Here is a 53,087-nt window from a genome sequence, read left to right as displayed (position 1 = left end):
GCCGGTCTCCCGACTCCGGATGGAGATTGAAATCCATCCTGCGCGCGGGCAGAGCGATGAATTGGAAGTCCCCATCTTCGGCAGAAGGATCGACGATGACCATGCCGTGAAGACCGAAATCACCGGCAACGAATGTAAATCCTGATGCGCCGGTCATGCGGCGGATCATGCGTCCAGGCGGTAGCGAAGCTGGATAGGGGAGTTGGCGACTGACGACGCCGTTGCGTGCCATCTCGAGGATCGCAACGCCATCCGCACATCCGAAAACGACGAAGCGGCTGGTCACCGCTTCGCCGTGCAAGCTTGGGCATTCAATCCGGTGCGGCTTTGGCGTGTCCTCGCTGCGGAGCTCGATCGCATCCGGAAGGCCTTCGCCTGCGGGTGGAACGGTGACGGCCAAACGCCTTGCAACCGGAACGGCCACGCCGTGATGCTTGACGCCCGTTTGGATGCGCTGAATGCGTTCCATGCGGCTCGCGACAAAGTCTTGCTCGTTGAAAATCTGGGCTGTTCCGTCGCCATCGAAGAACACGGCAACGCGGACGTTATCGTGCGTGAGATGCGAAGGGCGCACGCCGCGAAGCCGGGAAGACAGAAGCGCTGGAGCGGAAATCTTGATGTCGGCATGATCGCCGTGGCTCCCCAGTTCAATGCCGGTGTCGATGACAGCGACTTCATCCGCTTCGGGCTGCACAGCATACACATAGCGGCCAGAGGCTCCCGCGTGGAGCCGCGCCGGACTGGCCAAGGGCAGTGCGGCAAGCAATTGGCCGTTTTCGAGATCAAAGATCTTGAGCGCCGCGGCCTTGGCATCGGCAACCACGAGCCGAAAAGCCTGCGCGGTGCCCGCAGCGTGGGTGCGATGTTCGGCGGCAGGGCCGTGCGCATCGCTGGTTGCGCCGGACATTCCGCTAAAAACCATCGCGATAGCAAGAAGTCGGCGCATCGCTGTCCTGTAAGATGGAAAAATGGAATGTTATAACGTAACATCTGGGTGCGACAAGATCTCACCGCGAGCCTGACGGTACGGCGAGGCTACCGGTTGGCGTATGGCGTGCTGGCGACCCGCGTCAAAGCCGGCGTTGCGGCCATCTTGACCAGCACCTCCTTCACCGGATGCTCGGTCCAGGCCTGCGTCACGTAATCGCGATGGGTGACGCCGTCGGGCGTCTGCACGAACACGACGCTGCCGGGCCTCAACGGCCCGTCCATGCTCTCGGTGACGGTGATGCCCCTGTCGCGGAGCATCTGCATCAGCTCCAGATCGTGCCGCTTGGTGTAGCGGGTATACGAAGAGACGAAGAAGCCGGTCCGGTTTTTCTCGATCCACGACGCGAACTTGTCGAGCTCGCCATAGACGGCGTCGAGCAGGAATACACCGCGGACGCGGTTGGAAAGGCCCCCGACCTCGAGGCTCCACGCCGTCGGCAGGAAGCCGCCGCTATAGCCGACGATCACAATCGGCATGTTGGCGAACGCCTGCGCCGATTTCGGATCGCCGTGAAGGCGGGCGAGGTGGCTTGCTGACTCCTCGATGAAGCGCTTGAAGCCGCCCGACTGCCAGAACTTGCCGGCCGAGGAGTCGGCGGCGTTGACAGCCATTTGCGGGGCGAGCAGCACGGCGTTGACGCCCGAATCCGAGATTTGCTGCGGCACTAACTGGCGGTCGCGGACGTCGCGCTCCAGCGTCGCGCCGTTGCCGTGGAAGAACACCACGATCACGCCCGGCTTCCTGACATCGAATGTCTCGGGGACATGTACCAGCACGCGGCTGTCGTTGTAGGTCTCGTCCTGCCAATAGACCTTGCCGCTGTAGCTGCGATGGCCCTTGCGGTCGCCTTTGACGATGTTGAGGAACGGTTCTTCCGAGCGCGGATTAGTGCCGAAATAAGGGAAGGCGGAGGATTTCATGCTGACCAGCGTGGTCAGCTCTTCACGCTCATTGCGGGGTAGCGTCAGCGTTGGCGTCAGCGAGGCGACCCGCACCGGCTCGGTACGCACCGCGCGCGGCTGCGGCGCCAGTGCGACCTGGCGCTGGACTTGCGGCAGGCTTTCACCCGCTGTCGGGAAACGGTCGGCGAATTGCGGCTGGGGGAAACGGTCGTCGAACGTGTCGGCGGAAGCCTGCGGCTTTGCGGCCCGGGATTTGGCGCCATCGGTGTTTGCCGCCAGCATTTCCGGGGTCGGCGCCTTGCCGCATTGAACCAGGACGAAGGATAGCGGCACGATCAGCGCGGCCATCGCCGCCCAGTGCCATCGCAGGGGCAGCCCACGGCGCGGCATGGCCGAAGACGTCGCCCGGCTGGCGCGATCAACTGTCGGGAAATTCGGATTAGCTCCGACCATCCACCCAATGCCCCAAGATCCACCGTCAACCGGCGTAAGCTCGCACGCGTTTAGGCGACGTTAAGCGTCCGGAAAAACTCCCCGCATCCGGAAGCCCAAAGGAGACCATGCAATCGTGTCGCGATTGTGGGATCGCCACGATGTTTTCGCAATCCAGTAGTGGCACGGTGCATCTGGAGGTACCATGTAACCTATTTTGTATCTCAGTTTAAGCCCTTGTTAGCATTGCTTGAATTGAGCGGCGTCAGCCTGCACGATGAGCTCCTGGCTGGGCGCTGAAGGTACGGTCCGAGATGGCGGCATCTGAAACGGGAAGCCCGGCCTGGCCTGGCTCGCGGTCTGGCAGCGGCTCCACCGTTTCGCCTTTGGTGGCGGTTGCCATCGTAGTTGCCGATATGGTTGGTGTCGGCGTCTTCACCAGCCTCGGCTTTCAGGTCAAGGACATCCCCTCGGGCTTTTCCATCCTGCTGCTGTGGACGGTCGGCGGCATCGTCGCGTTGTGCGGGGTGTTTTCCTACGGCGAGCTCGGCGCGATGTTTCCGCGCTCGAGCGGTGAGTACAACTTTCTCGGTCGGGCCTATCACCCGGCCTTCGGTTTTGTGGCGGGCTGGGTGTCGGCGACGGTCGGCTTTGCAGCGCCAGTGGCGCTCGCCGCCATGGCGTTTGGCGAGTACGGCAAATCGGTGCTGCCCAACACGCCGCCGCTGGCACTTGCGATCGGCGTGGTCTGGCTGGTGTCGCTGGTGCAACTCGCCGGCATCAGGCACTCCTCGACCTTTCAACTGGTCGCGACCATCCTGAAGGTGGTGCTGATCGTAGCCTTCCTGGTCTGCGGCTTCGTGATCGGCACCGCGCAGCCGGTATCGTTCGCGCCATCGGCGTCCGACTTCACCCATATCGTCAGCGCACCGTTCGCGATCAGCCTGGTGTTCGTGATGTACTCGTTCTCAGGGTGGAACGCGGCAACTTACATTATCGGCGAGGTGAGGTCGCCGGAGCGCAACGTGCCGCGGGCGATGCTGATCGGAACACTAATCGTGCTCGTGCTGTATGTCGCGCTCAACGCCGTGTTCCTGCATACCGCGCCGATCGACAAGCTTGCGGGCCAGCTCGACGTCGCCCGCATCTCCGGCAGCTACATCTTCGGCGAGCTCGGCGGCCGCATCGTCGGCGCGATGATCTGCTTCGGGCTGATCTCCTCGATCAGCGCGATGATGTGGATCGGTCCGCGCGTCATGATGACGATGGGCGAGGACATTCCGGTGCTGCGGCCGTTCGCCAGCCGGTCGGCCAGCGGCGCGCCGGCCTACGCCATTCTGTTTCAGCTCACGGTCGCGAGCCTGATGCTGCTTACGCGAAGCTTCGAGGCGGTGCTCGACTTCATCCAGTTCGCGCTGCTGTTCTGCTCGTTCTTTACCGTGCTCGGGGTGATCAAGCTGCGCATCACGCAGCCGTACCTGCCGCGGCCCTACCGTGCCTGGGGATACCCGGTAACCCCTGTGGTTTTCCTGGCCGTGACCGGGTTCATGATGTACTACCTTCTGACCGAACGGCCGTTGCAGTCGATGCTGGGCCTTTTGATCATGTTTTCAGGTCTCTTGATCTACGCCGTCTTCCGCAAGCGGGCAGATCAAGTCGCCGTGGCCGCAACGGGTCGCGAATGAGCATGCTGCACTGTATGAGAACGGCGACGCTTGCTGCTGTCATGCTGCTGGCGGCCGTGGCTGCCGTCCGTGCCCAAACCGCAACGGTGGACGACACCGCGAAATTTCTCGCGGGGCTGATGCCCTCGGCGGACTCGCCGCTGGTGCCGCTCACCAAAGATCCCGCCTGGCAACGGCACGCCAAATTCTTCGACACCGCGTTCGGCCAGCTTGAGCAGCGCCAGTTGTCGCGGATCCGCGCCTGGGCGGAAACCAATCTGGCTGCGCCGCGGCCGACCATGTTCTACATGTTCTCAGGCCCGGATATTCTCTATGCGAACGCTTTCTATTCCAAGGCCTCGACCTACGTGCTGAGTGCGCTCGAGCCGGTTGGCTCTGTGCCCGACCTGACGGTCTTGCCGCGCGGCGGCATTGCGTCCGCGCTCTACAACGTCGAACGTTCGCTCAGTTCGATCCTGAGCTTCAGCTTTTTCATCACCAAGCAGATGAAGACCGATCTGCAGGCGGGCCAGATCAGCGGCACCTTGCCGATTCTCTATGTGTTTCTGGCTCGCTCGGGCATGACCGTGAAGGGCGTCAGTCCGATCTCGCTGGACGACAAGGGTGCAGCGTATTTCGCAGGCGAAAATCCCGGGCCGAATGCCGTGCGCGGCGTGCGCATCATCTTCGTGGACCCCGAGGGTCAGGAAAAGACGCTGTATTATTTCTCGACCGATCTATCCAACTCCGGCGTCAAGGCGAGCGGTTTCCTGAAATTTTGTGCGACGCTCGCGCCCGGCAACAGCCTGGTCAAGAGCGCGTCCTATCTGCTGCACTCCGGCAACTTCACCACGGTGCGCGACTTCCTGCTCAATAACAGCGCCACCATCATCCAGGACGATTCTGGAATCCCGCTCGCTTACTACAGCACGAAGAAATGGCGCTTGTTCCCATTCGGGCGTTATCTGGGACCGATCGACGAATTCGCGGGGCGTTACCAGGAGTCATATGCTGCACTGTTCCGTCGCGCACAGCCGATCGATTTCGGCATCGGCTATCGCTGGCGTACGCCGGAAACGAATGTGCTGCTGTCGGTGAGATTGCCGGACGATGGATCGCCCGCTATCGACGCCACGGCATCGGCGGAGGCGCCGCCGCCACCGCCACAGCGCCCGCGCAGGCCGCGGCCGCCTGCGAATATCGGATCGCAGCAATGGGGCGGACCACAGCCATGGGGCGGCGGGTTCTTCGTCTGGCGCTAAGCCGCAATCGCTGCGAGCGTCGTACTCAGGAAGGGTTGACGCCGCGCCAGCGTCCGTAGCGCCACGGCAGATACCATCGCGCTTCCGGAGGTGCAGTGAGCGGCACGTTGTCGATCCCGGACGTGCCCCAGGGATGGCAGCGCAACAGCCGCGCCAGCGTCATCCAGCCGCCGCCCCACAAACCGAAACGTTCGATCGCTTCGTCGCCATACACCGAGCATGTCGGCAGATGCCGGCAGTTGTAGCCGACCAGCAGCGACAGCGAATGCCGATAGATCCATATCAGTGCGCGTCCGGCATTGCGCGGCAGACGACGGGCAATGCTGGCACAATCCGTGCATTGTTTTCGCTGTGACGATGAAGGACCTGCCGATGCCATGCAGCACTATGTACGTAGTCTTGCGGGGGTTCCCAAGCAAGGAACTCAATTCCTGCAGATATTTAGCCACACTTAGGAATTATCGCACTGCAATGCGGCGCACCAAGCCAAGGTATTATGGACGACACACGTCAGCACAGTTACCGTTTTCATACGGATCGATGACAGAATCATCTCGCGCTAAGACGGGGCCATTGCCACTAGTCGTAAACGGGGCTTGGGGGAAGGAACCAAATTGAGGTTTGAGACGTCGCTGAAACTTCGCGGCTGGGCCCTTCTCGGTGCCACCGCCTTTTGCCTCGCATTGCCGGGCGCGATCACAGTGCTGGGTGACTCGGCGTATGCTGGTGGTACCCTCGAAGAACGCAAACAGCCGATGCATTTCAAGTGGAATGCATGCCAGCCGGATTGCAGGGGCTGGGTCTCGGCCGTCGGCATCGTCACATCAGATAGCCCGCGGGAGTTCGACGAATTCGCCAAGGGTCGCCAGCTCGCGGGCGCGACCATCGTGCTGGATTCCAGCGGCGGCTCGGTGAACGATTCCATCGCGCTTGGCCGGCGGTTCCGCAGCCTTGGCGCGCTGACGACCGTTGGCACCACGGTGCGCACGCGGACCCCGCAAGGCGAACGCGTGAGCGTCGTGCCGGAAGCCCATTGCGAGTCGATGTGCGTGTTCCTGCTGCTGTCGGGCAAGACACGTTACGTGCCACCCGCCGCACATGTCCGCGTGCACCAGATATGGATGGGCGATCGTGCCGACGACGCCAGGGCCGCCAGCTATAGCGCGCAGGATCTGATGATCGTGCAACGCGACATCGGCCGCCTCACGAAATACACTTTCGACATGGGCGGCACCGGCGATCTGCTGTCGCTCGCGCTCAGCGTGCCGCCGTGGGAAGATCTGCATGAATTGTCGCGCGGCGAATTGCGCCTGGCCAATCTGATCACGACCGATGCGGTCGCCGATGTGTTCCCGCAGGACAATGCGTCGGTACCGATGGCCGAGGCGAAGCCTTCCAAGCCGCAGGATCGCTTCATCAGTTCCGTGATGGAGGGCGACGCGCAGTCGCAGTCGGGCAAGTCGACCAAGACCGCCGAAGCCGCGGTTCCGACAGGTGGCTCTGCGCCGGCGCAGGCGGCTCAGCCGCAACAGAATCAGCCGCAACAGAAATAGGCTGCATCCCATCCCACGGTGGTCATCATCCGCGAAAGCGAAAGCGGATGATCCAGTACGCCGTGACGGTGGTGACTGGGCTCACGCCTGCGCCGGCTGCTTTGCCTTGGCTTCGATCTGGCCGATAGCGTCGACCACGGCGTCGAATGTCAGCATGGTCGAGGCGTGGCGGGCCTTGTAGTCGCGCACCGGCTCGAGCAGGGCGATGTCGGCCCATTTGCCCTGCGGGGGACCGCCGTTTTCCTTCAACATTTTGCGCACGGTTTCTCGCAATTCACGTAACTCGCTAGCCGTCGAGCCCACTACATGGCTTGCCATGATCGAGGAGGAGGCTTGTCCGAGCGCGCAGGCCTTCACGTCATGGGCGAAGTCGCTGACCACGGGCCCGTCCATCTTGAGGTCGACCTTGACGGTCGAGCCGCACAGCTTGGAATGGGCGGTGGCGCTGGCGTGGGGGTCGGGAAGGCGACCGAGGCGGGGGATATTACCCGCCAATTCAATGATCCGCTTGTTGTAGATGTCGTTCAGCATGAGAATCGGTGTCCCGGGCGGCGATCCGAGCGCCCTTGGCGGCTGGGTTTCATCGTCCTATATATGGACAGGAACGGCGGAAAAACAGCCCGGCCGTTTGCCGTAGGCGGACGGACATGGACCAGTCATGGAAACCAGTTCGGCCGTCCGCGTGTTGTGGATGGGACTCAGGCGCCCGGCGGCAAAACCGCCCCGTCTGCCCGGTGACACTCCGGTCTCTGCAGGCCGGTCGAACGGAGAAGACATGGACGCATTGATCAAATCCCTCCGCCCTAGCAAGCCTTCCGATTTGAAGCCTTCCGAAGTGAAATCGCCCGATGTGGCCCCGGAAACCCGCCCGGCCGAGCTCGATCCGGCCGAGTTCCTGGCCGCTGCCGTCCGCGCCGACCTGCCGCGCCCGTCGCGCGCCGAGGCCGAACACGCCGTGCACACGCTGCTCAGCTATATCGGCGAAAACCCCGATCGCGAGGGTTTGCTGGATACGCCCCGCCGCGTGGTCGAAGCCTTCGACGAGCTCTATCAGGGCTATCATCAGTGCCCGGCCGAGGTGCTGGACCGCACCTTTGGCGAAACCGCCGGCTATGACGACTTTGTCCTGGTCCGCGACATCGAATTCACCTCGCAATGCGAGCATCACATGATGCCGTTCTACGGCAAGGCGCATATCGCCTATACGCCGGTGGAGCGGGTGGTCGGATTGTCGAAGCTGGCTCGGCTCACCGATATCTTCGCCCGCCGCCTGCAGACCCAGGAGCACCTGACGGCCCAGATCGCGGCTGCGATCGACGAGGTGCTGAAACCCCGCGGCGTTGCCGTGCTGATCGAGGCGGAGCATACCTGCATGTCGGTGCGCGGCGTCGCCAAGCATGGCGCGATGACGTTCACCAGCCGCTTTACCGGCATGTTCCGCGATAATCCCGCGGAGCAGGCGCGTTTCCTGTCCCTGGTGCGAGGGTCCAACCGGTAGCCTCGCCGAAATTTCTCCGCGAGGCCCTGTCGTGTCCACATCCGCAACGACCAATGAGCGCGAGGAGGGGCTGACCTTCCAGCCCAAGTTCGACGCGTCCGGTCTCGTGACCTGCGTTGCCACCGATGCTGCGACCGGCGAGGTCCTGATGGTCGCGCACATGAACGACGAAGCCCTGCGCAAGACGATCGAAAGCGGCGACGCCTGGTACTTCAGCCGGTCCCGCAATGCGTTGTGGCGAAAAGGTGAGACGTCAGGCCAGACCCAGCGCGTGGTCGAGATACGCGTTGATTGCGACCAGGATGCCATCTGGATTCGCGTCGAGCAGCAGGGCGCGGCGTGTCACACCGGGCGGCATTCCTGCTTCTACCGCAAGATCGACGCCGCCGGGGGCGGTGCGCTGCTGACGTTCGTCGATGCCGACCGGCAGTTCGATCCGAGCAATGTTTACCGGAAATAACTGGCGTCGGTTCCGGGCCGGTTATGCCAACAGCTCACCGATCATGGCGGCTGCGCGTCTCGCACCATCGGCTTCGACCGGTTTCGGTCTATCCGGCCTCGACATGGCCAAAATCATGGCGTCGGCGATCATATCGGGGGTTGACGAAGCGAAGTCCATTTGGATGCCTGCGCCATAGCGGCGGAGCCGGTGGGCGACGTGAAAGTTCTGCTCGAAATGGTTTCGCAGCGGAAAATAGACAAACGGCGTCCCGGCGGCAGCGAGCTCCATGCATGTGGTGAGCCCGCCCTGAACCAGCGCCAGGTCACATGCAGCAAGGTGCCGGTCGAGATCGGCGACGAACGACCGTATCTCGACGCCCTCCGGCGCGCGCAGCGACGCCGGATCAATGCGGGGACCGGCGACCACCACCATGCGCAACGCCGGCAGCTTGGCTTTCACGATGGGATAGGCCTGCAGGACGCGCTTGATCAGGTGAGCCCCGATCCCCGATCCGCCGACGGTGACGATGCAAATCTGTTCGCCGTTCCGGTAGCCAAGCGCTTCGCGAAGAAATTGGCGGCTGCCGAAGGTTTGGGGGTGCTCGCCGATGACGTAGCCGGCGAAATCGAAGTGCCTCGGTACCCAATCACGCATCAGGGGCAGATCCGCACCGAACGATAGCGGCACCACGTCTTCAGGGTGGCCCACGAAAATCGCTCGATCGCGCACGCCAGGATGCTGCTCGATATGCTCGATCATCTCGGCATTGTAGTCGGTCGTCAGCAGCGCCTCATGTTTGCCGCCGGACGGCATCGGCACGTAGCCGACGAAGTCGGTCAACCAGACGAGTTTTGCCTTTTTCAGCTCGGGATGCTCGTGCCAGTAGTGATCGATATCCCAGGCCTCGTCCGCAATCACCATGTCGTAAGCGCCTTGCTCGACGGCGTCCTGGAAGATCATGAAGTTTTTGATCAGCACCTCGTCCATGCGGCGGAGAGCCTGAAAGCAGTGCAATTCGTGTTCGCCGCTTTCGAGCTCGATATGCCGCGTTTCGCTCGCCAACCTTGCACTTAGCGGATGGACATGTTCGTTGCCGGCCTCCAGCAGACGCGTGACCGGATCTTGCGCCAGCCAGTCCACCGTGAGGTCAGGATGAAGCTTGCGCAGCTCGCGGGCGATGGCGATGTCCCGGCGGCCATGGCCGAGGCCGATCGGCGAGGAAAGATAGAGGGCGCGCTTCTGGCGTGCACTGTGCGGCAGGGCCTCACGTGCAAGCGGGCGGATGGCGAGCCGGCGATCGATGAAGTCGTTGATCAGCGCGTTCGCCTTGGCCGGATACCGGCCGAGAGGGTTATGACCGCCGCCTCTGATCGTTACGAACTCCGAGCCGCTCACCGCGGCGTGGGCCGCCCGGGCGCGCTCGCAGGGCTGAATTTGGTCGTTGTCGCCGTGGATGAACAGAACCGGGCAGCGGATGCTGCGATACATTTCCGCGCTGACATCGAATTGGGGAGGAATGTTTCGCGCTTCGACGGTTTTGATCAGGGTTGGTCCATCCGTCTCGGCAGCCCAACGGACCCCGTCCTCGATCTGTTTGGTCGAATGCGGCTCGCTGCAGATGTTGCGAACGAAGAACTCCGCGAAATCAGGGTAACTCGTCAGCCAATAGTCACGGTTGAACTTGTTCCAGCCGTCGTAACTGTCTCTCTCGGCGAGAAAATGCGAGGCCGCAAATCTTGCCTGGTGCGCAGGTCCGATGGTCGAGACCGTGCCGGCGAGGATGGCTGCCCGCACACGCGTCGGGTGATAGGCGGCGAGAATGGAGGCGAGCAACCCGCCGAACGAAAGTCCGACCAGGATAGCTTGCTCCACCTCGAGGCCGTCCATCACGGCAAGCGCGTCGGCGACGTAGTTGTCGATCGTGTAGGCAGTGACGTCTTCCGGTCGATCGGATTTGCCGTTGCCGCGGCCATCATAAGCGATGCAGCGGAAACGTTCGCTGAAGTAGGGAAGCTGCGCCTTGTAGATTCGCGAGTGGACGATGCTCCATGGCGGGATAAACAGAATGGTTTCCGCGCCGGCGCCGTAGCTTTCGTAAGCGAGTTTCACGCCGTCTCGGGTGATGAAACCCTCGCTGTCCGCCAGCTTTGCTCGCATGCTGTCACCCTTTTTCTGGTGAAGATCCTTCCGCAATCCGAATGAGGTCGCCGACGCGCCGCAGCGACGCCCTTATCGGCGCGCCTTTTTTCTCCAGTCCCAGCAGGAACAGGCTTTCGCCGCCGATGAAACTGGAGGCGGCGATCGCGCCGACTTCTTCGGCCGAGAACGGGCCGAGCGGCCCGATCATCTGTTCGGTCCTCCGTACCACGCCTACGATCAGGTCGATCCAGCCCATGAGGCCGGCTCGGATCACCTTTGCTACTTCCGCGTCATGCCAGCTCACCGCGATCAGCTCCTGCAGCACACGCACGTAGCCCGAAGCGATATCCTCATCGAGGTAGTCACAGGCGCGGGACCACTGCTCGGACAGTTTTAGCGATGGATCTTCGAACAGCCTGTTCTGCCGGTCGAGCAGTTGAGCATTGAGATGTTCGAACAGCTCCAGAACCATGTTCTGCTTGGAGCCAAAATGGTAGTGGATCTGGCTTAAGGGCACGGCCGCTTCTGCAGCGACTTCGCGAGTGGAAAGTCCGGCATAGCCGGCGCGGCGCAACACCTTCTTGGCAGCTTCGAGCAAGCTCGTGCTGGTTTCGATCTTCTTCACTGCCGCGCGCGCCATGGTACCTCATGATGTGATGGATGCGTCAAGACGCTACAAGCATTCCGGCTGAGAAGGCCAGCCTTGCCGTTCTAACCCTCTACCGGCCGGAAAAACCGATGCCCGGAACTGGGCCGGGCACCGTGAAACAAATGTCACCCGACCTTCGCCTTGTTTCGCGGCAGCGGGATCAGCATCGAGACCTGCTGCCGGTAGCGGCGGTACTGGTCGCCGAACAGCGCTATCAGGTCGCGCTCCTCCAGCCATATGCCGATGAGGATATAGCCGGTGGTGGCGATGGCGAACACCAGATGACCGACCGTCATCGTCGGCGTCGCCCAGAACGCAAGCAGGAAGCCGAGATAAATCGGATGCCGGACCACCTTGTAGAACATCGGCGTTTTGAACTCGGCCGGGGGCAACTCGCGCCCGAGAAGCCGCGCCAGCACTTGGCGCAGGCCGAACAGCTCGAAATGGTTGATCATGAAGGTGCTGGCGAGCACCACCGCCCAGCCTAACCAGGAAATCGTCTGAAGGACAATTGCCGCAACCGGATCAGTCGTCGACCAGATGATGCCTGTCATCGGCCGCCATTGCCAGTAGAGCAGGAGCAATGCGAGGCTGGCAAGCAGCACGTAGGTCGTACGCTCGACCGATAGCGGCACGATCCTTGTCCACCAGCGCTTGAAGGCGGGACGCGCCATCACGCTGTGCTGGATTGCAAACACGCCAAGCAGGACGACATTGATGAGCAGCGAAGAAACGAGCGGCCCGGCGGTGCCGCTATCGATGGTCTTTGGTACCGGCAAGTTGCCTACAAAGGCAATCGCATAAAGAAATGTACCGAGAAACAGCAGGTACGTGAGCGTGCCGTACAGCACAGCCGTCAAGCCGCCGGTTATGGTCTTTGCGGGAGGGGAGTGGAGTGCATGGTCTGTCATGATCTTGATCCTCTCTGGGAAGACTGCGGAAGGCCTTGCTTTCAGTCGGACGGTCGTGATTGCCCGGAATTTCACCTCGTTTGCGAGCCGGTCAGATCCAACGTCAAATATTCAGTCGGTCGAACGACCGAAAAGTTCATTCCTGTTTTATGTTGGAGATGCGGCATTTTAACCCGGCATTAACCATAAAGGTCGCACGCTGGGTCGGTGAAGCGCCGGATTGGCGGCGTTCACGAGCCCGCGAGGTTCGCGAGGAGCGGGGCACCACGGATATGGCGGTCGACACAGCAAGCGCCACGGCTGCGGCAGGTGTCGATCCCGCGCGCGCGAGGATCGCGGGCTCGATCAAGCAGGCCGCATCCACGACCGGCGCCAGCTTCGAATATCTGCTCGCCACCGCGAAAATGGAATCCAATTTCAACCCGAAGGCCGCCGCAACCACCTCGTCGGCGCGCGGCCTGTTTCAATTCATCGACCAGACCTGGCTCGGCACGGTGAAGGAGGCGGGTGCCCATCTCGGCTACGGCAAATATGCCGACGCCATCACCAAAAATCCGTCCGGCAGCTATTCGGTCGACGATCCCGCGGCACGCGCCGCGATCATGCGGCTGCGCGACGATCCCGACGCTGCCGCATCGATGGCGGCGGTGCTGACGCAATCCAACAGTTTCAAGCTGACCGGCAAGATCGGGCGCCGCCCGACCGATGCCGAACTCTACATGGCGCATTTCATGGGCGTCGGCGGCGCCGGCAAGCTGATCCAGAACGCCGAGGACAATCCGAACGCGTCAGCCGTGCAGATGTTTCCGAACGCTGCGGCGGCCAATCAATCGATCTTCTACGACCGTTCGGGGCAGCCGCGCAGCGTCTCACAGGTCTATTCGGTGCTGAGCACGCACTATGCGGCTGCCGCCAGTTCACCGGTGACGCGCACCGCGATGGCGGCTGCCGGCGGCGATCTGCCCCGGCGTATCACCGTCGCGAGCGCCGCGCCGGCGACGACGGCGATCGACAACGCGGCTTATCTGTCAAGCTTCCCCGATCAGCGCGCGGTAACGCCGGTGGCGGCAACGGCGCAGACCGCTTCGGCGTCAACGGAGCCGATCTTCCGCTCGCTGTTCCAGGCCGGCGAACGCACACAGCCGATTTCGCCGGCGGTGCAGGAATTGTGGGGCAGCAATTCGTCGCCAGTTACCTCCGCGAGCACCGTATTGTCGGGACATAAGCCCGAAGTCCGCGCACCCGGAAGACTCGATCTCTTCAGCGACCGCAACGGCACGTTCAGTAGCTGACGCTCACCCCTGTCCCGAGCGCGATGCAGCGCGTAGCGATGCGTCGCAGAACCGGGACCCATCGCGGTGGGCGAGTTCGGATGGATCCCGGATCAGCAGCGCAACACGCAGCCGTCGTCGCACCCTTAACAAAACGTCAATAAAACCAGCCGTTTATGGTGAACCCTTTGTTAAGCGTCATGGTTTATTTTTTCTAATAGTGGCACCGCGTCACGGTGTCGTTTCAGGTTGCGTAAAGCCAGGACCATGATCGTTCGGCAGTTCATCAGTTGGATTCGCACCGCTCCGGCAGGCGAGCGGGCAGAGGCGACGCGGGCATTGGCGCGGGCCTGGTTGATTTCAGATCTTTCCGAGGACGATCGCATCGCCGCCGAAGGCGCGCTGTTGATGCTGCTCGATGATCCGTCGCCGCTGGTGCGCCAGGCGATGTCGGAAGTCTTCGCGCGCAGCTCGGATGCGCCGGCGGCCATCGTGCAGGCGCTCTCGCTCGATCAGCCCTCGATCGCGCTTCCCGTGCTCGAACATTCGCCGCTTCTGATCGACGCCGACCTCGTCGACATCGTCGCCACCGGCAACAGCGACACGCAATGCGCCATCGCCCGCCGCGTCAACCTGCCGCCCTCGGTTTCCGCCGCGATTGCCGAAGTCGGCTCGGCGGCCGCGGCGCTTGAACTGATCGAGAATGCCTACGCGGAGCTCGCGCCGTTTTCCTGGGACCGTATCGTCGAACGTCACGGCCATCTCGCCGCGATCAGGGAAGCCATGCTGGTGCTGGAAGGCTTGCCGGCCGCCACCCGCGCGGCGCTGGTCGCGAAACTCTCCGAGACGCTGGCGCAATTCGTCGTCGCGCGGAACTGGCTGAGCGCCGACCGGGCAGGGCGGCTGGCGAGCGACGCGCGCGAGCGCTCGGCCGTCAATATCGCGGCGCGTTCGCGCGGCGATGACATGCTCGGCCTGGTGCGGCACCTGCGCGCCACCGGGCAACTGACCGCCGGCCTGATCCTGCGCGCGCTATTGTCGGGCAATCTCGAACTGTTCGATGCGGCGCTTGCCGAACTGGCCGACCTGCCGCTGGCCCGCGTCGCCGCGCTGCTGCACGACCGCGGCGGCGCCAGCCTGCAGGCCCTCCTGATCCGCGCGGGCCTTCCCGAATCGACATTCGGAGCCTTCCGTATCGCGCTCGAGGTCAGCAGTGAGACCGGCTTTGTCGACACGATCGGCGGCGCCGCGAGGCTGCGCCGCCGCATGGTCGAGCGTGTGCTGACCCATTGCGAGACCGACCGCAAGGCCGCCGAGCCGCTCTTGATCCTGCTGCGGCGGTTCGCAACCGAGTCCGCACGCGAGGAAGCTCGCCTGTTCTGCGAGGAGCTGGTCGCCGACGAAGCGTTCGTACCAGCCGTGCGCGATCTGATCGCGGCGTAGCTCTCGATCTCACCGTCGTTGCGAGGAGCGTAAGCGACGAAGCAATCCATCGTTCCGCGCATGCGGCGCGATGGATTGCTTCGGTTCGCTCGCAATGACGGGAGAGAGGGATCCTACTCCGCCGGCACGATGCTCGGCGCCAGGATCGCTTCGAGATGCTCGGGGCGGTCGCGGTTGACCTTGAGCAGGAATTCATCCGCGACGCCGCGGAGCTGCTTGCTGAGCGCGCTCGCCATCGTGGCGGTGTCGAGCTTGGTGCGTTCGCGCACGATCGCCTGGATGGCATTGATGTGATGGGTGATCAGCTCGGATGGGACCTGATCGAGGTCGGGGGCATGTTCGATGATGCGGCACAGGCTTTCGGCCGCGGCGCCGGCGGAAGGGAAGCCGAACGTGGCGGCATCGCCCTTGATGTCATGGGCGGCGCGAAACAGCTCTTCGCGGTTGTCGATGGTGAAGCCGTCGCGGAGAATGGCCTCGTGCGCGGCCGAGAGCCGGTCCGCCTCGATCGTCATCCAGTTCTTGAATTCACCGGATAGTCCTGCAAGCGCCTTTTCTGCGCGCCCGACAGGATCGTCGAGATCGGATTCGGGAACGCGCAGCAATACCTTGCGCAACGGATTGGGCTGCGTGATCACGTGATGATCGGCAAACGATTTGACCTGCATCGTCCCCGGCTTTTCTTTCGCCATGATGGTCTCTCCAGGCTCGCGCTAAACGTTCGACCGCGCCTTGTCGAGCAACGACGGCTGCTGCATCACTTCCATCTCGCCACCGACCCGCCGCTCGGGGCCGATATACGCGTTGTTGGTGTTGCGCCGCCGGTCGGGGCCGAAATAGGTCTTGGTCTTGATGAAGGGGCGCGGATTGGCGACGACGTTGAGGATGCGCTGATAAAGTCCCTTGGCCGAGATCGGCTTGGCCAGGAACTCGGTGACGCCGGCGTCGCGCGCGACCGTGACGCGCCGCTTCTCCGAATGTCCGGTCAGCATGATGATCGGCGCGTAAGGGTTACCCTTCGATTCCGGCTGCCGGATCATCTGCGCCAGTTCGAGGCCGTCGAAGATTGGCATCGCCCAGTCGGTGATGACGATGTCGGGCACGTAGTGGCTGTACATTTCGAGCGCTGTGGCGCCGTCCTCGGCTTCATAGGCTTCGCGCGCGCCAAACGAATGCAGCAGCGTCCGCAGGATGCGGCGCATATGCGGATTGTCGTCGCAAATCAGAAACCGCAGCTTGTTGAAGTCAATGCGATACATGGTCCGGCCCGGCCAAACAATATACTGGCGTTAACCATATCGCGGCGGCGGTTAAGGAATGGTTGCAAAACCGGCGTGAGGAGGGCTCGGCGAATCCGAATTAATACCCGAACTGCTCGCGCAGGATGCGTTCCTCGAGACTGTGGCCGGGATCGAACAGCATCCGCATCGAAATCGTCTTGTCGGACAACACCTCGACGCGGCGGACATCGCGCACGTCGTCATGGTCGGCGGCGGCCGCGACCGGACGCTTCTCACCCTCGAGCACCTCGATCACCACAAAAGCGGAGTTCGGGAGGAGGGCGCCGCGCCAGCGGCGCGGGCGGAACGCGCTGATCGGGGTCAGCGCCAGAAGCGCGGCGTTGATCGGCAGGATCGGTCCCTGCGCCGACAGATTATAGGCGGTGGAGCCGGCCGGCGTCGCCACCAGGATGCCGTCGGCGATCAATTCCGCCATCCGCTCGTGCTCGTCGATCAGGATGCGCAGGTGCGCGGCCTGGTTGGTCTGGCGAAACAGCGCGACTTCATTGATGGCGTGATGCAGATGCACTACGCCATTCACGTCGGTCGCGCGCATCAAGAGCGGATTGATCAGGGATTCCCGCGCCGCCGCCAGCCGCGTATGCAAATCATGCGTGGTGAATTCGTTCATCAGGAAGCCGACGGTGCCGCGATGCATGCCGTAGATCGGCTTGCCCGAGCGCATGTGGGCGTGCAGCGTCTGCAGCATCAAGCCGTCGCCGCCGAGCGCCACCACGACGTCGGCATCATCGGCGTCATGATTGCCATAGAGCTTGACGAGCTGCGCCAGCGCGGTCTGCGCCTCGGCGCCTGCGCTCGCGACGAAGGCGATCCGGTCGTATCGCTTGGGGGTGGCCATCGGACGACGAACTCATACCTGGCGCCGGATTGCGCCGCGCTCGTCTATACACCTTGGACAGGCTTGTCGAGATGGCCGTCAGGCACTTTCGCGCCGGTAACCTAAACCGGCGGTCATCGGGCCGTCATTTTTCCTGCAACGTCCGGATCGGGTCCCAATCGTCGCCCGGCGGGTTTTGGACCAATTCCCGGGCCCGCGCGCCAAACAGCGATGCCGGCCGGTCGATATCGGCCGAACGGCCGAAACACTCTGCAGCGTGCGCGAACTCGCGGGCTCGCCAGTGCACCAGCCCGTCGGCGTAGTTGGCGATCACCGTCTGCTGCGAGGGCGTCAGCCCCGCCGATAGCGCTAGCAATTGGTAGATTTTGAGCGCCTGGGTTCGCCCCTTGACCCTGATGGCGTCCAGTTCGCGCCAGGCGAAGGCTTGGCCGGCAAGCGCAACCGTCGTCTCGGACGCGATCACGGTGGTGCCGTAGAATTTGTTGGCGCCCTCCAGCCGCGAGGCCAGGTTCACTGCGTCGCTCATCACGGAGTAGTTGAAGCGCCGCCGCGATCCGAAATTGCCGACCAGCGCCTCGCCGGAATTGATGCCGATCCGCTGCGCCAGCTTGCAGTCGCGAAACACGGCGGAGGAGGCGTTGAGTTCCGCCAGTTGCGTGCAGCAGTCCAGCGCGGCGCGTGCTGCGTTCGCGGCATGGTCGGGATCGTCAGCCGGGGCGCCGAACACCGCGACAATGGAGTCGCCGATATATTTGTCGACATATCCGCCATGGCGCTCGATGACGTCGGTCATCGCCGAAAGATATTCGTTCATCAGCTCCATCAGGCCGTCGGGCGACATCTTTTCCGCGATCAGCGAAAATCCTTCGATGTCGGAGAAAAACACCGTCACGTTGCGTGTTTCGCCGCCGAGCTCCGGCAATTTGCTCGACGACAGCATGCGGTTGATGACGTGCGGGGCGAGGTAGAGCGCAAAGCTCTTCTGCAGCAGGCGGCGATCCTTGTCGGCGATGACGAAGCGGAAGCCAATGGTTGCGGCCAGCGCGGTCAGGCTGGCAAGGATCGGCTCGACGAGCGGCAGCGCCAGCGCGTGGTTGAAGGCGACCGTCGCGCCGGCCACGCCGAGCACGATCATGCCCGTCCAGGCAGCGAACGCGATGACGGGCCGGAACACCCAGGCGGCGGCTGCAGCGAGCGCAGCAATCAAAGTCGCGATCAGCAAACGGGGAAGCGGGCCGGGTTCGACCACGCCATTGCGCCCGACCAGATTGTTGACTGCGGTGGCATGGACATAGACGCCCGCGATCGTGCTTTTCTTGAAGCCCGCGGTAACCGGCGTGCTCTCGGCCGTGCAGCGCGGGGTGCGCGCACCTTCGATGCCGGTAGCGAAGCGCTTGGACGTGAAGCGGCGGTCCTCGATGTCGAGCACGGTGCCGAAGATGACGACCTTGCCGCCGAACCAGCGGCGGAAATAGTCCTTGTCGTTCTTGACGGCGCAGGCGCGCAAATCGGCGAACGAGAAGGTCGGAATGTCGTCGGCGCCGCCTTCGAAATTCAGTGTCATCGTGTTCGGCACGCGGCCGGGAACCCGGTAGCCGGCGAGCGTCAGCCTGCCGCGCTCATCGAACTCGGGTGCAGCGCCGAGCGCCCGGGAGGCGAGCTCGACGGCCATCGAGGGCACCCTTGACCCGTTGATGGTGAAGCTTAGCGGCATGCGCCGCAGGATATCGTCGCTGTCGACGTGATCGTTGAGCGGGCGGATGTTCTGCTGCTGGCGCACCGCGACGCGCTGTCCCGGCGACGGCCCGACCGGTTGGTTGCCGCCCAGGACCTCTCCCAGCACCACCTTGCCGTTCGCCGTCGCCCGGGCGAGCGCGCGAAGAAAATCGCGGTCGAACCCGCGGACCTTTTCGCCGAGCGTGCCCTCGCCGAACGGTATCTCCGACTGCTCGATCGATTTCGGGATCACCACGTCGAAGCCCGCTACCTTGGCGCCGCCTTCGAGTGTCGCCGTCAGCACGCGGCCGATCTCCCCGGTCCAGGTCAGCATCGGCGCGTCCTTGAAAGGGGCGGTGCGCAAGCTCTCCTCGTCCATCGCGACGACGACCGCGGCCGAAGCGGCGGGATCCTGCCTTCGGCCAAACACCTCCCAGCGCAGCGCTGTGAGAATATCGATGGAGAGCCCGCGGATCGGTCGAGCCGCAGGAGAAACCGAGGCGGCAGCGCACACCAGCGCGATGGCGGCGATCACCACCCTGTCGCGCGTGCTGCGTCTTATTCTCAAGCTGGACGGTCCGGCACGCCTATTGCAGCCGCAGCAGCCGGCCGACGATCGGTGTCGCGCCGGGCTTGGCCTGCTCATCCACCCGGAACACGATCTGCGAGGACTTGAACGAAGCGGCGTAGAGGCCGCCGGGAGCCAGCGCGACGTTCTCGCTGGCAAAATCGACGAAGCGTCCCTTGAGCTGGGTGCCGCCGAGATCGATCTGCTGTCGTTCGCCCGCCGCGTCGAGACGCCGGATGATCAGCTTGCCGCGTCCCTTGGCCTCCACCAGCGGCGAGGCGCCGTAAAGCGTGAGCTGCGGCTGCGGCAGGGAAGCCGCCTTGTTGCTGTCGACGCTGCGCAGCACGGTGGCGGCGACGCCGCTGGTTTCGCGCGTGGTCACGTTGGCCTGATTGGCATCGCAATTCGTTTTCTCGGCTTTGACCTCGGCGAGGTGAACGGCGCTCTCCTCGGTGCCGACGACAACGGTGCCGGTGCCGCTGATCGTCTCGCGCCGGCACGACTTCAGGTAGCTCAGAATGACAGAGCCGCCGTCACCGATCTTGATCACAGCCTTGGGCGTCACATAGTCCATGAATTCCGCACCGGTGACCTTGCCCTTGATGTCTTCGACCACCGCGGCCGGCGAATCTGCGGCCGCCGGAGAAGCCAGCGCCAGCAGGCCGAGACAAACAGCAATCGAACGTTTCATTCTAAGACCCCATAAAAAAGCGCAGGTTCGTTAGTCGCGCCAGCGCCCGAATGGTTTCATGGATAGATCAAAATATCTGGCCGGTAGGTCAGCGGAACCGACCGATATCACCTAACGGCCGCCGAGGACAGCCATCGGGCGCAGTGCAGGGCATTCCAACCCTCTCACGCGATGCTGTCGGGATTGTGATTTCCGCGAGTTTCCTGCCCTTGTGTACCAACGGCGCTGTCGCAGTCTCGGGGCGCAGATTGGGAGTGAACGGCATGGCTTCTCGTTTTATGGCAACGCGTCCCATGCGTCTGGCCGCCGCGGTTCTGGTCCTGTGTTGCGCGACCGGCGTACGCGCCGAGCAGGCGAGTTCGCCGACTTCGCAGCAGCCTGCCCCAGCGACGCCATCGCCGTCTCCGTCGGGCCAGAAGGGCGAAGCAGGGCGGGGCCCCGCCGCGACGCCATCGCCGGCAGCCGAACAACATCGCCTGCCGCCGGATTCCACCACCCGGCAAACGCTGACGTTGCCCGGCCGCACGCTCAACTTCACCGCCACCGCCGGCTCGATCCGGCTGTTCGACGACAAGCGCGAGCCGCAGGCCGATATCGTCTATACCTCCTACCAGCTCGACGGCTCCGATCGCACAAGCCGGCCGGTGACGTTTCTGTTCAACGGCGGCCCGGGCGCGTCATCGGCCTGGCTGCAGTTCGGCGACGCTGGGCCCTGGCGCATATCGATCACGGGTGAGGGTGCAGTGTCGTCGGCGACGCCCGACTTGCTGCCCAACGCCGAGACCTGGCTCGACTTTACCGATCTCGTATTCATCGATCCCGTCGGCACCGGATACAGCCGTTTCGTCGCGACCGGCGAGGACACGCGCAAGCGATTCTACTCCATCGACGGCGACGTCAGCGCCATCGCACTCGTGATCCGGCGCTGGCTGGAAAAGAATGATCGTCTGCTCTCGCCGAAATTCGTGACCGGCGAAAGTTATGGCGGCATCCGTGGACCAAAAATCGTTCGCAACCTGCAGACCCAGCAGGGCGTCGGCGTGCGCGGACTGATCCTGGTCTCACCCTTGTTCGACTATCGCGATTTTTCCGGCTCGAGCCTGTTGCAGTATATGAACACACTGCCAAGCATGGCGGCGGTGGCGCGCGAAGCCAAGGGACCGGTGACGCGCGCCGATCTCGCTGACGTCGAGCGCTACGCGCAAGGCGAGTTTGTGACCGATCTCGTCAAGGGGCAGGCGGACCGCGAGGCCGCGACGCGGCTTGCCGACAAGGTGGCCGCGCTTACCGGCATCGATCAAGCGGTGAGCCGCAGACTCGGAGGGCGTTTCGAGGTCGGCGAGTTCCGCAGAGAATTCGACCGCCGCAACGGCCGTGTGACGGGACGTTATGACGGCTCGGTCTCAGGCTTCGATCCCTATCCGGATTCGAACCACGCGCATTTCGGCGATCCTTCCGGCGATTCCCTGACGGCGCCGTTGACGAGCGCGGCCGTCGACCTCACCACGCGCAAACTCAACTGGCGCCCCGATGGCTCGTATCACCTGCTTAATCCAGCCGTGTACAGGGCCTGGGATTTCGGTCGCGGTCCGGCCGAGTCGATTTCGGAGCTTCGGCAGATTCTCGCGCTCGACCCGAAAATGAAATTGCTGGTCGGTCACGGGCTTTTCGATCTCGCCACACCCTATTTTGCCTCGAAGGTAATTCTCGATCAGTTGCCGGCCTATGCGCGATCGGATCGAGTCAAACTCGTCGTTTATCCCGGTGGCCACATGTTCTATTCGCGCGACGGCGCGCGCCAGGCATTCCGCGCGGAAGTTGAGAAGGTGATGAAGTAGCGCTCAAACACAACCGGCGCAGTCTTGATGACTACGCCGGGTTTCCTTCGTCATTGCAATGACGCGGAGAAAGTCGTGGCTCAGTACACCAATCCCGTCCCCGGCGGCTTTTCGAGCGCCGCGGCCAGCGAGCGATATTCTTCGCTTGAGGTGCCGGTGAGCTGCGCGATCCGGTTCAGGTGATATTGCGCCTGATCGCGGTTGCCCTGTTCGACCTGCCACAGGCCGTAATACTGCCAGGTCTTGACGTGGCTCGGATCGGCCTTCAGCGCGCGCTCGTACCAGATCTGCGAGACCTTGTAGTCGCCGAGCTGGCGATAGGAATAGCCGATCAGATTGGCGACGGCGGCCGAATCGTCACGGCCGAGCGCCTTCAACTGCTCGATCGCCGACGCATAGTCGTGGCGCTCGTAGATCGCGGCGTAGGCAGCGCGATAGCCGTCGACGAATGCGGTTTGTTCAATGGCCGGGCGGGCTTCGCTGGATTTCTTTTTCTTCTTCGGCGGCGGAGGCGGCTCGTTATCGGGATTTGCGTAGACGGCGGTGACGACAGGAGCTGCCGCGAGCGTAAGGGACAACATTGCGAGCGTCAAAAGCCTGATCGCTAGTTTGTTCATGCATCTCTCCTGATGGCCGGTTCCACAATCCTACACCGAAGGCCGATGATATGAACACCCGGCAGTTGGGAACATTCCCGCCATCCGCCTTCGATCCTTTCGATTTTGGATCCTGCCGATTTGGCGGCCGCAGTTCGCGTTCTAAAGATGGCGAACCTGCCATGGAGATGAACGAAGTCCGCACGTTCGATTCAGGACGGGTTCACTGCGCCGTGCCTAACGTCGCACGCACGATCGGCGAGCCCGGCCATTCGGACTGGAGAGCCCGCAGGTCCCCATGGAAGAGGAGACAGCCATGCTCAAGACCTTTTCTGCAGCGCTCGTTGCCGTGTCCGTTCTCGCCGCGCCCGTGTTTGCCGGCACTGCGGGCAAGACCGCGCAGGCTCCTGCGAACAAGAGTACGCAGGCCCCGGTCACCAAGGCCGAGCAGGGAAAATCGAAGGCGCTGAACGCCAAGCGCGATCGACATCATAGCCACAAGAAGCAGGTCGGCCTCTCAAAGACGCCTGCCGCGGTCAAACCCGCCGCGCCGGCTGCCAAGCGCAGTTGAACCAGCGCGATCGAATCTGATCCGCCGGCGCGTTTGCTTCCCCATTGCCCCCGCGTCGGCGGATATCGGACCAGCCCACGTGCCATTGCTTCCCCGATGGCCGTGGGCTGGTGCTGCTTCGATCTGTTCGGGCCAGTAACCGAGATGCGAATTCCATTTCGCCGCCGGGCAGTCTAAGAGACTGCCAACTGGGGCGGGGGAAACATTTCGCTTGCGAAGTTCAGTCAAAATTGCGGCGGTGGTACTGTTGCCGCTCGCGCTGTCGGCCTGCGCCGCCAGCGACGAGAGCAAGCCGATCACGTTTACCGACGATCGCGGCGTCTCCAGCCAGCCTTTTCCGAAAAACTACCGCACGGAAGTGCTGGCGTTCCTGAAGACTTATCTCAATGATCCCGTCGGCGTACGCGGCGCCGTGATGGCCGAGCCGATCGAGCGCGTGGTCGGCGGGCGGCTGCGCTATGTCGTCTGTCTCCGGTTCAGCCCGCGCGAATCCGACGGCGGCTACCGCGAGCCGCGCGAACGCGCCATCCTTTTTGTCGATGGCCGGCTCGACCGCATCATCGAAAACGCCGCAGAGCCCTGTGCGGGGCTGGCCTACGCGCCATTTGCGGAACTGGAGAAACTGACGCGCTAGCTTCGCGCGCTTGCTGTGAGTTCCACACGAGAGTGTGATGCTTCGCGCCTATACATATCGTGTCCGATCATTTACATCGCACGCGATCTAATCGCATAAGTGTAGAGCGGAGAAAGACATGTTCCTTTCCATCACGCCTGACCGCCGCCGCTTCCTCGGCACCGCGGCAGCCACCCTTGCGGCCGCACCGTTTGCCATGAGCGGGGCGCTGTTCGCGCAGTCCGGCGACGCCGGGGCAGGCGCGGGCAGGCCGGGCGCCCACGCCTCGTTTGCCGCGCTGAAACAGATCGAGGCCGGCGTTCTCAGTATCGGTTACGCCGAAGCGGGGCCCGCCAATGGTCCCGTCGCCATCCTTCTGCACGGCTGGCCGTACGACATCTACGCCTTCGTCGACGTGGCTCCCGTGCTGGCATCGGCAGGCTTCCGGGTCGTCGTGCCGTATCTGCGCGGCTACGGCACGACGCGCTTCCTCTCAGGCGATACGCCGCGAAACGGCCAGCAGGGCGCGCTTGCCACCGACGTCATCGCGCTGATGCATGCGCTGAAGATCGAAAAAGCGGTGGTGGCTGGCTTCGACTGGGGCGCCCGAACCGCCGGCATCGTCGCCGCGATCTGGCCGGAACGCGTCAAGGCGCTGGTTTCGGTCAGCGGCTACCTGATCGGCAGTCAGGAAGCCAACGCAAAACCGCTGCCGCCATCGGCCGAACTGCAGTGGTGGTACCAGTATTATTTTGCGACCGACCGCGGCCGGTTGGGCTACGAAAAATACCGGCGCGAGTTTTCCAAGCTGATCTGGCGGCTTGCCTCGCCGAAATGGAATTTCGACGACGTGACCTTCGAACGCAGCGCGGCGTCCTTCGACAACCCGGACCATGTCGCCATCGTGATTCACAATTATCGCTGGCGGCTTGGTCTCGCCCCGGGCGAGACCAAATTCGACGCACTGGAAAGGCGGCTGGGCGAATTTCCGGTCATTACCGTACCCACCATCACCCTCGAAGGCGACGCCAACGGCGCGCCGCATCCGGACCCGAAGGCTTACGCCAAGAAGTTTTCCGGCAGATACGCCCATCGTCTCATCACCGGCGGGATTGGGCACAATCTGCCGCAGGAGGCACCGCAGGCCTTTGCCGACGCCGTCGTCGAAGTGGCTCGCTTTTGAAGACGGACGGGTTTTGCCGCCGGCAGTCGCGATGACTGCCGGCGCGGGCCGTCATCTGATGTACCGGGAAGGAACCGTGAACGAAATCGGATCACTTTTCGGCGAGGGTTGAACCTTGCCTTAGTCATGCCAGACACCAGCTAAGCGGGGAAATCACCTCCTTAACCCCAGAAAAAGCCTGACGTGCGAGGGAACTAGAACGCTTTGTTGGTGCCGTCACAGTGGCGCGCCATCCGGTCGCGGGCGTTTGCCGCAAAGCAACCTAAATGAAGTCACGTTGTTTGGATTGGTATCCGCGACGTTCGTAACGGGGAAATAGGATGAAGAAGATACTGCTCGGGGCTGCCGCGCTGGCCGTCATGGCGGCACCAGCCTTTGCGGCCGACATGCCGCCCCGGCCGTACACCAAGGCGCCTGCCTATACGGCGCCTCAAGTCGTCTATAACTGGACCGGATTCTATATCGGCGGCCATGCCGGTGGCGCCTTTGCGGGCAACAGCTCCCTGCAGGGCAGCGATGCCCGCTTCCTCGGCGGTGTGCAGGGCGGCTTCGACTATCAGTTCGCGCCGAACTGGGTGCTGGGCGCCGAAGCCCAATATAGCTGGCTGCCCAACAACAACAATAACGGCGTGCTGTTTCCGGGCGGGACGCTTGTGACCTCCAACACCGACCAGATCGGCTCGGTAACCGGCCGGATCGGCTACACTTGGGGTCCGGCGCTGCTCTACGCCAAGGGCGGTTACGCCTGGCGCAACGGCAACGATCTTGGAGTGTCGGTTGCCGGCGTGCCCGCGGGCTTCACCACCAACGGCAACCAGAAGGACGGCTATACGGTCGGCGGCGGCCTCGAATACATGTTCGCCCCGAACTGGTCCGCCAAGGCCGAGTACCAGTATTACAATTTCGGCGACACGACCTTCACGTCCGGTCCTGCCGATATCAACGGCCGTACCTTCCGCAACGACGAGCATACGGCCAAGGTGGGCGTGAACTACCGGTTCGGCTGGGGTGGTCCCGCTGCTTCCAAATATTGATACCGACTTGGTCTCGAGACGCGCAAGGGCCGGCTTCACGCCGGCCTTTTTGCTGGCGGATATTGAGGCGAGCGCGCACCGGTAATTTTTTGGCAGGCGCGAAAAAAAATTTCGCGCTGCATGCAACTTTTCGTCACGATCCGATATTATGGTTCCGGCCGGCTGGTGGGACGACGAACATGCGTGCTTTTGCGTTAGGGCTGATCTTTTCCGCTGCGGCGTTTCCGTGCCATGCTCAAACTGTCCTGAAATCCGAACCGCTTATCCTTGCTCCCTATGAAGTCGCCTTCGTGCAGGATCCCTCGTGCGGGGCCGGCAAGGTGCGCAAGGTGACCGGTGCGATCAGGGGACTGCAGCGGCGCAAGGCATGTGTCACCCTTGCTTCGGAACAGGTATCGCTGGTCTCGGCGACGCCGTAGGATCCGACTTTGCGTCTCGGATATCGTCCCGGCGAATGGGACCCATTCGCCGAGGACTGTCGTGTGTCGGCGGCTTGCGGCCGACCTTATGACGCGAGCTGCAATTCCGTCTGCGCGTCGCGCTCGGCGTCGGCCTTGTTGCGGGCGGGGTCTTCGTGCGGCTCAAGCTGGCAGGGCTTGATCTCGTAGTCATGGTCCAGCACCGGACGGGGACCCTTGTTGTCTTGCCCGGAGATGACGTCGACGACGAGACCGCTCTTTTGGGCGATCTTCCAGACGTCGGCTGCGGTTGGATAGGCCTTGCTCAGTTTGGCATCCTTTGAGAACAGCGCGTAGGGCATTGTTAGCTCCGGTAAAAACGGTCAACGCGGAAGCGTGGGCCGGGTTTCAGGCTTGGCTGCCATGCGGCCATTCCACAGGCTGTTTCGGGAGCAAATTGGCTCGTTTCGGCCCGTTTTCGTGGAGTCTCTGAGTCTTTAACGAGCCGTAAATTCCCGAAAAAAGAATCCCCGAGACTCAGTCGCCAGAATCGCCGGATGTTTCCGGCCATGAGAACGAGCCTCCAGACCTCCTGCGAGCGTGTCCAACTCACGCTGACCGTTTGCCTGCTGGCTGCCTGCGCCGCCAACATGGCACTGGTCTATGCCTGGCTCTAAGATAGAGACGATCGACCGAATCCCACACAGGATGACAACATGGAGGTCGTGTCCCGGACGCGATGCGTCACGAATTGACGCTTCGCCCAGAGCCCGGACCTATCGCAGACTGGATCCGGATCAGCAGCGGACCACAGAGCCTGTGCTCGGGCCGCGCGGACCCGCGTGCAGGTGCCGCGCGCTGCACGGTATCCGGGGACCGGGTCAGGCGCGGGCTACTTCGCCGGCGGCTCGCCTTCGCGGAGCGCAGCGTGGACCTTTGCCATGGTCGCGGTGCAATAGGCCTCGCGCTCGCGGTTGAACCGCTCCTGATGGGCACGGAAATTCGCGACCCGCGCCTTGATCTCGGACTGGATATCGTCCCGCAGGTCAGGACGCGCGACAGGGGCCAGCCTCGCTATTTCCCTCGACGCTTCCTTTGGCGCCTCGGCAAGGGGCATCGTCCCCGCCAGCAGGGCCTGGATGTCAGAAAGCGGCGCGGCCGGACGGGTGGGCTCGGATGCCTGGACGGAGAGGACGGTGACCGACGTCGTGACCGTCTTCTCGGCCTCCGGCGGCTTGCCGGTCACCGATTGAACAAACGCCATCGTCTGCGCGATCAGGAGATCGCGTTCCCTCATCCATTTCATGAGACACCTCGGCCCAAATCATTCCATCAAACGGCTTTTGTGGAATCAAGCGGGGGGGGGGAAGTAACTGGGGACAACTGCCGCACTTTTGCGCGCGAGGTGACAAAACGGCGACAGTCCGTGACTGCCAACGCGCACGTCGCGCGGGGCGCATCAGTGATGGTATCCGCAAGCGTGGTCGCGCCAGGTTGGGGTCTAGCGTTCGCGGGGATTGGTGTTCGGGACAAAGGGCGCGCCGATCATGCGCACCGGCGGCTGGTCGCCGACATGGATGATCCGCTGGTCGGCTGCTGGCGAACGCTCGACGCCAGCGGTTGTCCGGTGCGCGAACTGGACCGGCTTGTCGTCGAACCCAAGCAGCGTAACGCCACCTGCAATCGCCACGCTGAAACACGCGACGATCGCGAGCAGCACCATGTTGCAGTTTTCTTCGCGAATTCTCATGCCGGGAGAACGCGGGAGGTGGGGGTTGGTTTCCCCGACCAGTCTGAGAGTGAGTGTCCGACCCCACAACCGCGGGTGGCGCATCGGCCAGGACGTTGAACTACTATCTCATCCAGGCCAGAAGCCCCGCTGATAATGGGCCAAGTGATGCATTCAGCGCCGTAGTACGGGAATCGCCTGAAAAAACAGCACGTTGCCCCATAGATGGTCCAACAAGCACTTTCCACTAGTTCCGCCCGGTGCAATACATTTTCCGAGATGCCTCTCAGGCGATGGCCCTACAGCCCGGCTATTGAAGCTGGGAGCCGTTCGGTGGGCTAAGCGTATCTGCGGCATGGACGTTTGGAGGGCTTGCAGGATGTCGACCTCACGATTTAAGTTACGAACTATAACTAATTTAATCAGTTGAGGTTTACAGGTTTGCTTCCGGCATGAAGATTCATTTTGGTCCGGCGGGTTGGGTTCAATGGCCAGACAGCGAAGAGTTCTCAATCGAGTTCGTGAGGCTGCTCGGCCTGGCTCAGGAAGGGGGCTCGCTGATCTCGGAATGCTTCCTTGTCGCAAGTCGGATTGACCCAAAGGATGGCGGCGATTCCTGGTACCGGGAATGGCTCAGGATGGCTGATATCAGCAACGAGCGCGCCAACGCTGCCTTCCAGCGTGGTCACGTGCTGACCGCGCAAAGCAACTGGCTCCGTGCCATCAATTACTATCAGGCATCAGCGTTCGATTTCGACGCTGCCGACAAGAAACAGCAAGGCGTGCTCAGAACCACGCGGGCCTGCGCCCGCCGCTACATTGCGCATCTCACTCCCGCCGGCGAGGTCGTCGAGATTCCCTGGCAGGAAGATTATCCGCTGGAAGGCTACTTTTTACCGGCCCCAGGCGCTTCGCATCGAACGCCTGTCGTGGTGTGCATGGGCGATCCCGGACATCGGAAGGAAGAATATCTCTTCAAGGTGGCGCGCTACGCCCGCGACAGGGGATTGTCGCTGCTGGCCGTGGATCTCCTCGGATCCGGCACCGGCGCCAAATTCGATGAGATCATGGGCCGTCCCGATCTCGAAATGTCGGTAAGCCACGTGATGGATTACCTCACGACGAGGGGCGATATCGACGAAAGCAGGGTAGCTATTCTCGGCGACGGTCCGGGATCGTCCTTTGTGGCGCGTGGCGTCGCTCTCGACAATCGCTTCGCCGCCGCGGTTTGTGATGGCGGAATCTGGGATATGCACGAGCGCGCCTTCTTGATGGACCGCCTCTCGCTGGGTTCCGCGTGTAAAGGAAGCGAAGGCTGGTCGCGGCGAAAATTTCGCTGCCCGGTCCTGATCACCATGGGTGAGCAGGGCTGGCTCGAAAGCAACCATGTGACCGGTCTGTTCGAACGACTTAAGACCAGCCAGCCCGACATTTCACTAAGAATTTTCGAAAGCTCTGAAACTGCGGCCGCGCATGGGCATTGCGATAATCCCACGCTCGCCAACGAGTTCATTTTTGATTGGATGGCCGATCGCCTTGAGTCGGTACCGGCCTAGCTCGTTACCGTCGGAGAGGTCATATACCCATCGCTATCTTCAGGCTCGCCTTCTCAAGACGGCCCTTCAGGGTCGCGAGTTTGCCAGTGAGCTCGCTGAGTTCACGGTCGCTGAATTCCGCGAAGACGAAGTTGTTGAGGGCCTCCTGCTCGGAGGCCAAGTTTGCAATGTGCTTATAAGTCTTGTCCGTCAACGACATCTGCACAACCCTTGCATCGTCTGCCGACGTCCTCCGCCGCATGAAACCCTTCTTCTCGAGCATTTTCGACTGAGTCGTGACGAACGACGGGTCTACGTGAAGCATCTTTGAGACGTCCTTCACTGGGACGCCCTCACCTTTGTCCAAATCGGCCAGAGCCATCAGGATCATCCATTGCGGGCCGCTGATGCCGAGGGCTTTTGCCCAGAAGTAACGAATCTCCTGGAGGTGCACGTTGATGGCGGCGATCTCCCAGGAGAGTTGCCGGGCGATGTCCTGATTCTTTCCGCCGAACTCATCCGACCCTCCGCGGCTGCCGCGGCTCGACGAGTCCGACCCCTTACGGAGTTCCTGTGCCATCGTTTCTCTAACTCCGAGTCAGCGGGTACTAACCTAACTGATTTACCTAACAATATCATCCGAGTGCACGCCTTTCTGGCGGTTCCCCGAACACGATTTTGCGAGCAGCCGGTGTTGCCACAGCGACACAGTCGAACAGGATAGATATAGCTGAGTATATAAACTATTTTGATTAAGTAAGTCGCGCATGCATAGTTCTGAGGACGGCCGAGGGGGGTCCTGGGTCGTCCCGTTGCAGGTGGTTCGCTTAAGTCCCTCGCGTTCATGCGGGTGTGTCCGAAGACGCGAAACGACTGAGCGGTTTTTCAAAGGCGAGGGCGGATCTTTCCTGGGGGAACAGCCACAGGTCCGTCCTCGTCCTGGCAGAGCAACTTGGAGGTTTAACATGACTATGATCAAGAGCCTTGTTCTCGGCTCGGCGGCGGGTCTCATCGCCGTGAGTGGAGCGCAGGCTGCCGATCTTCCCGTCAAGGCCAAAGCGGTCGAGTACGTGAAGATCTGCTCCCTGTACGGCGCTGGTTTCTACTACATCCCCGGCACCGACACCTGCATGAAGATTGGTGGTTACCTGCGCGTCGACACCACGTTCAACGGCGGCATTTTCGATCAGCCCGCGTGGAACGGCAATCTTGGTCAGCAGAATCGCTTGCGCGATTACTATGCTGCCCGTTCGCGTTTGGCGCTCAGCGTAGATACGCGCACTGCCACGGCGTACGGCGTCGTTCGCACCTTCGGTCAGGCCAACTTCAATCTGAACTCGTCTACCGGCGAAGGTCCGGCTGTGGCTGGCACGCAGACTCTTGGCGTGGATTTGGTGTTCATCCAGTTCGCTGGGTTCACCTTCGGTAAGTCTGCTTCGGCCTATGCGACGCCTTGGCACGGTTATCCGGGCAACAACTCCTCGTTCCTGCTTGGCGGCCATGACGACGTCGTCGGCACGAACAACATCCAGTACACCGCGCAGTTCGGTAACGGCGTGTCCGCCAGCATCGGCCTGGACGACCCATACTACAACCGCACTCAGTTGTTGAACGTGGGTCTCGGCAACGCGTCCACCGCCATCACGGCAGGCACGAACGCCTACTCCGGTGCGCGTGCTCCGGACATCGTCGGCAACATCCGCGTCGACCAGGCGTGGGGTCTGTTCCAGATTTCGGCCGCGGCGCATGAAGTCAGTGGTTCCTACAACATCCTGACTCCCGGCAACCTGCAGGAAATCTCTGGCCACCCCGATTCCAAGTGGGGCGGTTCGGTGATGGCGGCGTTGCAGCTCAAGAACCTGCCCACCGGCCCCGGCGACGACATCAAGGTTGATGTCTCCTATGCCAAAGGTGCCACGAAGAACGTGATCAACACGGCGCCCAGCTTCGCGATGTTCGGTAGCTCGGGCCGTGCGGACTCTTACCAGAGCATCGGCTTCGGCCAGACTGCCGACGGTGTCTACATGCCCGTTGCTTTGGGCGGCACCGGCGACATCAAGCTGGTTGATGCGTACGGTATTCGTGGTGCGTTCAACCACAACTGGGATCCCCACTGGTCGACCAGCCTGTTCGGGTCCTGGGCTGCGGTGCGGTATGGTGGCAACGCCCTCGACCTCGGCACGGCGAAAGGTCAGTGGTGTGCCAACTACAACGTCGGCAAGGCGCCGAGCGCAGACTACTCTTGCAACCCCGATTACAACATCTCGCAACTCGGTTTGATCACCCGTTGGACTCCTGTTGCGAACCTGACGTTCTCGGCGGAAGTGATGTGGTTCCACCTCGACCAGAAGTTCGGCGGCGCTGCCACTATGAGCGCGGCGAGCAACGTGGCGGCTCCGAAGCCGACCACGAGGTACGAGTACAAGGATCAGGACGCCGTTTCGCTCAACGTTCGCGTTCAGCGCAATTTCTGATCCTGAACTGAACTATCGCAATGACCCCCGGCGGTTTTCGCTGCCGGGGGTTTCTTTTTTTTGGCGAGCTCCACGCCAGCACACCGAAGTGGCGCGCAAGCTCACTGAAGCGCTCAAAGACTCGGAAGTGCGTCCTGTCATCAGAATGTTCGCCGGATCTCCGTCGCGCCGTTTGAACTCTGCATGGAGCGACGAGCCTTCAGCGAAGCCTTGTCGCCCCGCACACCATCGAATCCTCAGCAAAGCGTCTTCGCCGGAACATGCGCCGATGTGCGTAACTAAAATATATGTTGTAATAACTTGAGTAATTCATGTATTATCATCAGGCGTAGTCGCCAAATTGGTTGGCGGCCTCTCATGGAGAAGCGCACCAGCATCTTCAGAAATACCTCCGAAACCTCTGGCCATGCCCGGCCAGAGGTTTTTCGGCCTCTTGAGGGCTATTTCTGATTGCGCCCGTGAGTGCAGACTCGGATGGCACCAGATGGCCAAGACGGCGCGTCGCCCTCAATACGCCAGCACGGCTCAGCTTGAAAAATTCTTGAATCAGGCGTTTCAAACCACCGATAGCCGTCAGGTTTGCCTGGCTCTCGGTGAAGCAGTCCGGGCCCAAAATGTCACGGCAATCGCTATCGCATCAGGAATAGAGCGGGCACACCTCTACGGGGCTTTCGTATCGGAGAGGGGGCCGCGGCTTTCCACAGTGACGAAGGTGATTACGGCACTGCGCCTGAGGCTGGTTACACTGCAACCGTCCGCATCCACGCTCGAAGGATATAGTTCTCAACAGCCAGTGCATGGCCATTTGCGTTACAGCACTCCGGCGGGAGTTGCCGAGCTCTTGAATCCTGCCCTTGCAACATCCAATCTTCGTGCCATTTGTGCTACCTTTGGGGAGATCATCCGAGCCCAGGAGAATGTTACTGAGTTCGCGCGGCGAATACAGATTGGCCGAACACGACTCTACCGCTCGTTCATGGGCGATCGTTCTCCCGAATTTACGACTGTCCTGACGATTCTCGGGGCGTTCGGATTGCAGCTACGTGTAGAGCGGGTAAGCAAACGGAAAGCGTCGCTCGATCCCTATTCAACGCGGAGCCTTGGGAAATCGGCAGAGCTTGGGAAATCGGCGGAAATGGTATTCCCCCAACAACTTCCCGTGGAATTCCCACCAATGGTGGAGGCCTGAACGGGTCTTGGCTCGGTCGAACGGTTTTCGTCCGCCTGACGCTCTTAAGTGGTGCCGGTTGAGAGGATTGAACTCCCGACCTTCGGTTTACAAAACGGGTTTTCGGGCGCGGCTCTGCATGCAAGTTGTGCCCGATTTTATTGGCCTTTCTGCGATTTCGCTGATCCTGAAACCGAAGGCCGGTTTCCTGATTTTGATCCTGATGCGCCCTGGCCGAGGGTGACGATCTGCACCTCTTCCGGCGTCAGATAGGTGAGGTACATCTCGGTTGTTTTGATCGAGGTATGACCGAGACGGCCCTGCAAAACATAGATCGAGCGGCCGCTTTTCAGCCAATTGACGGCGTGCAGGTGCCGCAGATGGTGGAACGCAAACGGGCGAAAATCCTGGTCCTGTTTTTGGGCCTGGCCCGCGACGGCCTCGACAATGCGTCCGAAGTTCGAGGAGGCCTGTCGGTAGCGCTCCGCTTTGCGCTGGCCGAGGCGGGCGCGCTTGCCTGCCTCGGCGCGATGCCAAAACAGCGCTTTGGTCTCGATCGAGGCCGGCAGCGCCGACAGGCATTCGAACCCGAAGTCCTCGCCATCATCGACCAGGTCGATCACGCGCAGCTTGTTGCGCTTGCCGATGACGGTCAGCTGTTTGCGCTCGCGGTCGAGATGGGCGCGGTCGGCCTTGACCAGTTCGTCGAGGCGCGCGCCGGTTTTGAGCGCCGCGCGGATCAGGTCGGCGAACAGCGCCGGCGCCCGCTCGATCACCATCTGCACATGGCGAAGATCCGGCAGCACGATCGGGTCGCGGCGTTCCTTGAGGCGGGACTTGCGCCGTCCGCCCGGCTTCAGCCATGCCATGACCGGATTGTCGTCGCGCCAGCCTTCGTCGACCATCCAGTCGCACACGCTCGAGAGGGCGGTCAGGTCTCGCTTGATGGTCGCGATCGACGCGGTGACGGGGTGCTTGCGGCCCTTGGGCACGGCAGGAACGTCGCGCCGGTTTTCGACGATGCTACCGACCAGCGCCTTGTCCAGCTCGTCGATGTATAGTCCGTCCAGATGGCGCGCTAGAACGTCCAGGGAGGTCAGGTAGCGATCGAACGTCTTCGGACTGATCTGTTCGGCGATGTGTTTGCCCCAGCCGTCCAGCGCTTCGCTAAAGGTCCGGCGGTGATCGCCGTAGCGTTGAGCCGCTATCTGGCGGTCGCGCTCCGCCTTGCGGCGGCTTCGCGCAATTGCCGGATCGTCTGTGCGTAGTGACCATTTGATGTCGCGGCCGCCGGTTTGAATCCGGCCATAGAGGACGCCGTCCCGCCAGAAACAACCCTTTGGTGCCTTGCGTTTTGACATGCCGCCTTCTCGCGATCGCTGTTGAACTGGTCGAGCAGCGCCGCGTCGAAAGTCCAGATGCCCCGCGGCTTGGCAGCGCCAGGGATCTCGCCGCGGGCCGCCATGTCGCGCACTGTACGGGCCTCGAGGCCGAGGATCGAGACGGCCGAGGCGATCTTAACGCGTTTTCTGGGGAGTTCCTGGCGGCGGGGCATGGTTAGCCTCGATGACCGGCTGAAACGGTGTGTACGTCGTCTTGACGCATACGTCGTGGTGTCGTACGTTTGGCGTAGCTCCACCTAGAAAGCAGGGCCAGATGACTTCGAAGCAGTTCAACAATGCTGTTATTAAACTTTGGGGATCGGTCTATGCATGCGCCGCCCCGCTGGGGATTAGCCTCCGCCAGGCTCAACGCTATTCGGCTGGCGCCGAGATCGCGGCGCCCGTCGAAAACCAGATCAATCTCCTGCTCGATCACGTTAGAGGTCTCAAGGAAGATAGAAAGCGTCTGATCGACCAACTCGCGTTCTTCGACAGGCCTGGTGCAAGGATCGGTGACAAAAACGGCGACCATACTGAGGCGTGGAAAACGATACTCCGCGATCGTGTCGCTGAGCTTGAGGATCTTCTCCGCAACCATCCCGCCGGGTTCGTTCCGCAAATCTAGCAGGTGGATCATCTTGCGCATTTTCAATCGCCCTCGATCTGCGCGACTAGCTGCAGCCGGCTGCCCTCGATCCGGGCGCGGCCGCTGGCGGTCAGGCGATCGACGACACTGTAGGCAATGCGTCGCGTGCCAAACCGCCAGCCGCCGCCTGCGTGCCGCTCAAAGGGGCTGAGTTTGAGCAGCGAGAGATACTTGTAGTAGGAGGGGGCGAGGCGGATCACGCCGGGGCTCCGCCGTCCTCCGGCTTGATCAGCGGGCACGGGGGCAGCGCCCGCTGCGGCGGTGAAGCCGGTGATGCTGTCGCCGCGACCGGTGCTGCGGCGGACAGGGAGGGCGGCGGAGCTGCTTGATCTTGTCCGCGCTCGGCAACCCGCCGAGGCGCATTGTTGATGGCGTGGGCCATGGCGCGATCGGAGATCATCGCTTGCTCATCTCCCGCGCCACGATCTCCTGAAATGCCAGCGCCCTGGCATCGTCCAGCAGCATGACGATGTCGGCCATCGCGTAACGGTTGTTGAACAGCCACCGGATGGCACCACGCTCATCACCCGCGGTGCCGGCTTCCTGCAGGCCGCGGGCCATGCTCTCGATCAACTCCTGGCGATAGGTCGGGGGTTTCACCACGATCGGGCCTTCCAGCCACCTGAATTCGGCGGGCATCATGCGAACGCATTCCTTCCCGGAAATGGCCGTGCGTCTTCCCGCCCGCTCAATCGCTTGCGGGCGCGGGCGGCGGTGGTGATGGCGTCCTCGAGGTCGGCGCGTTCTTCATGCGTGAAGCGCGTGCGATCGATGATCCGTGTGGAAAGCTGGTGCTGATGGGCCGTCCGCTGCGACAGCGTCACGACTAGGAAGCGGCTGCGGTCGGCGCGATCGATCGAAAGCAGGGCCTTCGGCAGCCACACGGCGCCGCCCGCATCGCCATCGTCGGAGACCAGCACGTCGGTGTCCGTCTCGTCGTGCCGGAAGAGCATCAGGCAGGTCACATGCCCGGCGAACGACTTCAGCGGGCGGCGGCCGAACGAGCGGGCGCCGGATGGGATGATCGAGGTGGCAGGGGAGGTACGCACGACAGGGTTTCCCGTGATGTTGATTCACGGGAAATGCTAGTTCGCGATCTGCGAACCGTCAACTATAAAGTTCGCAATATGCGAATTATCTGTTCGCAGCTTTTCGGCGTCTCGCAGGCGTTTTCTGCAGGGAGGCGGCCTTGGAATCTGCCTTGATGCTTGGCTTGGGGCCGAGCTTTACCGCGACCTCATAGCCGGGCTGGCCAATATCGCCATACAGCAGCCAATCCAGCGAGATGCCGAACCGCTCGCGGATTCGCTTGGCTTTTTCAGCAGGTAAAGGGCGTTCGCCGGTTTCATAGCCGTTGAGCGTGTTCTTTGCGATACTCAGCTCAGAGGCGAATTGAACCTGGTTCATGCCGCGAGACTCGCGGAATGCGATTAAGCGTCGGCCAACATCCACATCACTATCCATAGTGGATATCTGAGCACGCAACCCGCGAAATGTCGTTTCGCAAGTTGCGTGCGCTTGACAGGTTCGCGAAATGCGAACTATTTCTTGGAGCATGACGATTGATTCGGATTGGACATGGGGCTCGGTCATTGACGCTATCGGCGGCACCAAGGGTGTTGCCGGTGGGCTGGGAGAGTCTGCATCCACGGTGAGCGGCTGGCGCTCACGGCCCGGCGGCATTCCGGGCAAGCATTGGGCTGCCGTCGTAAAGCTGGCGGCCGATGCCGGTAGAACTGAAATCACTCTGGAAGTCTTGGCTGAGGTCGCTGCGCGTCGGCAGGCGAATAATTTCGATGAGGCCCGGGCATGATGCTGCACCGGCAAGCGAACCACTATTCCCATTCCTGTACTCTCCCCGCACTGAGGCGGGTGGCCGCCACTCACACCCGCCGGATGAGTGCACAGCATATGACCACAACCGTACGTTTGGGAATCGGAATCGTGTCGCAGCTGTGTTCGCAAAAAGACGGTGCCTGCTCTGCTCGTCGCGCGTTGCTGTCTCATGGCGGCACACGCTGGCACAATTTTCATAGTGCAGCGCAAGGTTGCGCACGCGCGTTTCCCGTTCGATCGACAGTGTTGTTGCGTGGGGGAGTTGCATCATCATGGTGGGCGAATCAACAGCGAGACGGTCGCCGTTGCCTAGGAGAACGCTTCGAACAATTGTTCGAAGAGACATTCGGACCGAACGATTGTCGAAATTCGGCCGCGTCTGCTGCGAGCTTTGGCCGGACCAGAAGCCTGATGTCATCATCGCGCAGCGGGCGGGCTGCTCGGAGCGGGCGGCGCAATTCTACATCACGGGTGATCGCGAGCCTTCCTATGAAGCACTCATGGTCGTGCTCGACGAGCTTCGTCCGCGGAAGCGGGCTTGAAGCGCTCTCAGGGCGCGGGCGTTTGTCTGCGCGCCTGCACCATGGCCGGCAGAGAGAACAGATAGCGCATCACCATCTCGGAGATGCTGCGAAGCTCGGTCAGCTCTTCCCGGGTGGGTGGCGCATCTTCGTGGGCGGCCTCGTTGCCCAGGTCGCGCACATGATCCGCCCATTCGGCGATGTCAGCCGTGAGTTTGCCATTCGTTGCGAGCTTTTTGATACGCGCAGCCAAGGTGCCGGTCACGGTGACGTCGATCTTCTTAAGGCCGACGTCGAGGGCCTTGCGGTACATCGTGCCGGCGGCTTCCTCGTTACCTTCCGTCGGGAAATTCCGCTCCGCCTGCAGGTAGATGCGTTCGACGTCGCTCGGCATGTTTTCGGGGATAACAGGACCCGGTGCTTCGGGCCAGAACTCTTCAACACCGAGATGTTCGGTCAAGTCTCTATCATCCCAATTTCTGGGATCCTGAGCAAGACCGCTCTTCGGCTGCATAACGGCGCAACTTGGCAACCCGCATTTGGGGCAGTCGAGATGAACAATAGCCTTTTGCATGCTGAAGTAGGCCGCCGGCCTAATCTGCAGCGCAATGTGGTCCGTGAGGCAATGCGGGCACTTGTGGGTAAAGGTGGCCATGTCAGAACAGTCCGAAACTCAGGAAGCGGAAAAACACATTCGCGTCGCGCTCCGATCGGGGGATGCGATGCTGGCGATGCTATCCTTTTACGAGATGCGGTCGGAAGCCGAAAGGCTTGTTTTCGTCAGGCTTCTGGCTGGTCGCGTGATCGCGCAAGCGGGTCGTGCCGTAGCTTGATCAGTTCGGGCGACGGCCTTGGCATCCAACAGCCCGGGTCACTGATATGGGGCGATCGCATCGCGATGACGGCTACATCGGGAAGGGCGCGTGACCGCGCTATGTGCCCCGCCGTCGCCCGAAGCGATTTCGTTCGGAGGACGGCATGAACTCGATCCCGCTGATCGATGCAACCCGCCGCCTCGGCGCGGCGCCGAATTGGAATCATGAGACCGACGGCATCTGCCACACGCTGGATATCTGCGACCGCGACGGCTTCATGATTTCCGGCTGGATGACGACCGATGCCGAGCGCAAGCGCATCGCGGACGGCGCTCCGATTTTTCTGCACATCCAAGGCCGCGTGCATCCCGTCGTCAGTTTGACGGTCGGCAACGCCGCGGATGTCGTTCCACTCGAATCCGTGAGGCCCGCCAGCTCCGATCGCTGATCCGCTTCACGCAAACAGTTCCCAGTTGCATTGCGTCCCAAACCTGCACGCGCCCGGTCATTTCCGAGCGTGAGCCCTCTTGTCTCGAAAGTGAGGAGGTCTTGCCGATGTCGGTCGAAATCTCGGACTTCGAGTTGGCAATGTTCATCGCCTGGTTGGCCGCGAGCCTGGCATCGTGTCTCGGCATGGCGGTGGTGTTCGAAGTGAAGCAGCGCCGCTCGCCGGTCGGCCGCATCGCGCCGCACCGCTGGTTCGGGGTGTAGGGGCCATGGTCACCCTGCTGAAAATCGTGATCGGCATCCTGCTTCTGTTCACCGCGATCGGGTTGGCCTGCGCGGTACGGATCGGCCGGAGGCGCCCTCCGCCGGCCGATCCTTTCGCGCATCCGTTCGGCGAGGTGGCGCCGCTGCCGGCGGGCTCGCTGGCCGAACTTCATTCATTCAACCATTCCGCTAGGCCTGCCAGCCGCGCGGACCAGGGCAGCGGCGGCTATGGAAAAATCCTCTCAGGGGCCGCCGCTGCCCGCACCTTTCGGAGGGAACGCCGTGCACGCTGATTTCTCCCCGGTCGAGCACGCCAATTTCGTCGCCGCGAGAGTGGTCTCGCATGCGACCGCCTATCTCGACGGCCGCAACGATGCCGACACGCTCTACATCACGGCGCGCTCGGTATTCTGCGAACTGATCGCCGTCGGCGAGGACCTGCGCGCCAAGGCAATCCTCGACGCCACGCGGTTGCTCACGATCGCCATGCTCAACGCTTCGTCGGTGAAGGATAAAGCGCGGCTGGACCGCTGGCAGCAGGTGATGGGCGCGCTGATCGAGCTGGTGCGGATGGAATCGACCGAGCTTCGCCGCAATGGAGCGCAGCGCTCATGAGGGAGCTTTCAAAAACGCTGGGCGCGCTGATCGACATCGCCAGTCACGTCGTGACCCGACACGGCCTGACGCTCGCCGGCAACATCGTTAGCGGCCAGTTCGCCGAGGTCGCCGCCGAAGTCCGCGCCGCCGACGCGCGGCCCTCCGAGGGCATCCGCTGCACCAATGCGGCGCTCGCGATGGTGATCGCGCTGGAAGCTTATCGCGACGGCGACCGTGATCCCGGTTCGCCCTGGCTGATGATCGCAGGCGCGCTGCTGCCAATCCTGCGCGCCGACGCCTGGCGCGCGCTCAACGACGAGAAGGAGGCGAGGCGATGACGAGCCACGCCGACACGGACCATCTGCGGCCGATGCCGCTGGCCGAACTGAACGAATGCTGCGGCCGGCTGCAGGTCGAGGAATGGGCGGGCCTGCGGGAGCAGTGCCAAAACTGCCCGCTGCTGATCGAGCGCCGGCGTGAGCATGCGCTGTACCTGGCGAGGGCGCTATGACCGCAAAGTTGCGTCCGATCAAGCCGATGAAGTTTCCGGACCTGACCCCGGCGGAGACCTTTGGCGCCAAGCCGGTTCCGAAATGGATCGCGCCGACCAGCCTGCTGGTCGACGGCACCTATCAGCGTGACTTATCGGAGCGCTCGATCCGCCTGATCCGGCGGACGATCGAGGGCTTTCGATGGAATCGATACAAGCCGCCAATCGTGGTGCAGACAGGGCCAGCCACGCTGCACGTCATCGACGGCCAGCACACCGCGATCACGGCCGCGACGCTGGGCATTCCAGAAATCCTGATCATGATTGTCGAGGCCGACGGCGTCGACGAGCGCGCGCGTGCCTTCGTCGGGCACAACAGCGACCGCATCGTGGTGTCGCCGTTCGATATTTACAAGGCGCTGCTGGCCTCCGGCGACCCGGACGCCCAGGACGTCGATAATGTCTGCAAGCGCGCCGGCGTGCGCATTCGTGTTATTTCCCCGTCCTCAGCCATCGCGGAAGGCGACACCGCTGCAGTCGGCCTGATCCGCTCGCTGGTGAAACGCCGCGGCGTCATTCTTGCCCGCAAGGTGCTGCAGTGCCTGGTCAGGGCCAAGCGGGCGCCGCTCTCGGGTGCCGAGATCCTCGCGACTGAGCGCGTCGTCTGCGAGGAGCGGCAGGGTTGCGACCTAGAAGCGTTGACGGCCGTGATCCGCGTCGAGGGCAATGACGGGCTGGCGAAAGCGCTGGTGAAGGCCAAGACCGACCGGACGCCGGCATGGCGTGAGGTGGCCAACCGCTACCTGAAGCGGCTTGATCGTGAGGCGGCGGCATGACGCTGCGAGACGATCTGATCGCAAAACTGGAAGCGGAGAACGACGAATTGCGCGCGCGCTGCCGGGCGCTCGAGGAGGTATTGGGCTTTACCTTCGAGGCGCCGCCCCAATTTGGGTTTACCAGAAACGAGACGGTGATCTTCGGACTGTTGCTCAAGCAAAAGCTGGTGATGCGGACATCGATGATGGACGCGCTCTACCTGCACAAGCAGGACGAAGCCCAGATCAAGATCGTCGATGTTTGGGTATGCAAGATGCGTAGGAAGCTCCGTCCCTACGGTATCGCGATCCAAACACAATGGGGTCAGGGTTATTTCCTGCCGCCGGCGAGCAAGGCGATCGCGCAGGGCTTGCTTGACGATGCGAGGGCTGCATGACCCTGCTCGCCGCATACGATCGCGCCCGCGCCGCGATCGCCGAGGCCCGCACGGTCAAGGCGACGCTGCAGATCCGCGACCAGATCGATCACCTCAAGTTGCACGCGCGGCAAGTGCAAGACCGAGATCTCTTGGCGGAGGCGATCGAACTGCAGCTCCGCGCCGAGCGGCACCTGGGCGAACTGCTGGCGGCCGCGGAGAAGTCCGGCGAGCTCGCCGGCAAGGGGCGGCCGAAGAATATCACCAAGGAATCTGCGGCAACACTGCCGGCGACGCTGAAGGAGATCGGCGTCGAGCCAAAGCTGTCGGCCGCGTCGCGCAAGGCGGCAGCAATGTCCGAAGCGGATTTTGAAGCGAATGTCACCGCCGCTCGCGATCGCATCAAGAGCGGCAAGGCGATCACCATCGACGTTGCCGGCAGCCGCGCCATCATGGCCTCGCGGGTCGAGGCGGATGACAGCCTCGATTATTTCCCGACGCCGCCCTGGGCGACGCGCGCGCTGATCGATCTGGTGCTGTTCGAGGCGCTATCGATCGAGGTCAAGGACGCGATCGCCTGGGAGCCGGCGTGCGGCGAGGGGCACATTGCGGAAGTCCTGACGGAATACTTCCGCGAGGTCGTCGCCAGCGACATCCACGACTACGGCTACGGAGAGCACGTGGTCGACTTCCTCGCCTGCGAGCAACTCGCCCGGAAGGAGGACGCCGACTGGATCGTCACCAACCCGCCGTTCGCAGAGAAGAGCGAGGCGTTCCTGCTGCATGCGCTGAAACTGGCGCAGATCGGCGTTGCGATGTTCGTCCGCCTGCAGTGGCTGGAGACCGAAGGCCGCTATGAGCGCGTGTTCTCGCAATTCCCGCCGACGCTGATCGCTTTCTTCGCCGAGCGCGTCAATCTCTGCAAGGGTCGATGGGACCCCGATGGCACGACGGCAACAGCCTACATCTGGCTGGTCTGGGTCAAGGGCAAGAAGCCGCGCGCGCCGTTCTGGATTCCACCCGGCTGCCGCGAGTCCTTTGCGCGGCCGGACGACGTCGAGCGGTTCACACAGCATCCCGTGGCAAAGCGAAGCATGGTGATGGCATGAGCCGCGGCCGCAACCGAGACAAGGACTGCGCCTACAAGCGCGCCCTATACAAATCGGAAGCCCCGGGGATTCACAACGGCGACTTCGTCAAGCGGGACAACGCACTCTATGACCCGCGGCGCGATGCGCCGCTGCAGCATGCCGACCTGACGGCCGCCGTGATGGGCGATCCGCCGATCGGCCGACGCGCGATCGACGAGAAGCTAACCCAGTCTCACCGGCCGGAGGCATCATGACGCCCTTCGTTTCGCAAATCTTGCTCGCGCTCGGCCCGTACGTGGTGCCGGTGTTTATCCTGATATTCGCCGCGCTGCTTTGTCTCGCCATGTGGCTGCTCGACAAGCCCGGCGTGTGGCGCGTCAGCATGGCCTGCCTGATCCTGGCCGGGCTCGCGCTGCAACTGGCGCCGTTGGTGCTGCCATGAAGCAGCACGCGGATTTGACGGCAGCCTGGCGCGCTCTGAGCGGCTGTCGGAGGGACCGTTCCTCCAGATTCAGGCGCTCCGGGCGCGGCCGGGCTGGGGTGAACTGGGGCGATGAGCTGGAATTTACGGGGGAGGGCGGCGTGACCTCAGTCAGAAATATCGAATTGCCGTTGCAGGTCGAGCACCACGTTCTGGAGGATGCGTTCAGTTGCACCGCCGGCGACAGCCGGCGGCCAGTAAACGCCTGGGCTCCAATTGGCAAGCGGATGAGCCACGGGAGCGATGTCAATACCTTCGAGCTTCTCGGGCGCTGCCAGATTGACCCGATCAACGATCAATTCGGCGATCTGCTTTCTCGGTTTGGTGGGCTTCGTCATCGGTCTCTCCCTGTTCCTGCAAATGTGAGGGCTGCGCTGCCGCTTGTCGAGGCCTGGATATGACCGATCGCCATCGCATCGCCAACCGCCGCGCGCTGGAGACCATCGCCATCGAGCATGAGGGCCAGCGCTACAAGATCGGCCTGGGCCGCGAGGTCGCATGCGTCGATCGCGCGCGGCTCGGGCCGATCGCCGAGATCTTCCTCAACGGCCAGCAGGTCAATTCCCAGATCGATGTCCTGGCCAGCGATGGCGCGATCCTGATGTCGATGCTGCTGCAGTACGGCTGCCCGCCGCACGACATCGCCCACGCCATGAAGCGCAACCCGGACGGCTCGCCGGCGTCGCCGCTCGGCCGCGCTGCGGCGTTTCTCATTGAGGGGCCGCGCAATGCATGAGCGACAAGCCGGTTACCGAGCGAGGAAAGACGCTCTGGGATTTCCTCTCGATCGTCCATCACCCGGCATTCCGCATCGGCTTTCTGGATGCGCGCTGCGGCCGTCCGCCGGATCACGACAAGATCCTGCAGCGGATCGTCGCGGAGACGCCGGCGGGCGCGCTGAAGCGGCTGGGCTGGGCCGATCGCGACCTGTTCGACGGGCCCGACACGTTTGGCGTCGACAGCGCGCAAGCAAAGGCTGCGGCCACGTCGATCGAGATTGCGCAGTATCGCTACGAGGAAGGGCGCACGCTGTTTCTCGAATACGGCGTGCGCTGCAAGGCGTGGGGACATCCGGACTATCCGCCGGTGGCGGTGGTCGAATTCTGCCGAAGACGTGCCAGGGAACAATCTGAACAGGGAGACTGATCTATGTCCACACACATCCAGGTGCCGTTGAAAAATCTCCGCTTCGGTCATGAAGCGCCGAACCATCCATCAAACGCGCGGGTGACCGGGCGCCTCGACGACGTGCCGGCGCTGGCGGCCAACATCTATTCCCGTGGGCAGATCGAGGATCTGATCGTGTTCGATGATGGCGTGCCGCCACTCTATTTCGTCAGCGATGGCAACCGCTCGCTGGCGGCGCTGCGGCTGATCCATGGCGAAGACAGAGACGATATCCTGATCGACTGCAAGGTGAGGCCGGCGGAGGGCGCGTTTGAGGATTCGCTGGCGGTTGCGGTGACGTCCCGCAAGCTGCATCCGATCGATGAGTATGAGGGCTACGCCAAGCTGAAGGAGACCGGCAAGACCAACGAGGAAATAGCGCAGCAGTACGGGCTGACCGAACACGAGGTTGATCAGGTGCTGGCTCTCGGCAGCTTGTCGCCGCAGGTGCGCGATCTCTGGCGCAAAGGGGAACTCAAGACAGAGGTTGCGCGCTCACTCCCAATGGTCGGCGATCACAAGGCGCAGGACGCATTGCTGAAGAAGCTTAGTCGCGACCAGGGCGAGGAGGGCGAGCCGAGCTATCGCAACATCAGTGACTACGACATCAAGCGCGAGCTAAAAATCGATCGGGCCGGCGTGCTGGTCGAGTTTGTAGGCATCGCCGAATATGTCAAAGCCGGCGGCAAGGTGACGCGGGATCTATTCGGCACAGATCACAAGGTATCGGATGCCAAGCTGGCAAAAGAGCTCGCCGATCAGAGGCTAGCAAGGGAATGCAATGCGCTGGTCGCGGCCGGCTGGAGTTTTGCGGTCCCCGCCGACAGCGTCAGGAACGTTCAGCACAAATACACGCTGGCCAAGGTCGAGGAAGGCAAGCCGCAATCGGAGGAAGAGCGCGAGCTGTCCCAGCTTCGCGCCATGTTGCCTGAGGATGACCACTTCGGCGATCCGGTGCCGTTTGCCTCGTTGAGCGGCAAGCAACAGACCGCGTTCCTGCGGATCCGCGATATCGAATTCGCGATCGAGGCGCGGCGCTACTCGCCGAAGGTGATGGCGAAGGCCGGCTGCTTCGTCGCGATCGATGATAACGGCATGCTGGACATTACCTTCGGCAAGGTGAAGGAAGCAGAGAAGAAGGCGGCGGCGACTGAGGTTAAGGCGGCTAAGAAAGAAGCCGCTAGGGCCGCTGCAGGTGGCGGCAACGATGCGCCGGCGCCGGAGCCCGTCGAGATCTCCAATGCGCTGCGCGAACGGCTGCATGCCCAGCTCGTCGCCGCCACGCGCGACGGCCTCGTGGCCGCGCTAGATACCGACATCCTGAAATCGCCGCTGGCGCAGATCCTCGGCAATCTCGTCAGCAGGCAGATCACCGTCAATGGATCGTCCGTCCAGATCTATTCGCACGGCGTTTCCGACAAGCTCGCGGCGATGCGCGAGGCGCTCCCGGCTGACATTATCAACCCAGCGATCGCCAAGCGCTTCGATGCCGATGATTACTTCAGCAACGCCCCCAAGGCATTCCTGATCAGGGCGATCGCCGAGACGATCAATCCGGATGAAGCGCGAAAGGCTTCCAATGGATTCGCTACGAAGGCGGACCTGGCGAAGTTCGCCCTGACGAACGTCGGCAAGAGCGGCTGGCTGCCGAAGGAACTGCGGACGTCGCACTATGTCATGCCGGTTGTGAAGGGGACTGCAGCAGCAGCGGCGAAGGCCGGGGCTGCATCGACGTCGCGGCGGCCTGCCAAGCCCACGGCGAAAAAGAAAGCTACCGGCACGCCTGCCAAGGCGGTCAAGCGTGCGGCAGCGGCGAAGAAACCCACAGCGAAGAAGAGCAAACGGTAACGGGGCATCACGCGGGGAATCCAGCGATGGGCGGGGAATTGCACGAGGGCGTGGTGGCGTTTCGGCCACTGACGCCCGGCCGTGAAGCGGTGATGCTCGGCCGCGTGCAGGTCGGCGAGATCTCGCCGACGCAAAACCCGGCCGGCCGCTTCCCGGTCTGTTTCCGTCTCAACCTTCCCGACTGTTCCTCGCAGGCCTGGCGGCCGGCGCGCACCATTGCCGACGCGCAGCGCCAGGCGATCGACAAAATCAACGATTGGCTCAATGCCGCAGATCTGCGGCCGAATGGGGCAGCATGACCGTCTACGTCGATGACGTTCAACACAAGTTCCGGCACATGACGATGTGCCATATGTGGGCCGATACGCTGGCCGAGCTGCTGGCGATGGCCCGGCGCATCGGGGTGCAGCCGAAATGGCTGCAGCAGCCGCCCAAGGCCTCGTGGGTGCATTTCGATATCTCGCTCGGCAAAAAGGATCTGGCGCGGAAGTATGGCGCCGTGCTGACAGACAAATTCGGGCCCGTCGAGCACCTGGCAAAGCTGGACATCGCGAGCGGAGATCTGGAGCGGGTCAAATACGGCCAGGCGAAGCTGCAGCAGGTTGCGGCTGCGCGAGCATTGCGGAGCGCGGATCAATGATCCCGCCCGGCAAAACCACCTTCGCCCGAATGCAGACCGCCGCGCACAACGAGGCGCAGCGGATCGAGATCATTGAGGATGGCTGGGTCACACTCGGCCAGTTGCCGGTGCCGCGGCCTGATCGTGTCCGACTGCGCGACGATTTTGCCGGCATCGTGCGGCTGATCGACCTTATCGAGGCTGACGACATTATTCGCGGCCGGCTCGAGGACGCGCTGAAGCGCCAGGCGGCTACACCGGCGCCGGCCAGCCGCCCGGATACCGAGCTGGTGCCGGTCGACGAGGAGGTCGCCTCGGAATGAGCCGCGACGATGCCTTTGAGACTTGGCGCCGGCGAGCGCTTGATGCCGACATTCTTGAAGTTGCCCTTAGTGGCATCGTGAAGGCACAACTGCGCAAAAAATCCCGCGAGCACGTCGGGCCGTGTCCGATGTGTGGAGGTGGCTCGAATGTGAAGGGCAAGAAACGCGCGCCTGACGGTTTCGCGGTGAACCCTGCAAAGCGTGTCTTCAATTGCCGCCGCGGCGGCGCCGGCGGCGACGTGATCGCGATGGTGATGCATACGTGCGGCGTGCCGTTCCTGGCCGCGTGCGAACTGATTACCGGCGAGCCGCCACCGGCGCAAGGCAGTGTAATCTCCGAAGAGACAAAGCTTAAAAGCGAGCAACTGAAGGCCGAGGCTGCCGAGCGGGAACGTCGGCGTATTGAAGACGACAACATATATCGAGCGCGCGAGATTCGGACCGTCCGCGACATCTACGATCACGCGCATCCGTTCGCGGGTTCGTCGGCCGAAGTTTACGCGGGCATCCGCGGCCTAGTGTTTCCGCCGGCTCCAGCGGACCGCGCTGCGCCGATCAAGTGCGTCGAGGCGATGCCTTACCATATCGACAAGGACACGATCGTTCACCGCGGTCCGGCGATGGTTGCACCGATCATCAGCGCCAATCGGGAATTCCGCGGGCTCCATTTCACGTATCTCGATCTGTCGGGTGAAAAGGGCAAGATCCAGATCGAGCATGAAGGCGAACTGCTGGACGCCAAAAAGTCGCGCGGGTCCAAGCAGGGGAATTTCGTTGCCCTCTATGGTCCGCCGGCGCCGGAAACGCTGGTTATCGGCGAAGCGATCGAGAAGACGATTGCAGTCTATATGGCGTTATCGGCCGCCGGCGAGGATTTGTCGTCGGCCGCGTTCTGGTCGGCTTGCGATCTCGGCAACCTCGCCGGCAAGTCGGCCGCGACTGTCGTACATCCGACGCTGAAGAGCGAAAAGACGGGGCCGCCGATCAAGGTTGCGGGCAGCGCTCCGGATCTAACGGCGCCGGCGATTGAGATTCCGGACAGCGTCACTGATCTGGTCTTGCTCGGCGATTCAACCTCGGACCCGTTTTCTACCAAACTCGCCATGGCACGCGCGTCCGCTCGCTACGAGCGTCCCGGCCGAACCGTGCGAATAGCATGGGCGCCCGCCGGCGCAGATTTCGATGATCTGTTGCGTGAAGCGAAGGGTGATGGAGCGCTGACCGCGGCTGCACTCCAGCAGATAGCGGGCATATTCCATGCGGCAACACCCTTTGTCGCCGAACCCGAACCCAAGCTCTTGTCACCCGACGAGCTGCGCCGGGTAGGCCTTGCCGCGCTCGACCAGGAGATTCAGCGCCTGCGCGATACCGAAGGCCAGAACGCGCGCGCCAACGTGCTGCAGGAAGTCGCCCAGGCCGCCGGCAGCATCATCGGTGCCGGCGCGGTCAACGAGGCGTTCGCAAAGGCCCTGCTCGAGGAGGCCGCCGCCGGCGCTAGCCTTATCAAGGATATCGGCGCCAAGGCGGTCAAGGCCACGATCGCGGCCGCGCTGAAAGCCGGCAAGAAGGCCCCGCGCGATTTCAGCAAGCCCATGCTGAGTCAGCCGCGCCCCGGCGAAGCCGGGAATAGCGCGGCTGTCCATATCTCTTCTTCCCCGCCGGAGGCGGGGTCGGCCGAACCGTCTTGGGTTTCTTCCTTTTCTTCCGCCGCTCCCCCCGACCCCCTCGGGTTGGAAAACAGCGAGGAAGAAACCCTCGCAGACGAAAGCGATGACGGCGACGATCTACCTCCCGATGACGAGATCAGCGAGGAGACCTTCCGTCTTTGTGCGAGCCTTGATCAGTCCGACGTCGACAACGGCCAGCGGCTGATCGCCTATTTCGGGCGCGATCTCCTGGTGCGGCAGGAAGATGACGTTGCGGCCGGCCAGATGCTGGCCTGGACCGGCACGCATTGGGATCTCGCCGGCGGCGAGGCGCTAGCGCATCTGATCGGCCAAAAGGTCGGCGACATGATCAAGCGTGAAGCCGACTACATCGAGATGACGCCGTCGGAAGCGCGCGCGGTGACGGCGGGTGAGGCCGCAGCGAAAGAACTGAAGGATATCGATCTGGAATCCGGCGGCGTCGAAGCGATCGCGCGCGCCGAGCAGCTCGACGAACTGGTTAAGGCCATGAAGAAGGCCCGCGCGGCACTGTCGACGCGCAAGACCAACCGCCGCAAATGGGGCGTCTCGACCAAGAACGCCGGGCGCATTGCGGCGATGCTTAAATGTGCCGCGCCGCATCTGCGCCGGCACCCGGACGCCTTCAATGCCGATCCGCTGAAGGTCGCAACGCTGACCCATACGCTCCGCTTCGTACCTATTCGGGACGACGACGATCCGGAGCCCGATGGTGCACGGCCGCTGATCGACCGCGAGAGCGGGCGCGTCCAGTATCGCCTCAAGGCCACACGCGGCCACGATCGCGACGACATGCTGACCGCGGTCATTCCCTTCGCCTACAACAAGGAGGCAACCGCACCGAAGTTCGATGCCTTCCTCGATCTGTTCCAACCGGAGCCGAAAAAGCGGCGCACGATTCAACAATTCTCAGGCATGAGCCTGACGGCCCAGCCGGTGCAGCGCGTGATGTACCATACCGGCACTGGCGGCAACGGCAAGAGCGTCTATCTCGAGGTGCTGGCCCGCGTGCTCGGCGATGGCCTGGCCGTCGGTCTGCCGGCGGAATCAGTCTCCGGCCAGGTGCAGAACAACCCAAGTGCGCCAACGCCCGACATCGCGCGCTGCTACGCCAAGCGCCACTTGCGCATCGCCGAGCTGCCGAAGGACGTTCCGCTCAAAGTGGAAACCATCAAGAAGCTGACCGGCGGCGAACGCTGGCCGGTGCGCACGATGTACAAAGGCTATTTCGAGTTCAAGCCAACCGCCAAGCCCCACATGAGCGGCAACGGCGAGCCGAAGTTCGACGGCGCCGACGGCGGCATGCGTCGACGATTGAGCATCGTCGAATGGAGCGTGACGCTAGCAGAGGAAAAGCATCGCGACTTCGAGGAGGTAGTGGCCGAGATCGTTGCCGAAGGCTCTGGCATTCTCAACTGGCTGATCGCCGGTGCACGCGATTTCCTCAACAGCGGGTTCATCATCTCCGAAGACGTGGCAAAAACCACGGCCGAACACTTCAGCGAGATGGACCCGTGCCAGCAGTACATCGACGCCCATGTGCGGCCCGACCCTGGCGGTCCGGGCGTGCCGGCGCGCGACATGTATCAAGGCTTCCTGCGCTTCGTCGACGTCAACGGCATGGCCAAGATGCACGAGACGCGGTTCGGCCGCACCATGAAGAAGAAGCTCACGCGCGACGACACCAAGCGGGTGCACGTCTATGTCGACGTCGCGCTGCACGACCTGCCGGCACCCAGCGCCGATCCTCACTCGCACGGTCCACCGCCGGATCATCCGGCGTCGTTTGCCGATCAACCATTCTGAGAGGGCAAATCTGTTGCACAGAAGACACCGAGGGTTCTGCACATCGCGAGGGTTTGCGCGAGGGTTGATCGCAAACCCTCGCGCGTGCCTTGTCATTGATCGGCAACACTTTTCCGTTTCGCTGCGAGGGTTGCGAGGGTCTCGCGCGCGCATACACGTGCGAGAAGGGGTGCGGGGGGCGTGGTGGTCTGGGCTGCGCACCGTGCCGGCGAAGACAGCAACAAATCTTGGATCATGCGAGGAAAACCCTCGCTACCCTCGCATTTTCTCATCAACAGATTGAAAGAAAACAACAAAAACCCTCGCATCTATTTCTAAAAACCCTCTCTAAACCCTCGCAACCCTCGCAAAGGATTCAAGATGCTTAGTCGAACTTGATGTTCTTAGACCAAAACGCTGCGGCACAGCGTTTCCGGAAAAAGCTGTTCTCGATCGGAACAGCTTTTTTGGGCCAAAGCCCGATCCGGAAAAACATTCCGGATCGGAATATTAACCTGAAGCCCGGCCTTCCATCCGGGTTCGACATCACCAGCGAGAGGGGAAAGCGATGTGGAGATATGAAAACCGGAACCATGGAATTGGTGCGGACCGCGTTGGCGGAAATCACAGGCGCGGAAGTGCCGCCCGCAAAGGCCGGCCCGGATAGATACCTGGTCACCGTGCGGATGAACCGAGAGATGGATGCGGTCGACAGCTTCCGGCGCTACCATGTGCGGTCTTACTGGCCAAACTACGAGGAGCTGCTGCCGGTCCGGCAGGTGCCTGGTGTTCGGCCGGTTCGGCGGATCAGGCGTGTAGGCATCCTGCCGGGCTATGTCTTTGCCGAGGTCGACCCGTGCCGCGACTTCACCGATCTGCTTGACCGCATCATCGGCGCTTTCGATGTGGTTCGTACGGCCTCCGGCGTGCCGCTGCTCATCACCGACGATGACGTTCAGATCATCCGGAAAATCGAGATCGGCTTGAACACGCCGAAGGAGGCGGCGACTGGCCATGGTGAGTACAAGATCGGGCACAAGGTCCGCTTTGTTGACGATTTGCTGGGACGATGGCCGGCCGGCAGGATCGTGAAGCTTGCGCGGGAAGGGAGAATCAGCGTTCAACTAGAACTGATGGGGCGGAAGGTGAGCATCACTGTTCTTCCGCACCAGATCGAGCGGACGTAAGCATCGCCCTGCACGGGATGCGGGATCCCAGCCCAAGGCCCTCGACGCCGAAGTGATGATCGGTTCACAAGCTGCCAGATGTGCAGTTGTTGGGCGGCGTGGCCCAGATTGAAAAGCCGCGGCATCGCCCGGGGCTTTTGTCGACAAGATCGACAGCCGCGGCCGAATTCAGGTATTGTTGGGCATGATCCGGCATACCTTGCCGGCTGATATGGTCGTTGCTGCCCATCTGGAGATGCAATGTCTCGCGTTTTATACTCTATTTTCGACGTTCCGGGAAACGGTGAGTCCGGCTATCTCAAGATCAGCTATCGGTGCGCGCGGCCAGTAAGGAGGCAGATTCCGACAATGACCGGGGCTGTCTGGTCCGAAGATATTGAAAACTACGAGGAGACAGAGACGGTCCCTTATTCGTCGGCAGCCGAGCGAGATGCGCTTGCGGCGAAGTTTGAGAAAATGCGCGGTGGTGGCTGATGGCGGTGGCGGCAGTTTGACTATTGTTTTTTCGTCACCCGCGGTCCCACCATGCCAGGGAAGAAAGGTGCGATAGACCCTTCATTGAATGGTACGCGATATTCCTTTGTATCGTCTTTAACAACCAAGTTGAACCGAGACCAAGACGCCAGAAACTCTTCCTTGCTCAATCCGCCTTGCTTCGGAAAGACGGCGACCAAACGGATTGGCGCACCCGGCGGAATAAGGTTTATCTGATCAATGGCAACAAGTTCATTTTGTGTGTCGACCTTCAATGTGAGCTCCGAGCCGTCGATCGCGGATCGAATTGCAGCTGACTTAAGCGAGACCTCTTTTTGAGAGATATTTCCTCCCGGAAATGTCAGGCTACCTACGTTGCTACCGGCTAGAGGGCCGCCATTCATAACGATGTTATAGTACCATTGGAGAGGACCATCATCCCTAGCTGGCGCGCTCGCTTGGAGTGGCATTGGCCTTGGATGGAAGATTGCCCAAACAAAAAGTACGACGGAGAACGTAAGGAATACCCACGTTCCAAGAATACCAAATAGAAGCATTGTTCTTGCCGCTCCCACCTTGGACTTCAGGCGATCCCAAATCGATAAAAGTGCACCGGAGGCCGCAACTGCGAGGGCGAATGTGCCAACACCGAGAAGGCCATATCCGAATTCGCGCGCACTTGGCCATAGGTAGGTCACGGCCGTGCCTACAGTGCCCAGCCCGAAGGCAATCCACCAGCCAATCCCAGTCCATCCCATGGCGGGATATTAGCCACATGCTCGCGCTGGGCGCGAGTCTCATTTGGTTAGGGGGTAGGGGGAGGGGTG

At 62.3% G+C, this 53,087-nt stretch carries 65 protein-coding genes (1 of these 65 running past the window's edge); 39 read left to right on the top strand and 26 right to left on the bottom strand.

Annotated elements, in window-relative coordinates; genetic code table 11:
- Positions 1–157, bottom strand: the beginning of a protein-coding gene (locus CQ13_RS43060; RefSeq protein ID WP_197427352.1) for a hypothetical protein. 275 nt of this gene lie to the left of the window's left edge; the window shows 157 of its 432 coding nt (coding positions 1–157); the start codon lies at positions 155–157; its stop codon lies off the left edge, out of view.
- A gap of 45 nt (positions 158–202) precedes the next feature.
- On the opposite strand from CQ13_RS43060, the gene CQ13_RS43055 reads away from it, so the two are divergent.
- A complete protein-coding gene (locus CQ13_RS43055) occupies positions 203–982 on the top strand; it encodes a hypothetical protein (RefSeq protein ID WP_156433709.1) in 780 nt (259 codons plus the stop codon).
- A 53-nt stretch (positions 983–1,035) separates the two neighbouring features.
- Here CQ13_RS43055 and CQ13_RS16235 read toward each other — a convergent pair whose 3' ends face one another.
- The gene (locus CQ13_RS16235; protein WP_057843864.1) at positions 1,036–2,346 is read right to left on the bottom strand and encodes an alpha/beta hydrolase; all 1,311 of its coding nucleotides are present in this window, start codon (positions 2,344–2,346) and stop codon (positions 1,036–1,038) included.
- Between the two features lie 293 nt (positions 2,347–2,639).
- On the opposite strand from CQ13_RS16235, the gene CQ13_RS16230 reads away from it, so the two are divergent.
- Together CQ13_RS16230 and CQ13_RS16225 are read left to right on the top strand one after the other, a co-directional pair.
- Positions 2,640–4,010 carry an APC family permease gene (locus CQ13_RS16230; RefSeq protein WP_057843863.1) on the top strand — a complete coding sequence of 457 codons (1,371 nt, stop codon included), beginning with the start codon at positions 2,640–2,642 and terminating at the stop codon, positions 4,008–4,010.
- A 2-nt stretch (positions 4,011–4,012) separates the two neighbouring features.
- Entirely contained in the window at positions 4,013–5,251 is a 1,239-nt protein-coding gene (locus tag CQ13_RS16225) for a hypothetical protein (protein WP_156433708.1), read from the top strand.
- Positions 5,252–5,276: 25 nt separating this feature from the next.
- Here the strand turns inward: CQ13_RS16225 and yidD are convergent, their stop codons facing one another.
- Positions 5,277–5,630, bottom strand: coding sequence for a membrane protein insertion efficiency factor YidD (gene yidD / locus CQ13_RS16220; RefSeq protein ID WP_057843862.1), 354 nt, complete (start codon positions 5,628–5,630; stop codon positions 5,277–5,279).
- 235 nt (positions 5,631–5,865) lie between these two features.
- On the opposite strand from yidD, the gene CQ13_RS16215 reads away from it, so the two are divergent.
- A complete protein-coding gene (locus CQ13_RS16215; protein ID WP_057843927.1) occupies positions 5,866–6,804 on the top strand; it encodes a COG3904 family protein in 939 nt (312 codons plus the stop codon).
- An 81-nt stretch (positions 6,805–6,885) separates the two neighbouring features.
- Here the strand turns inward: CQ13_RS16215 and CQ13_RS16210 are convergent, their stop codons facing one another.
- Positions 6,886–7,335: an iron-sulfur cluster assembly scaffold protein gene (locus CQ13_RS16210; protein ID WP_028349133.1), complete on the bottom strand. Its 450-nt coding sequence runs from the start codon at positions 7,333–7,335 to the stop codon at positions 6,886–6,888.
- A 244-nt stretch (positions 7,336–7,579) separates the two neighbouring features.
- Between CQ13_RS16210 and folE the strand changes: the two genes are divergently transcribed.
- Both folE and hisI read left to right on the top strand, forming a co-directional pair.
- Entirely contained in the window at positions 7,580–8,302 is a 723-nt protein-coding gene (folE, locus tag CQ13_RS16205) for a GTP cyclohydrolase I FolE (RefSeq protein ID WP_057843861.1), read from the top strand.
- Positions 8,303–8,333: 31 nt separating this feature from the next.
- Positions 8,334–8,762, top strand: a complete 429-nt coding sequence (hisI, locus tag CQ13_RS16200) for a phosphoribosyl-AMP cyclohydrolase (protein WP_057843860.1) — start codon at positions 8,334–8,336, stop codon at positions 8,760–8,762.
- A 21-nt stretch (positions 8,763–8,783) separates the two neighbouring features.
- Here hisI and CQ13_RS16195 read toward each other — a convergent pair whose 3' ends face one another.
- From CQ13_RS16195 to mddA, 3 genes are all read right to left on the bottom strand, one after another.
- Positions 8,784–10,901, bottom strand: coding sequence for an alpha/beta hydrolase (locus CQ13_RS16195; RefSeq protein WP_057843859.1), 2,118 nt, complete (start codon positions 10,899–10,901; stop codon positions 8,784–8,786).
- Between the two features lie 4 nt (positions 10,902–10,905).
- A complete protein-coding gene (locus CQ13_RS16190; protein ID WP_057843858.1) occupies positions 10,906–11,523 on the bottom strand; it encodes a TetR/AcrR family transcriptional regulator in 618 nt (205 codons plus the stop codon).
- A gap of 134 nt (positions 11,524–11,657) precedes the next feature.
- On the bottom strand, positions 11,658–12,443 hold the full coding sequence (mddA, locus tag CQ13_RS16185) for a methanethiol S-methyltransferase (protein WP_057843926.1): 786 nt from the start codon (positions 12,441–12,443) through the stop codon (positions 11,658–11,660).
- A 272-nt stretch (positions 12,444–12,715) separates the two neighbouring features.
- On the opposite strand from mddA, the gene CQ13_RS16180 reads away from it, so the two are divergent.
- The gene (locus CQ13_RS16180; protein WP_057843857.1) at positions 12,716–13,735 is read left to right on the top strand and encodes a transglycosylase SLT domain-containing protein; all 1,020 of its coding nucleotides are present in this window, start codon (positions 12,716–12,718) and stop codon (positions 13,733–13,735) included.
- Positions 13,736–13,981: 246 nt separating this feature from the next.
- Positions 13,982–15,157, top strand: a complete 1,176-nt coding sequence (locus CQ13_RS16175) for a DUF2336 domain-containing protein (protein WP_057843856.1) — start codon at positions 13,982–13,984, stop codon at positions 15,155–15,157.
- A gap of 113 nt (positions 15,158–15,270) precedes the next feature.
- On the opposite strand, the gene CQ13_RS16170 is transcribed toward CQ13_RS16175, so the two are convergent.
- The 5 genes from CQ13_RS16170 to CQ13_RS16150 form a co-directional block, all read right to left on the bottom strand.
- Positions 15,271–15,849, bottom strand: a complete 579-nt coding sequence (locus CQ13_RS16170) for an Hpt domain-containing protein (RefSeq protein ID WP_057843855.1) — start codon at positions 15,847–15,849, stop codon at positions 15,271–15,273.
- A gap of 21 nt (positions 15,850–15,870) precedes the next feature.
- A complete protein-coding gene (locus CQ13_RS16165) occupies positions 15,871–16,416 on the bottom strand; it encodes a response regulator (RefSeq protein WP_028349127.1) in 546 nt (181 codons plus the stop codon).
- Between the two features lie 100 nt (positions 16,417–16,516).
- Positions 16,517–17,296, bottom strand: a complete 780-nt coding sequence (locus CQ13_RS16160; RefSeq protein ID WP_057843854.1) for an NAD kinase — start codon at positions 17,294–17,296, stop codon at positions 16,517–16,519.
- Positions 17,297–17,420: 124 nt separating this feature from the next.
- Positions 17,421–19,574, bottom strand: coding sequence for an adenylate/guanylate cyclase domain-containing protein (locus CQ13_RS16155; protein WP_430649690.1), 2,154 nt, complete (start codon positions 19,572–19,574; stop codon positions 17,421–17,423).
- A 25-nt stretch (positions 19,575–19,599) separates the two neighbouring features.
- Complete coding sequence (locus tag CQ13_RS16150; protein WP_057843852.1) at positions 19,600–20,271, bottom strand: hypothetical protein; 672 nt, start codon at positions 20,269–20,271, stop codon at positions 19,600–19,602.
- Positions 20,272–20,534: 263 nt separating this feature from the next.
- Between CQ13_RS16150 and CQ13_RS16145 the strand changes: the two genes are divergently transcribed.
- Positions 20,535–22,109 (top strand): S10 family peptidase, encoded by a 1,575-nt coding sequence (locus CQ13_RS16145; RefSeq protein WP_156433706.1) that lies wholly within the window; start codon positions 20,535–20,537, stop codon positions 22,107–22,109.
- 80 nt (positions 22,110–22,189) lie between these two features.
- Here CQ13_RS16145 and CQ13_RS16140 read toward each other — a convergent pair whose 3' ends face one another.
- The gene (locus tag CQ13_RS16140; RefSeq protein WP_057843850.1) at positions 22,190–22,726 is read right to left on the bottom strand and encodes a tetratricopeptide repeat protein; all 537 of its coding nucleotides are present in this window, start codon (positions 22,724–22,726) and stop codon (positions 22,190–22,192) included.
- A gap of 295 nt (positions 22,727–23,021) precedes the next feature.
- Between CQ13_RS16140 and CQ13_RS16135 the strand changes: the two genes are divergently transcribed.
- The 5 genes from CQ13_RS16135 to CQ13_RS16115 all read left to right on the top strand — a co-directional run bounded on the left by CQ13_RS16135 (position 23,022) and on the right by CQ13_RS16115 (position 26,525).
- Positions 23,022–23,276 carry a His-rich protein BRANT gene (locus CQ13_RS16135; RefSeq protein WP_156433705.1) on the top strand — a complete coding sequence of 85 codons (255 nt, stop codon included), beginning with the start codon at positions 23,022–23,024 and terminating at the stop codon, positions 23,274–23,276.
- 211 nt (positions 23,277–23,487) lie between these two features.
- Positions 23,488–23,910 (top strand): hypothetical protein, encoded by a 423-nt coding sequence (locus tag CQ13_RS16130; protein ID WP_057843848.1) that lies wholly within the window; start codon positions 23,488–23,490, stop codon positions 23,908–23,910.
- Positions 23,911–24,028: 118 nt separating this feature from the next.
- Positions 24,029–25,072, top strand: coding sequence for an alpha/beta fold hydrolase (locus CQ13_RS16125; RefSeq protein ID WP_057843847.1), 1,044 nt, complete (start codon positions 24,029–24,031; stop codon positions 25,070–25,072).
- 320 nt (positions 25,073–25,392) lie between these two features.
- Positions 25,393–26,106 carry an outer membrane protein gene (locus CQ13_RS16120; RefSeq protein WP_057843846.1) on the top strand — a complete coding sequence of 238 codons (714 nt, stop codon included), beginning with the start codon at positions 25,393–25,395 and terminating at the stop codon, positions 26,104–26,106.
- Between the two features lie 179 nt (positions 26,107–26,285).
- A complete protein-coding gene (locus tag CQ13_RS16115; RefSeq protein ID WP_057843925.1) occupies positions 26,286–26,525 on the top strand; it encodes a DUF6719 family protein in 240 nt (79 codons plus the stop codon).
- 86 nt (positions 26,526–26,611) lie between these two features.
- On the opposite strand, the gene CQ13_RS16110 is transcribed toward CQ13_RS16115, so the two are convergent.
- The 3 genes from CQ13_RS16110 to CQ13_RS16100 form a co-directional block, all read right to left on the bottom strand.
- Entirely contained in the window at positions 26,612–26,866 is a 255-nt protein-coding gene (locus CQ13_RS16110; RefSeq protein ID WP_057843845.1) for a hypothetical protein, read from the bottom strand.
- 530 nt (positions 26,867–27,396) lie between these two features.
- Entirely contained in the window at positions 27,397–27,810 is a 414-nt protein-coding gene (locus CQ13_RS16105; RefSeq protein WP_057843844.1) for a hypothetical protein, read from the bottom strand.
- A gap of 195 nt (positions 27,811–28,005) precedes the next feature.
- Positions 28,006–28,227 (bottom strand): hypothetical protein, encoded by a 222-nt coding sequence (locus tag CQ13_RS16100; protein ID WP_057843843.1) that lies wholly within the window; start codon positions 28,225–28,227, stop codon positions 28,006–28,008.
- A 458-nt stretch (positions 28,228–28,685) separates the two neighbouring features.
- Here CQ13_RS16100 and CQ13_RS16095 point away from each other — a divergent pair, with 458 nt between their 5' ends.
- Positions 28,686–29,789 (top strand): alpha/beta hydrolase family protein, encoded by a 1,104-nt coding sequence (locus CQ13_RS16095; protein WP_057843842.1) that lies wholly within the window; start codon positions 28,686–28,688, stop codon positions 29,787–29,789.
- Between the two features lie 19 nt (positions 29,790–29,808).
- Here CQ13_RS16095 and CQ13_RS16090 read toward each other — a convergent pair whose 3' ends face one another.
- Positions 29,809–30,348, bottom strand: coding sequence for a MarR family winged helix-turn-helix transcriptional regulator (locus tag CQ13_RS16090; protein WP_082637498.1), 540 nt, complete (start codon positions 30,346–30,348; stop codon positions 29,809–29,811).
- Positions 30,349–30,733: 385 nt separating this feature from the next.
- On the opposite strand from CQ13_RS16090, the gene CQ13_RS16085 reads away from it, so the two are divergent.
- Together CQ13_RS16085 and CQ13_RS16080 are read left to right on the top strand one after the other, a co-directional pair.
- Positions 30,734–32,242 (top strand): porin, encoded by a 1,509-nt coding sequence (locus CQ13_RS16085; RefSeq protein ID WP_057843841.1) that lies wholly within the window; start codon positions 30,734–30,736, stop codon positions 32,240–32,242.
- Between the two features lie 484 nt (positions 32,243–32,726).
- A complete protein-coding gene (locus CQ13_RS16080) occupies positions 32,727–33,431 on the top strand; it encodes an addiction module antidote protein (protein ID WP_057843840.1) in 705 nt (234 codons plus the stop codon).
- A 137-nt stretch (positions 33,432–33,568) separates the two neighbouring features.
- Here the strand turns inward: CQ13_RS16080 and CQ13_RS16075 are convergent, their stop codons facing one another.
- The 6 genes from CQ13_RS16075 to CQ13_RS44455 form a co-directional block, all read right to left on the bottom strand.
- A complete protein-coding gene (locus CQ13_RS16075) occupies positions 33,569–34,771 on the bottom strand; it encodes a site-specific integrase (protein WP_057843839.1) in 1,203 nt (400 codons plus the stop codon).
- 196 nt (positions 34,772–34,967) lie between these two features.
- Positions 34,968–35,438, bottom strand: coding sequence for a hypothetical protein (locus CQ13_RS16070; protein WP_057843838.1), 471 nt, complete (start codon positions 35,436–35,438; stop codon positions 34,968–34,970).
- 2 nt (positions 35,439–35,440) lie between these two features.
- A complete protein-coding gene (locus tag CQ13_RS16065) occupies positions 35,441–35,677 on the bottom strand; it encodes a hypothetical protein (protein ID WP_245309197.1) in 237 nt (78 codons plus the stop codon).
- Positions 35,678–35,834: 157 nt separating this feature from the next.
- Positions 35,835–36,080: a hypothetical protein gene (locus CQ13_RS16055; protein ID WP_057843836.1), complete on the bottom strand. Its 246-nt coding sequence runs from the start codon at positions 36,078–36,080 to the stop codon at positions 35,835–35,837.
- The gene (locus tag CQ13_RS16050; RefSeq protein WP_057843835.1) at positions 36,077–36,487 is read right to left on the bottom strand and encodes a hypothetical protein; all 411 of its coding nucleotides are present in this window, start codon (positions 36,485–36,487) and stop codon (positions 36,077–36,079) included. Before CQ13_RS16050 ends, CQ13_RS16055 begins: the two co-directional genes overlap by 4 nt.
- Before the next feature lie 85 nt (positions 36,488–36,572).
- Positions 36,573–36,902, bottom strand: a complete 330-nt coding sequence (locus CQ13_RS44455) for a helix-turn-helix domain-containing protein (RefSeq protein ID WP_197427351.1) — start codon at positions 36,900–36,902, stop codon at positions 36,573–36,575.
- A 91-nt stretch (positions 36,903–36,993) separates the two neighbouring features.
- Here CQ13_RS44455 and CQ13_RS44450 point away from each other — a divergent pair, with 91 nt between their 5' ends.
- The gene (locus CQ13_RS44450) at positions 36,994–37,251 is read left to right on the top strand and encodes a carph-isopro domain-containing protein (RefSeq protein WP_057843833.1); all 258 of its coding nucleotides are present in this window, start codon (positions 36,994–36,996) and stop codon (positions 37,249–37,251) included.
- Between the two features lie 382 nt (positions 37,252–37,633).
- On the top strand, positions 37,634–37,816 hold the full coding sequence (locus CQ13_RS16035) for a hypothetical protein (RefSeq protein ID WP_057843832.1): 183 nt from the start codon (positions 37,634–37,636) through the stop codon (positions 37,814–37,816).
- 7 nt (positions 37,817–37,823) lie between these two features.
- On the opposite strand, the gene CQ13_RS16030 is transcribed toward CQ13_RS16035, so the two are convergent.
- Positions 37,824–38,450 carry a DUF4145 domain-containing protein gene (locus CQ13_RS16030; protein ID WP_082637496.1) on the bottom strand — a complete coding sequence of 209 codons (627 nt, stop codon included), beginning with the start codon at positions 38,448–38,450 and terminating at the stop codon, positions 37,824–37,826.
- A 323-nt stretch (positions 38,451–38,773) separates the two neighbouring features.
- Here CQ13_RS16030 and CQ13_RS16020 point away from each other — a divergent pair, with 323 nt between their 5' ends.
- The 11 genes from CQ13_RS16020 (at position 38,774) to CQ13_RS15980 (ending at position 43,133) form a co-directional block, all read left to right on the top strand.
- Positions 38,774–39,058, top strand: coding sequence for a hypothetical protein (locus CQ13_RS16020; RefSeq protein ID WP_057843829.1), 285 nt, complete (start codon positions 38,774–38,776; stop codon positions 39,056–39,058).
- Positions 39,059–39,165: 107 nt separating this feature from the next.
- A complete protein-coding gene (locus CQ13_RS43050; RefSeq protein ID WP_156433703.1) occupies positions 39,166–39,321 on the top strand; it encodes a hypothetical protein in 156 nt (51 codons plus the stop codon).
- A 5-nt stretch (positions 39,322–39,326) separates the two neighbouring features.
- Positions 39,327–39,614: a hypothetical protein gene (locus CQ13_RS16015; protein ID WP_057843828.1), complete on the top strand. Its 288-nt coding sequence runs from the start codon at positions 39,327–39,329 to the stop codon at positions 39,612–39,614.
- On the top strand, positions 39,604–39,936 hold the full coding sequence (locus CQ13_RS16010) for a hypothetical protein (RefSeq protein WP_057843827.1): 333 nt from the start codon (positions 39,604–39,606) through the stop codon (positions 39,934–39,936). Before CQ13_RS16015 ends, CQ13_RS16010 begins: the two co-directional genes overlap by 11 nt.
- On the top strand, positions 39,933–40,256 hold the full coding sequence (locus CQ13_RS16005; RefSeq protein ID WP_057843826.1) for a hypothetical protein: 324 nt from the start codon (positions 39,933–39,935) through the stop codon (positions 40,254–40,256). The genes CQ13_RS16010 and CQ13_RS16005 overlap by 4 nt, the downstream gene beginning before the upstream one ends.
- Positions 40,253–40,429, top strand: a complete 177-nt coding sequence (locus tag CQ13_RS43045; protein ID WP_156433702.1) for a hypothetical protein — start codon at positions 40,253–40,255, stop codon at positions 40,427–40,429. Before CQ13_RS16005 ends, CQ13_RS43045 begins: the two co-directional genes overlap by 4 nt.
- Positions 40,426–41,244, top strand: coding sequence for a hypothetical protein (locus CQ13_RS16000; protein WP_057843825.1), 819 nt, complete (start codon positions 40,426–40,428; stop codon positions 41,242–41,244). Before CQ13_RS43045 ends, CQ13_RS16000 begins: the two co-directional genes overlap by 4 nt.
- The gene (locus CQ13_RS15995; RefSeq protein ID WP_057843824.1) at positions 41,241–41,621 is read left to right on the top strand and encodes a winged helix-turn-helix domain-containing protein; all 381 of its coding nucleotides are present in this window, start codon (positions 41,241–41,243) and stop codon (positions 41,619–41,621) included. Before CQ13_RS16000 ends, CQ13_RS15995 begins: the two co-directional genes overlap by 4 nt.
- Positions 41,618–42,709 carry a hypothetical protein gene (locus tag CQ13_RS45660; protein WP_245309196.1) on the top strand — a complete coding sequence of 364 codons (1,092 nt, stop codon included), beginning with the start codon at positions 41,618–41,620 and terminating at the stop codon, positions 42,707–42,709. The genes CQ13_RS15995 and CQ13_RS45660 overlap by 4 nt, the downstream gene beginning before the upstream one ends.
- Entirely contained in the window at positions 42,706–42,945 is a 240-nt protein-coding gene (locus CQ13_RS15985; RefSeq protein ID WP_057843823.1) for a hypothetical protein, read from the top strand. Before CQ13_RS45660 ends, CQ13_RS15985 begins: the two co-directional genes overlap by 4 nt.
- A complete protein-coding gene (locus tag CQ13_RS15980) occupies positions 42,942–43,133 on the top strand; it encodes a hypothetical protein (RefSeq protein WP_057843822.1) in 192 nt (63 codons plus the stop codon). Before CQ13_RS15985 ends, CQ13_RS15980 begins: the two co-directional genes overlap by 4 nt.
- A gap of 146 nt (positions 43,134–43,279) precedes the next feature.
- Here the strand turns inward: CQ13_RS15980 and CQ13_RS15975 are convergent, their stop codons facing one another.
- The gene (locus tag CQ13_RS15975) at positions 43,280–43,510 is read right to left on the bottom strand and encodes a hypothetical protein (RefSeq protein ID WP_057843821.1); all 231 of its coding nucleotides are present in this window, start codon (positions 43,508–43,510) and stop codon (positions 43,280–43,282) included.
- Between the two features lie 59 nt (positions 43,511–43,569).
- Between CQ13_RS15975 and CQ13_RS15970 the strand changes: the two genes are divergently transcribed.
- From CQ13_RS15970 to CQ13_RS45005, 9 genes are all read left to right on the top strand, one after another.
- Positions 43,570–43,908, top strand: a complete 339-nt coding sequence (locus CQ13_RS15970; RefSeq protein ID WP_057843820.1) for a hypothetical protein — start codon at positions 43,570–43,572, stop codon at positions 43,906–43,908.
- Positions 43,905–44,318: a hypothetical protein gene (locus CQ13_RS15965; protein ID WP_057843819.1), complete on the top strand. Its 414-nt coding sequence runs from the start codon at positions 43,905–43,907 to the stop codon at positions 44,316–44,318. The genes CQ13_RS15970 and CQ13_RS15965 overlap by 4 nt, the downstream gene beginning before the upstream one ends.
- A gap of 3 nt (positions 44,319–44,321) precedes the next feature.
- Positions 44,322–46,187 carry a ParB/RepB/Spo0J family partition protein gene (locus CQ13_RS15960; protein ID WP_057843818.1) on the top strand — a complete coding sequence of 622 codons (1,866 nt, stop codon included), beginning with the start codon at positions 44,322–44,324 and terminating at the stop codon, positions 46,185–46,187.
- A 26-nt stretch (positions 46,188–46,213) separates the two neighbouring features.
- Complete coding sequence (locus tag CQ13_RS15955; protein ID WP_057843817.1) at positions 46,214–46,486, top strand: hypothetical protein; 273 nt, start codon at positions 46,214–46,216, stop codon at positions 46,484–46,486.
- Positions 46,483–46,827, top strand: coding sequence for a DUF4031 domain-containing protein (locus tag CQ13_RS15950; RefSeq protein ID WP_057843816.1), 345 nt, complete (start codon positions 46,483–46,485; stop codon positions 46,825–46,827). Before CQ13_RS15955 ends, CQ13_RS15950 begins: the two co-directional genes overlap by 4 nt.
- Positions 46,824–47,129 carry a hypothetical protein gene (locus CQ13_RS15945; protein ID WP_057843815.1) on the top strand — a complete coding sequence of 102 codons (306 nt, stop codon included), beginning with the start codon at positions 46,824–46,826 and terminating at the stop codon, positions 47,127–47,129. The genes CQ13_RS15950 and CQ13_RS15945 overlap by 4 nt, the downstream gene beginning before the upstream one ends.
- Complete coding sequence (locus tag CQ13_RS15940; protein WP_057843814.1) at positions 47,126–50,620, top strand: phage/plasmid primase, P4 family; 3,495 nt, start codon at positions 47,126–47,128, stop codon at positions 50,618–50,620. Before CQ13_RS15945 ends, CQ13_RS15940 begins: the two co-directional genes overlap by 4 nt.
- Before the next feature lie 377 nt (positions 50,621–50,997).
- Positions 50,998–51,786 (top strand): transcription termination/antitermination protein NusG, encoded by a 789-nt coding sequence (gene nusG, locus CQ13_RS44445; RefSeq protein WP_057843813.1) that lies wholly within the window; start codon positions 50,998–51,000, stop codon positions 51,784–51,786.
- 240 nt (positions 51,787–52,026) lie between these two features.
- Positions 52,027–52,260, top strand: coding sequence for a hypothetical protein (locus CQ13_RS45005; RefSeq protein WP_210183070.1), 234 nt, complete (start codon positions 52,027–52,029; stop codon positions 52,258–52,260).
- A gap of 20 nt (positions 52,261–52,280) precedes the next feature.
- Here CQ13_RS45005 and CQ13_RS15930 read toward each other — a convergent pair whose 3' ends face one another.
- Entirely contained in the window at positions 52,281–52,958 is a 678-nt protein-coding gene (locus tag CQ13_RS15930) for a hypothetical protein (RefSeq protein WP_156433701.1), read from the bottom strand.
- Positions 52,959–53,087 lie beyond the last annotated feature (129 nt).

The organism is Bradyrhizobium retamae, assembly GCF_001440415.1.
Taxonomy (GTDB): domain Bacteria; phylum Pseudomonadota; class Alphaproteobacteria; order Rhizobiales; family Xanthobacteraceae; genus Bradyrhizobium; species Bradyrhizobium retamae.
The sequence above is the reverse complement of the archived record's forward strand: the minus strand, read 5'-3'. Positions and strand labels throughout refer to the sequence as shown.

What these genes read in the sequence shown, in the direction of transcription:
- CQ13_RS16235 (WP_057843864.1), bottom strand. Translation starts at nt 2,346, where the DNA reads ATGGTCGGAGCTAATCCGAATTTCCCGACAGTTGATCGCGCCAGCCGG.
- CQ13_RS16230 (WP_057843863.1), top strand. Translation starts at nt 2,640, where the DNA reads ATGGCGGCATCTGAAACGGGAAGCCCGGCCTGGCCTGGCTCGCGGTCT.
- CQ13_RS16225 (WP_156433708.1), top strand. Translation starts at nt 4,013, where the DNA reads ATGCTGCACTGTATGAGAACGGCGACGCTTGCTGCTGTCATGCTGCTG.
- yidD (WP_057843862.1), bottom strand. Translation starts at nt 5,630, where the DNA reads ATGGCATCGGCAGGTCCTTCATCGTCACAGCGAAAACAATGCACGGAT.
- CQ13_RS16210 (WP_028349133.1), bottom strand. Translation starts at nt 7,335, where the DNA reads ATGCTGAACGACATCTACAACAAGCGGATCATTGAATTGGCGGGTAAT.
- folE (WP_057843861.1), top strand. Translation starts at nt 7,580, where the DNA reads ATGGACGCATTGATCAAATCCCTCCGCCCTAGCAAGCCTTCCGATTTG.
- CQ13_RS16195 (WP_057843859.1), bottom strand. Translation starts at nt 10,901, where the DNA reads ATGCGAGCAAAGCTGGCGGACAGCGAGGGTTTCATCACCCGAGACGGC.
- CQ13_RS16190 (WP_057843858.1), bottom strand. Translation starts at nt 11,523, where the DNA reads ATGGCGCGCGCGGCAGTGAAGAAGATCGAAACCAGCACGAGCTTGCTC.
- mddA (WP_057843926.1), bottom strand. Translation starts at nt 12,443, where the DNA reads ATGACAGACCATGCACTCCACTCCCCTCCCGCAAAGACCATAACCGGC.
- CQ13_RS16180 (WP_057843857.1), top strand. Translation starts at nt 12,716, where the DNA reads ATGGCGGTCGACACAGCAAGCGCCACGGCTGCGGCAGGTGTCGATCCC.
- CQ13_RS16175 (WP_057843856.1), top strand. Translation starts at nt 13,982, where the DNA reads ATGATCGTTCGGCAGTTCATCAGTTGGATTCGCACCGCTCCGGCAGGC.
- CQ13_RS16170 (WP_057843855.1), bottom strand. Translation starts at nt 15,849, where the DNA reads ATGGCGAAAGAAAAGCCGGGGACGATGCAGGTCAAATCGTTTGCCGAT.
- CQ13_RS16165 (WP_028349127.1), bottom strand. Translation starts at nt 16,416, where the DNA reads ATGTATCGCATTGACTTCAACAAGCTGCGGTTTCTGATTTGCGACGAC.
- CQ13_RS16160 (WP_057843854.1), bottom strand. Translation starts at nt 17,296, where the DNA reads ATGGCCACCCCCAAGCGATACGACCGGATCGCCTTCGTCGCGAGCGCA.
- CQ13_RS16150 (WP_057843852.1), bottom strand. Translation starts at nt 20,271, where the DNA reads ATGAAACGTTCGATTGCTGTTTGTCTCGGCCTGCTGGCGCTGGCTTCT.
- CQ13_RS16145 (WP_156433706.1), top strand. Translation starts at nt 20,535, where the DNA reads ATGGCTTCTCGTTTTATGGCAACGCGTCCCATGCGTCTGGCCGCCGCG.
- CQ13_RS16140 (WP_057843850.1), bottom strand. Translation starts at nt 22,726, where the DNA reads ATGAACAAACTAGCGATCAGGCTTTTGACGCTCGCAATGTTGTCCCTT.
- CQ13_RS16135 (WP_156433705.1), top strand. Translation starts at nt 23,022, where the DNA reads ATGCTCAAGACCTTTTCTGCAGCGCTCGTTGCCGTGTCCGTTCTCGCC.
- CQ13_RS16125 (WP_057843847.1), top strand. Translation starts at nt 24,029, where the DNA reads ATGTTCCTTTCCATCACGCCTGACCGCCGCCGCTTCCTCGGCACCGCG.
- CQ13_RS16120 (WP_057843846.1), top strand. Translation starts at nt 25,393, where the DNA reads ATGAAGAAGATACTGCTCGGGGCTGCCGCGCTGGCCGTCATGGCGGCA.
- CQ13_RS16115 (WP_057843925.1), top strand. Translation starts at nt 26,286, where the DNA reads ATGCGTGCTTTTGCGTTAGGGCTGATCTTTTCCGCTGCGGCGTTTCCG.
- CQ13_RS16110 (WP_057843845.1), bottom strand. Translation starts at nt 26,866, where the DNA reads ATGCCCTACGCGCTGTTCTCAAAGGATGCCAAACTGAGCAAGGCCTAT.
- CQ13_RS16105 (WP_057843844.1), bottom strand. Translation starts at nt 27,810, where the DNA reads ATGAAATGGATGAGGGAACGCGATCTCCTGATCGCGCAGACGATGGCG.
- CQ13_RS16100 (WP_057843843.1), bottom strand. Translation starts at nt 28,227, where the DNA reads ATGGTGCTGCTCGCGATCGTCGCGTGTTTCAGCGTGGCGATTGCAGGT.
- CQ13_RS16095 (WP_057843842.1), top strand. Translation starts at nt 28,686, where the DNA reads ATGAAGATTCATTTTGGTCCGGCGGGTTGGGTTCAATGGCCAGACAGC.
- CQ13_RS16090 (WP_082637498.1), bottom strand. Translation starts at nt 30,348, where the DNA reads ATGGCACAGGAACTCCGTAAGGGGTCGGACTCGTCGAGCCGCGGCAGC.
- CQ13_RS16085 (WP_057843841.1), top strand. Translation starts at nt 30,734, where the DNA reads ATGACTATGATCAAGAGCCTTGTTCTCGGCTCGGCGGCGGGTCTCATC.
- CQ13_RS16080 (WP_057843840.1), top strand. Translation starts at nt 32,727, where the DNA reads ATGGCCAAGACGGCGCGTCGCCCTCAATACGCCAGCACGGCTCAGCTT.
- CQ13_RS16075 (WP_057843839.1), bottom strand. Translation starts at nt 34,771, where the DNA reads ATGTCAAAACGCAAGGCACCAAAGGGTTGTTTCTGGCGGGACGGCGTC.
- CQ13_RS16070 (WP_057843838.1), bottom strand. Translation starts at nt 35,438, where the DNA reads ATGCGCAAGATGATCCACCTGCTAGATTTGCGGAACGAACCCGGCGGG.
- CQ13_RS16055 (WP_057843836.1), bottom strand. Translation starts at nt 36,080, where the DNA reads ATGATGCCCGCCGAATTCAGGTGGCTGGAAGGCCCGATCGTGGTGAAA.
- CQ13_RS44455 (WP_197427351.1), bottom strand. Translation starts at nt 36,902, where the DNA reads ATGGATAGTGATGTGGATGTTGGCCGACGCTTAATCGCATTCCGCGAG.
- CQ13_RS44450 (WP_057843833.1), top strand. Translation starts at nt 36,994, where the DNA reads ATGACGATTGATTCGGATTGGACATGGGGCTCGGTCATTGACGCTATC.
- CQ13_RS16030 (WP_082637496.1), bottom strand. Translation starts at nt 38,450, where the DNA reads ATGGCCACCTTTACCCACAAGTGCCCGCATTGCCTCACGGACCACATT.
- CQ13_RS16020 (WP_057843829.1), top strand. Translation starts at nt 38,774, where the DNA reads ATGAACTCGATCCCGCTGATCGATGCAACCCGCCGCCTCGGCGCGGCG.
- CQ13_RS43050 (WP_156433703.1), top strand. Translation starts at nt 39,166, where the DNA reads ATGTCGGTCGAAATCTCGGACTTCGAGTTGGCAATGTTCATCGCCTGG.
- CQ13_RS16015 (WP_057843828.1), top strand. Translation starts at nt 39,327, where the DNA reads ATGGTCACCCTGCTGAAAATCGTGATCGGCATCCTGCTTCTGTTCACC.
- CQ13_RS16005 (WP_057843826.1), top strand. Translation starts at nt 39,933, where the DNA reads ATGAGGGAGCTTTCAAAAACGCTGGGCGCGCTGATCGACATCGCCAGT.
- CQ13_RS43045 (WP_156433702.1), top strand. Translation starts at nt 40,253, where the DNA reads ATGACGAGCCACGCCGACACGGACCATCTGCGGCCGATGCCGCTGGCC.
- CQ13_RS16000 (WP_057843825.1), top strand. Translation starts at nt 40,426, where the DNA reads ATGACCGCAAAGTTGCGTCCGATCAAGCCGATGAAGTTTCCGGACCTG.
- CQ13_RS15995 (WP_057843824.1), top strand. Translation starts at nt 41,241, where the DNA reads ATGACGCTGCGAGACGATCTGATCGCAAAACTGGAAGCGGAGAACGAC.
- CQ13_RS45660 (WP_245309196.1), top strand. Translation starts at nt 41,618, where the DNA reads ATGACCCTGCTCGCCGCATACGATCGCGCCCGCGCCGCGATCGCCGAG.
- CQ13_RS15985 (WP_057843823.1), top strand. Translation starts at nt 42,706, where the DNA reads ATGAGCCGCGGCCGCAACCGAGACAAGGACTGCGCCTACAAGCGCGCC.
- CQ13_RS15980 (WP_057843822.1), top strand. Translation starts at nt 42,942, where the DNA reads ATGACGCCCTTCGTTTCGCAAATCTTGCTCGCGCTCGGCCCGTACGTG.
- CQ13_RS15975 (WP_057843821.1), bottom strand. Translation starts at nt 43,510, where the DNA reads ATGACGAAGCCCACCAAACCGAGAAAGCAGATCGCCGAATTGATCGTT.
- CQ13_RS15970 (WP_057843820.1), top strand. Translation starts at nt 43,570, where the DNA reads ATGACCGATCGCCATCGCATCGCCAACCGCCGCGCGCTGGAGACCATC.
- CQ13_RS15965 (WP_057843819.1), top strand. Translation starts at nt 43,905, where the DNA reads ATGAGCGACAAGCCGGTTACCGAGCGAGGAAAGACGCTCTGGGATTTC.
- CQ13_RS15960 (WP_057843818.1), top strand. Translation starts at nt 44,322, where the DNA reads ATGTCCACACACATCCAGGTGCCGTTGAAAAATCTCCGCTTCGGTCAT.
- CQ13_RS15955 (WP_057843817.1), top strand. Translation starts at nt 46,214, where the DNA reads ATGGGCGGGGAATTGCACGAGGGCGTGGTGGCGTTTCGGCCACTGACG.
- CQ13_RS15950 (WP_057843816.1), top strand. Translation starts at nt 46,483, where the DNA reads ATGACCGTCTACGTCGATGACGTTCAACACAAGTTCCGGCACATGACG.
- CQ13_RS15945 (WP_057843815.1), top strand. Translation starts at nt 46,824, where the DNA reads ATGATCCCGCCCGGCAAAACCACCTTCGCCCGAATGCAGACCGCCGCG.
- CQ13_RS15940 (WP_057843814.1), top strand. Translation starts at nt 47,126, where the DNA reads ATGAGCCGCGACGATGCCTTTGAGACTTGGCGCCGGCGAGCGCTTGAT.
- nusG (WP_057843813.1), top strand. Translation starts at nt 50,998, where the DNA reads ATGTTCTTAGACCAAAACGCTGCGGCACAGCGTTTCCGGAAAAAGCTG.
- CQ13_RS45005 (WP_210183070.1), top strand. Translation starts at nt 52,027, where the DNA reads ATGTCTCGCGTTTTATACTCTATTTTCGACGTTCCGGGAAACGGTGAG.